At 64.7% G+C, this 56,581-nt stretch carries 50 protein-coding genes (2 of these 50 only partly in view); 20 read left to right on the forward strand and 30 right to left on the reverse strand.

The window, feature by feature from the left end; genetic code table 11:
- Positions 1–1,184, reverse strand: the 5' portion of a protein-coding gene (gene urtB / locus ABZO33_RS22140) for an urea ABC transporter permease subunit UrtB (RefSeq protein ID WP_414537788.1). It extends 337 nt beyond the left edge of the window; 1,184 of the gene's 1,521 nt are visible here — the first part of the coding sequence; it begins with the start codon at positions 1,182–1,184; the stop codon falls past the left edge of the window.
- Between the two features lie 78 nt (positions 1,185–1,262).
- The gene (gene urtA, locus ABZO33_RS22145; RefSeq protein ID WP_414537789.1) at positions 1,263–2,528 is read right to left on the reverse strand and encodes an urea ABC transporter substrate-binding protein; all 1,266 of its coding nucleotides are present in this window, start codon (positions 2,526–2,528) and stop codon (positions 1,263–1,265) included.
- A 518-nt stretch (positions 2,529–3,046) separates the two neighbouring features.
- On the opposite strand from urtA, the gene ABZO33_RS22150 reads away from it, so the two are divergent.
- A complete protein-coding gene (locus tag ABZO33_RS22150) occupies positions 3,047–3,346 on the forward strand; it encodes a hypothetical protein (protein ID WP_046854034.1) in 300 nt (99 codons plus the stop codon).
- Between the two features lie 104 nt (positions 3,347–3,450).
- Here ABZO33_RS22150 and cycA read toward each other — a convergent pair whose 3' ends face one another.
- The 13 genes from cycA to cbiE form a co-directional block, all read right to left on the reverse strand.
- Positions 3,451–4,857, reverse strand: a complete 1,407-nt coding sequence (cycA, locus tag ABZO33_RS22155) for a D-serine/D-alanine/glycine transporter (protein ID WP_414537790.1) — start codon at positions 4,855–4,857, stop codon at positions 3,451–3,453.
- A 246-nt stretch (positions 4,858–5,103) separates the two neighbouring features.
- A complete protein-coding gene (locus tag ABZO33_RS22160) occupies positions 5,104–6,468 on the reverse strand; it encodes a PepSY-associated TM helix domain-containing protein (RefSeq protein ID WP_414537791.1) in 1,365 nt (454 codons plus the stop codon).
- Positions 6,469–6,526: 58 nt separating this feature from the next.
- Positions 6,527–8,593 carry a TonB-dependent copper receptor gene (locus tag ABZO33_RS22165; RefSeq protein WP_414537792.1) on the reverse strand — a complete coding sequence of 689 codons (2,067 nt, stop codon included), beginning with the start codon at positions 8,591–8,593 and terminating at the stop codon, positions 6,527–6,529.
- Between the two features lie 69 nt (positions 8,594–8,662).
- Complete coding sequence (locus ABZO33_RS22170; RefSeq protein WP_414537793.1) at positions 8,663–9,094, reverse strand: DUF2946 domain-containing protein; 432 nt, start codon at positions 9,092–9,094, stop codon at positions 8,663–8,665.
- Between the two features lie 20 nt (positions 9,095–9,114).
- Positions 9,115–9,600 (reverse strand): copper chaperone PCu(A)C, encoded by a 486-nt coding sequence (locus ABZO33_RS22175; RefSeq protein WP_414537794.1) that lies wholly within the window; start codon positions 9,598–9,600, stop codon positions 9,115–9,117.
- A 47-nt stretch (positions 9,601–9,647) separates the two neighbouring features.
- Complete coding sequence (locus ABZO33_RS22180; protein WP_414537795.1) at positions 9,648–10,037, reverse strand: DUF2946 domain-containing protein; 390 nt, start codon at positions 10,035–10,037, stop codon at positions 9,648–9,650.
- 108 nt (positions 10,038–10,145) lie between these two features.
- Positions 10,146–11,000: an SPFH domain-containing protein gene (locus ABZO33_RS22185; RefSeq protein ID WP_414537796.1), complete on the reverse strand. Its 855-nt coding sequence runs from the start codon at positions 10,998–11,000 to the stop codon at positions 10,146–10,148.
- A gap of 27 nt (positions 11,001–11,027) precedes the next feature.
- Positions 11,028–11,465: an NfeD family protein gene (locus ABZO33_RS22190; protein ID WP_414537797.1), complete on the reverse strand. Its 438-nt coding sequence runs from the start codon at positions 11,463–11,465 to the stop codon at positions 11,028–11,030.
- Between the two features lie 72 nt (positions 11,466–11,537).
- Entirely contained in the window at positions 11,538–11,948 is a 411-nt protein-coding gene (gene vapC / locus ABZO33_RS22195) for a type II toxin-antitoxin system tRNA(fMet)-specific endonuclease VapC (protein WP_050707095.1), read from the reverse strand.
- A complete protein-coding gene (gene vapB, locus ABZO33_RS22200) occupies positions 11,948–12,178 on the reverse strand; it encodes a type II toxin-antitoxin system VapB family antitoxin (RefSeq protein WP_011535889.1) in 231 nt (76 codons plus the stop codon). Before vapB ends, vapC begins: the two co-directional genes overlap by 1 nt.
- Before the next feature lie 83 nt (positions 12,179–12,261).
- Positions 12,262–12,990 carry a cobalt-precorrin-6A reductase gene (locus ABZO33_RS22205; protein WP_414537798.1) on the reverse strand — a complete coding sequence of 243 codons (729 nt, stop codon included), beginning with the start codon at positions 12,988–12,990 and terminating at the stop codon, positions 12,262–12,264.
- The gene (locus ABZO33_RS22210; protein ID WP_414537799.1) at positions 12,987–14,081 is read right to left on the reverse strand and encodes a cobalt-precorrin-5B (C(1))-methyltransferase; all 1,095 of its coding nucleotides are present in this window, start codon (positions 14,079–14,081) and stop codon (positions 12,987–12,989) included. Before ABZO33_RS22210 ends, ABZO33_RS22205 begins: the two co-directional genes overlap by 4 nt.
- A complete protein-coding gene (cbiE, locus tag ABZO33_RS22215) occupies positions 14,074–15,285 on the reverse strand; it encodes a precorrin-6y C5,15-methyltransferase (decarboxylating) subunit CbiE (protein WP_414537800.1) in 1,212 nt (403 codons plus the stop codon). The genes ABZO33_RS22210 and cbiE overlap by 8 nt, the downstream gene beginning before the upstream one ends.
- 167 nt (positions 15,286–15,452) lie before the next feature.
- On the opposite strand from cbiE, the gene cobG reads away from it, so the two are divergent.
- From cobG to cobJ, 4 genes are read left to right on the forward strand one after another with little or no spacing between them, the layout of a single operon-like run.
- Positions 15,453–16,778: a precorrin-3B synthase gene (cobG, locus tag ABZO33_RS22220; protein ID WP_414537801.1), complete on the forward strand. Its 1,326-nt coding sequence runs from the start codon at positions 15,453–15,455 to the stop codon at positions 16,776–16,778.
- Positions 16,771–17,397 (forward strand): precorrin-8X methylmutase, encoded by a 627-nt coding sequence (locus ABZO33_RS22225; protein WP_414537802.1) that lies wholly within the window; start codon positions 16,771–16,773, stop codon positions 17,395–17,397. Before cobG ends, ABZO33_RS22225 begins: the two co-directional genes overlap by 8 nt.
- Positions 17,394–18,128, forward strand: a complete 735-nt coding sequence (locus ABZO33_RS22230; RefSeq protein ID WP_414537803.1) for a precorrin-2 C(20)-methyltransferase — start codon at positions 17,394–17,396, stop codon at positions 18,126–18,128. The genes ABZO33_RS22225 and ABZO33_RS22230 overlap by 4 nt, the downstream gene beginning before the upstream one ends.
- The gene (gene cobJ, locus ABZO33_RS22235; RefSeq protein ID WP_414537853.1) at positions 18,125–19,816 is read left to right on the forward strand and encodes a precorrin-3B C(17)-methyltransferase; all 1,692 of its coding nucleotides are present in this window, start codon (positions 18,125–18,127) and stop codon (positions 19,814–19,816) included. The genes ABZO33_RS22230 and cobJ overlap by 4 nt, the downstream gene beginning before the upstream one ends.
- A gap of 12 nt (positions 19,817–19,828) precedes the next feature.
- Here the strand turns inward: cobJ and ABZO33_RS22240 are convergent, their stop codons facing one another.
- The 11 genes from ABZO33_RS22240 to ABZO33_RS22290 form a co-directional block, all read right to left on the reverse strand.
- Entirely contained in the window at positions 19,829–20,425 is a 597-nt protein-coding gene (locus ABZO33_RS22240; RefSeq protein WP_023633040.1) for a MarC family protein, read from the reverse strand.
- A gap of 129 nt (positions 20,426–20,554) precedes the next feature.
- A complete protein-coding gene (locus ABZO33_RS22245) occupies positions 20,555–23,329 on the reverse strand; it encodes a response regulator (RefSeq protein WP_414537804.1) in 2,775 nt (924 codons plus the stop codon).
- A gap of 136 nt (positions 23,330–23,465) precedes the next feature.
- Positions 23,466–24,758: a phosphoribosylamine--glycine ligase gene (gene purD / locus ABZO33_RS22250; protein ID WP_414537805.1), complete on the reverse strand. Its 1,293-nt coding sequence runs from the start codon at positions 24,756–24,758 to the stop codon at positions 23,466–23,468.
- A 181-nt stretch (positions 24,759–24,939) separates the two neighbouring features.
- Positions 24,940–26,547 (reverse strand): bifunctional phosphoribosylaminoimidazolecarboxamide formyltransferase/IMP cyclohydrolase, encoded by a 1,608-nt coding sequence (purH, locus tag ABZO33_RS22255; RefSeq protein ID WP_414537806.1) that lies wholly within the window; start codon positions 26,545–26,547, stop codon positions 24,940–24,942.
- A gap of 78 nt (positions 26,548–26,625) precedes the next feature.
- Entirely contained in the window at positions 26,626–26,946 is a 321-nt protein-coding gene (fis, locus tag ABZO33_RS22260) for a DNA-binding transcriptional regulator Fis (RefSeq protein WP_011535876.1), read from the reverse strand.
- On the reverse strand, positions 26,943–27,956 hold the full coding sequence (dusB, locus tag ABZO33_RS22265) for a tRNA dihydrouridine synthase DusB (protein ID WP_217867308.1): 1,014 nt from the start codon (positions 27,954–27,956) through the stop codon (positions 26,943–26,945). The genes fis and dusB overlap by 4 nt, the downstream gene beginning before the upstream one ends.
- A 205-nt stretch (positions 27,957–28,161) precedes the next feature.
- Positions 28,162–29,490 (reverse strand): DUF3426 domain-containing protein, encoded by a 1,329-nt coding sequence (locus tag ABZO33_RS22270; RefSeq protein ID WP_414537807.1) that lies wholly within the window; start codon positions 29,488–29,490, stop codon positions 28,162–28,164.
- 43 nt (positions 29,491–29,533) lie between these two features.
- On the reverse strand, positions 29,534–30,412 hold the full coding sequence (gene prmA / locus ABZO33_RS22275) for a 50S ribosomal protein L11 methyltransferase (protein ID WP_046854052.1): 879 nt from the start codon (positions 30,410–30,412) through the stop codon (positions 29,534–29,536).
- Between the two features lie 171 nt (positions 30,413–30,583).
- Positions 30,584–33,394 carry an FAD-binding and (Fe-S)-binding domain-containing protein gene (locus ABZO33_RS22280; RefSeq protein WP_414537808.1) on the reverse strand — a complete coding sequence of 937 codons (2,811 nt, stop codon included), beginning with the start codon at positions 33,392–33,394 and terminating at the stop codon, positions 30,584–30,586.
- Between the two features lie 71 nt (positions 33,395–33,465).
- A complete protein-coding gene (gene lldD, locus ABZO33_RS22285; RefSeq protein ID WP_414537809.1) occupies positions 33,466–34,611 on the reverse strand; it encodes an FMN-dependent L-lactate dehydrogenase LldD in 1,146 nt (381 codons plus the stop codon).
- Between the two features lie 63 nt (positions 34,612–34,674).
- Positions 34,675–36,345, reverse strand: coding sequence for a lactate permease LctP family transporter (locus tag ABZO33_RS22290; RefSeq protein ID WP_414537810.1), 1,671 nt, complete (start codon positions 36,343–36,345; stop codon positions 34,675–34,677).
- Positions 36,346–36,605: 260 nt separating this feature from the next.
- Here ABZO33_RS22290 and ABZO33_RS22295 point away from each other — a divergent pair, with 260 nt between their 5' ends.
- The gene (locus ABZO33_RS22295; protein WP_414537811.1) at positions 36,606–37,373 is read left to right on the forward strand and encodes an FCD domain-containing protein; all 768 of its coding nucleotides are present in this window, start codon (positions 36,606–36,608) and stop codon (positions 37,371–37,373) included.
- A 56-nt stretch (positions 37,374–37,429) separates the two neighbouring features.
- Here ABZO33_RS22295 and smpB read toward each other — a convergent pair whose 3' ends face one another.
- Entirely contained in the window at positions 37,430–37,912 is a 483-nt protein-coding gene (smpB, locus tag ABZO33_RS22300; RefSeq protein WP_023629355.1) for an SsrA-binding protein SmpB, read from the reverse strand.
- A 161-nt stretch (positions 37,913–38,073) separates the two neighbouring features.
- Between smpB and ABZO33_RS22305 the strand changes: the two genes are divergently transcribed.
- Positions 38,074–38,508, forward strand: a complete 435-nt coding sequence (locus tag ABZO33_RS22305; protein WP_414537812.1) for a type II toxin-antitoxin system RatA family toxin — start codon at positions 38,074–38,076, stop codon at positions 38,506–38,508.
- 88 nt (positions 38,509–38,596) lie between these two features.
- Here the strand turns inward: ABZO33_RS22305 and ABZO33_RS22310 are convergent, their stop codons facing one another.
- Positions 38,597–39,115 (reverse strand): outer membrane protein assembly factor BamE, encoded by a 519-nt coding sequence (locus tag ABZO33_RS22310; protein ID WP_414537813.1) that lies wholly within the window; start codon positions 39,113–39,115, stop codon positions 38,597–38,599.
- 97 nt (positions 39,116–39,212) lie between these two features.
- Between ABZO33_RS22310 and fur the strand changes: the two genes are divergently transcribed.
- A complete protein-coding gene (gene fur / locus ABZO33_RS22315; RefSeq protein ID WP_028691268.1) occupies positions 39,213–39,617 on the forward strand; it encodes a ferric iron uptake transcriptional regulator in 405 nt (134 codons plus the stop codon).
- A gap of 77 nt (positions 39,618–39,694) precedes the next feature.
- Here fur and recN read toward each other — a convergent pair whose 3' ends face one another.
- Positions 39,695–41,368, reverse strand: coding sequence for a DNA repair protein RecN (recN, locus tag ABZO33_RS22320; RefSeq protein WP_414537814.1), 1,674 nt, complete (start codon positions 41,366–41,368; stop codon positions 39,695–39,697).
- A 184-nt stretch (positions 41,369–41,552) separates the two neighbouring features.
- On the opposite strand from recN, the gene grpE reads away from it, so the two are divergent.
- The 8 genes from grpE to ABZO33_RS22360 all read left to right on the forward strand — a co-directional run bounded on the left by grpE (position 41,553) and on the right by ABZO33_RS22360 (position 51,878).
- On the forward strand, positions 41,553–42,107 hold the full coding sequence (grpE, locus tag ABZO33_RS22325; protein WP_023629352.1) for a nucleotide exchange factor GrpE: 555 nt from the start codon (positions 41,553–41,555) through the stop codon (positions 42,105–42,107).
- A 101-nt stretch (positions 42,108–42,208) separates the two neighbouring features.
- Positions 42,209–44,134, forward strand: a complete 1,926-nt coding sequence (dnaK, locus tag ABZO33_RS22330; RefSeq protein WP_414537815.1) for a molecular chaperone DnaK — start codon at positions 42,209–42,211, stop codon at positions 44,132–44,134.
- 212 nt (positions 44,135–44,346) lie between these two features.
- Positions 44,347–45,471, forward strand: coding sequence for a molecular chaperone DnaJ (gene dnaJ / locus ABZO33_RS22335; RefSeq protein ID WP_414537816.1), 1,125 nt, complete (start codon positions 44,347–44,349; stop codon positions 45,469–45,471).
- 13 nt (positions 45,472–45,484) lie between these two features.
- A complete protein-coding gene (gene dapB, locus ABZO33_RS22340; RefSeq protein ID WP_038706867.1) occupies positions 45,485–46,291 on the forward strand; it encodes a 4-hydroxy-tetrahydrodipicolinate reductase in 807 nt (268 codons plus the stop codon).
- Between the two features lie 226 nt (positions 46,292–46,517).
- Positions 46,518–47,654 (forward strand): glutamine-hydrolyzing carbamoyl-phosphate synthase small subunit, encoded by a 1,137-nt coding sequence (gene carA, locus ABZO33_RS22345; protein ID WP_023629348.1) that lies wholly within the window; start codon positions 46,518–46,520, stop codon positions 47,652–47,654.
- Between the two features lie 105 nt (positions 47,655–47,759).
- Positions 47,760–50,981, forward strand: a complete 3,222-nt coding sequence (carB, locus tag ABZO33_RS22350; protein ID WP_367857856.1) for a carbamoyl-phosphate synthase large subunit — start codon at positions 47,760–47,762, stop codon at positions 50,979–50,981.
- Complete coding sequence (gene greA / locus ABZO33_RS22355) at positions 50,978–51,460, forward strand: transcription elongation factor GreA (RefSeq protein ID WP_082120346.1); 483 nt, start codon at positions 50,978–50,980, stop codon at positions 51,458–51,460. Before carB ends, greA begins: the two co-directional genes overlap by 4 nt.
- Complete coding sequence (locus tag ABZO33_RS22360; RefSeq protein ID WP_414537817.1) at positions 51,438–51,878, forward strand: MFS transporter; 441 nt, start codon at positions 51,438–51,440, stop codon at positions 51,876–51,878. The genes greA and ABZO33_RS22360 overlap by 23 nt, the downstream gene beginning before the upstream one ends.
- Positions 51,879–51,977: 99 nt before the next feature.
- Here ABZO33_RS22360 and ABZO33_RS22365 read toward each other — a convergent pair whose 3' ends face one another.
- On the reverse strand, positions 51,978–52,286 hold the full coding sequence (locus tag ABZO33_RS22365; protein WP_102683191.1) for a YhbY family RNA-binding protein: 309 nt from the start codon (positions 52,284–52,286) through the stop codon (positions 51,978–51,980).
- 102 nt (positions 52,287–52,388) lie between these two features.
- On the opposite strand from ABZO33_RS22365, the gene rlmE reads away from it, so the two are divergent.
- The 4 genes from rlmE to glmM form a co-directional block, all read left to right on the forward strand.
- Entirely contained in the window at positions 52,389–53,015 is a 627-nt protein-coding gene (gene rlmE, locus ABZO33_RS22370; RefSeq protein ID WP_011532133.1) for a 23S rRNA (uridine(2552)-2'-O)-methyltransferase RlmE, read from the forward strand.
- A 203-nt stretch (positions 53,016–53,218) separates the two neighbouring features.
- Positions 53,219–55,126, forward strand: coding sequence for an ATP-dependent zinc metalloprotease FtsH (ftsH, locus tag ABZO33_RS22375; protein WP_038706866.1), 1,908 nt, complete (start codon positions 53,219–53,221; stop codon positions 55,124–55,126).
- Positions 55,127–55,134: 8 nt separating this feature from the next.
- Complete coding sequence (folP, locus tag ABZO33_RS22380) at positions 55,135–55,986, forward strand: dihydropteroate synthase (protein ID WP_414537818.1); 852 nt, start codon at positions 55,135–55,137, stop codon at positions 55,984–55,986.
- 16 nt (positions 55,987–56,002) lie between these two features.
- Positions 56,003–56,581, forward strand: the beginning of a protein-coding gene (gene glmM, locus ABZO33_RS22385) for a phosphoglucosamine mutase (RefSeq protein ID WP_414537819.1). It continues 762 nt past the right edge of the window; the window shows 579 of its 1,341 coding nt (coding positions 1–579); its start codon is at positions 56,003–56,005; the stop codon falls past the right edge of the window.

Genomic DNA, 56,581 nt, shown 5'->3' on the forward strand with positions numbered 1-56,581 from the left:
CAGGCTGCCATGTTGCGGTTCTGGGTGACCGCGCGCACGTTGAGGCCCAGCCGCGTGCGGTTGAGCAGCAGCCAGGTGAGCAGCACCACCGCCAGGGCGAAGCCGATGATCACCAGGCGGTTGTACGGCAACACCAGGTTCGGCAGTACCTGGATGCCGCCCGACAGCCACGCCGGGTTGCTCACCTCGACGTTCTGCGCGCCGAAGATCAGCCGCACGGCCTGGATCAGGATCAGGCTGATACCCCAGGTGGCCAGCAGGGTCTCCAATGGGCGGCCATACAGGTGGCGGATCACCGTGCGCTCCAGCGCCATGCCGACACCCGCGCTGACGGCGAAGGCCACCGGCAGGGCGATCAGCGGGTAGAACTCGATGGCACCGGGGGCATGGCGTTGCAGCAGCACCTGGACCATGTAAGTGCTGTAGGCGCCGAGCATCAGCATCTCGCCGTGAGCCATGTTGATCACCCCCAGCAGGCCGAAGGTGATCGCCAGGCCCAGCGCCGCCAGCAGCAGGATCGAGCCCAGCGACAGGCCGCTGAAGGCCTGGCCGAGCAGTTCGCCGACCAACAGCTTGCGCTGTACCTGGGCCAGGCTGGTTTCGGCGGCGGTGCGCACGGCGGCGTCGGTTTCGGTGTCGGGTTGCAACAGCGCTTCGAGGCGGGTGCGGGCCAGCGGGTCACCGGTTTCACCGAGCAGGCGCACGGCGGCCAGCCGTACCGCAGGTTCGCTGGCGCCCAGTTGCAGGTTGGCCAGGGCCAGGCCCAGGGCGGCGTGCACGGCGGCGTCCGGTTCGCTGGCGAAGCGGCGGTCGAGGAAGGCCATCTGCGCCGGTTGCGCGGTTTTCTGCAATTGCTGAGCGGCGGCCAGGCGGGTTGTGCTGTTGTCGCTGAGCAGCTGGTGGCTGGCCAGGGCATTGACGATCAGGCCGCGCAGGCGGTTGTTCAGGCGCAGTTTGCGGGTGTCGCCTTCGGCGATGCGGCCTTGGCGCAGGTTTTCCAGCAGCGGCAGGCGGGCCGGGTCCGGTTGCGCGGCCCAGGTTTCGAGCAGGTTGGCCTGTTCGGCGGGTTTGGCGCTGAGGAAGAATTCGCCCTCGCTGGCTTGGGTGGCCAGGGGCAATAGCAGCAGTAGCGTGAGCAGGAGTCTGAGCATGCGGGCAGTCCTGGAAATCGGCGGTGGATTCATCGCGGGGCAAGCCCGCTCCCACGCCGCCCCCATCAGCTGACGAGATCGGCGTGGGAGCGGGCTTGCCCCGCGATGGCGTCAGTTGCCCTTCACTGCATAGTCCGGCCGCTTGTCATTCCCCGGAATGAACGGGCTCCAAGGCTGCGCTCGCAGCGGCTCCTCGGTCTGCCACACCACACTGAACTGCCCGTCATCCTGGATCTCGCCGATCATCACCGGTTTGTGCAGGTGGTGGTTGCTCTTGTCCATGGTCAGGGTGAAGCCCGACGGCGCCTTGAAGCTCTGCCCGGCCAGCGCCTCGCGCACCTTGTCCACATCGGTGCTGCCGGCCTTCTGCGCCGCCTGCGCCCACATATGGATACCGACGTAGGTGGCCTCCATCGGGTCGTTGGTAACCGCCTTGTCGGCGCCCGGCAGGCCCTTGGCCTTGGCGTAGGCCTTCCAGTCGGCGACAAACTGCTGGTTCACCGGGTTATCCACCGACTCGAAGTAGTTCCACGCCGCCAGGTGCCCCACCAGCGGCTTGGTGTCGATGCCGCGCAGCTCTTCTTCACCCACCGAGAACGCCACCACCGGCACATCGGTGGCCTTCAGCCCCTGGTTGGCCAGTTCCTTGTAGAACGGCACGTTGGAGTCGCCGTTGACCGTGGAGATGACCGCTGTCTTGCCGCCAGCGGAGAACTTCTTGATGTTGGCGACGATGGTCTGGTAATCGCTGTGGCCGAACGGCGTGTACACCTCCTCGATGTCCTTGTCGGCCACACCCTTGCTGTGCAGGAAAGCGCGCAGGATCTTGTTGGTGGTGCGCGGGTAGACGTAGTCGGTGCCCAGCAGGAAGAAGCGCTTGGCGCCGCCGCCGTCTTCGCTCATCAGGTATTCCACCGCCGGGATGGCCTGCTGATTCGGCGCGGCACCGGTGTAGAACACGTTCGGCGACATCTCTTCACCTTCGTACTGCACCGGGTAGAACAGCAGGCCGTTGAGCTCCTCGAACACCGGCAGCACCGACTTGCGCGACACCGAGGTCCAGCAGCCGAACACCACCGCGACCTTGTCCTGGGTCAGCAGCTGGCGGCTCTTCTCGGCGAACAGCGGCCAGTTGGACGCCGGGTCGACCACCACCGCCTCGAGCTGCTTGCCATTGACCCCGCCCTTGGCGTTGATCTCGTCGATGGTCATCAGCGCCATGTCCTTGAGCGAGGTCTCGGAAATCGCCATGGTCCCGGACAGCGAATGCAGGATGCCGACCTTGATGGTCTCGGCGGCCTGGATGCTCCAGCTCAGGCCCATCGCGGCGATCGATGCGCTGAGGGTGAAGGCCTTGATCAGACTGCGTCGCTTCATGTGCTCACTCCGATGTGATGGTGGGGGTTGGCCAGGTCGGAGATTGCAAAGGCTGTGCCGAGCGACGGAAGGTGCGTGATAGAGCGGTTGTGCGACTAATCGGGGCGCGGGGCCGGGCCAGGATGGTGCTTGCAGGTTGGGTCTGCACAGGAATGGGGCCGGGGGCGATGAACACTTTTGACACATAAGCGGTACTTGAGTACCGTGCCGCACCGCAGTAGTTTCTGCGGTTCGGGATTGGCGTCCCGTATTCAGAGAGATCGAGCACTGACGCAGCTTGCGGCGGTGTTCTGCATGGCTGCACCCGTTATGGGCGAAGCCGTGTGTGGGAGCCTTCGGGCTCACCGGTTCTCTCTGCCGGCACGCCAACCCGCACGGCTTCGTCCACCCATCTTGGCGTATGGGCACGGAGCTTCTTTAGAGAGAGTTGCAAGGAGATGCATCATGCTCAAGAAGATCGTTCCAGACCCACCGTTCGCATTTATCGGGATCGCCGCCTTTCATCGAGAGGTGCAGCCATGAACCAGGAATCGCTGGTCAACCTCACCCCGCGCAAATCACGTCCGGTCACCGCCAGTTCCCACTTCGGCACCTGCAATCACGCCCATGCGCCGATGCTCTCGGTGCAGGCCGGGGTCGATAGCGAGGATGCGCTGGTGTGCGCCGTGGCGGCGTTGAAGGCGGCGTATGAGACCAATGCGGCGGCATTGGAGAAGGCCGGGGAGCCGTTGCGCAGTTTGCTGACGGCTACGGAGAACTCGCTGGAGAAGGGGTTGGCGTTGGCCGAGGCGGTGCTTGAAGGATTGGAGCACGGCTAGAGGGCCAATCGCGGGGCAAGCCCGCTCCCACGCTGGTATTTGCGTGGGGCTGGGCTTGCACTGCACTGGGATTGGCGTGGGAGCGGGCTTGCCCCGCGGTGGGTTTAGGCGTCACGCACCTCTGCCCGCGGCTGGCGCTTGCTGCGAACAAACTGGTAGGTCACTGCCAGCAACAAGAACCAGATCGGCGTCACCACCAGCGCCGAGCGCGTATCCGCCTCCAGGCTCAACAGCACCAGAATGCCGGCGAAGAACACCAGGCACACGTAGCACATGAAGCGCCCGCCGGGCATCTTGTAGCTCGACGCTTCATGCAGCGCCGCGCGGTTCTTGCGGTAGCTCAGGTACGACAGCAGGATCAGCGTCCAGACGAACATGAACAGCACCGCCGACACCGTCGTCACCAGGGTGAAGGCTTCGATCACATTGGGTACCAGGTAGATCAGCACCGCGCCCAGCAGCAGGCAGGTGCAGGAGAAGTACAGGCCGTTGGCCGGCACCGCGCGGCGCGAGAGTTTCTCGAACGCCTTGGGCGCATCGCCCTCCTGGGCCAGGCCGAACAGCATGCGGCTGGTGGAGAACACACCACTGTTGGCCGACGAGGCCGCCGAGGTCAGCACCACGAAGTTGATGATGCTCGCCGCCGCTGGCAGGCCGGCCAGCACGAACAGCTCGACGAACGGGCTCTTGCCCGGCACCACGTCGCGCCATGGGGTCACGGCCATGATGGCGATCAGCGCCAGCACGTAGAACACGATGATGCGGATCGGGATCGAGTTGATCGCCCGCGGCAGGGTGCGTTCGGGGTTCTTCGCTTCAGCCGCGGTGGTGCCCACCAGCTCGATACCGACAAAGGCGAACACGGCGATCTGGAAGCCGGCGAAGAAGCCCAGCAGGCCGTTGGGGAACATGCCGCCGTCATTCCACAGGTTGGCCAGGGTCGCGGTGTGCCCGCTCGGCGACTGGAAACCGGTAATGACCATGTACAGGCCGGTGGCGACCAGGCCCATGATGGCGATGATCTTGATCAGGGCGAACCAGAACTCCATTTCGCCGAACATCTTCACCGTCACCAGGTTCAGCGACAGCAGCAGGGCCACGCAGCTCAGCGCCGGTATCCACTGCGGCAGGTCGGGGAACCAGAACTGTGTGTAGGCGGCGATCGCCACCACGTCGGCGATGCCGGTGACCACCCAGCAGAACCAGTAGGTCCAGCCGGTGAAGTAGCCGGCCCAGGGGCCGAGCAGGTCGGCGGAGAAATCGATGAACGACTTGTAGTTGAGGTTCGACAGCAGCAGCTCGCCCATGGCGCGCATGACGAAGAACAGCATGAAGCCGATGATCATGTAGACGAAGATGATCGACGGGCCGGCCAGGCTGATGGTCTTGCCCGAGCCCATGAACAGGCCGGTGCCGATGGCGCCGCCGATGGCGATGAGCTGGATGTGGCGGTTGGTCAGGTTGCGTTGCAGGTGCTGCTCTTCGGAGGGTGTCTGGGAGGTCCGGGTCATAGGCTGCATTCCATTGAGGGTCAGTCTTTTTGTGAGCGAAAGCCGCGTAGGCTATCACGTCGCGTTCCGATCGCGGGTGCGGCAGATCGGCACGATCTTGGCGGTACAGCGCGATGCTCGACATGACGGGAGTCAATGGTTGCATGGGCTGGCCTCATCGCCGGCAAGCCGGCTTCCACAGGGATCGCACCCACCCTTGTGGGAGCCGGCTTGCCGGCGATGAGGCCGGAACAGCCAAGCAATGCCTCAGGCCCGGGCCATGACCCGGCGCCTGACCACCAGGTTATCGACCACCCACATCACGATCATGGACAACCCCACCAGCGGGAAGGCGACGCCCAGCAACAGCATCACCCCCACCGCCATCTTCCAGCGCGGCAGGTCATGGCGCAGTGGCGGCACGCCCAATCCACCAGTGGGCTTGCGCTTCCACCACATCACCAGCCCGCTCACCGAGCCCAGCAGGATCATCAGGCACACCAGCAGGATGACGATCTGGTTCAACGCCCCGAACATCTTGCCCTCGTGCAGCATCACCCCCAGCTCGGTGGCACGGGCCACCGGGCTGTAGTCCTGCCAGCGCACATCAGCCAGCACCTTTCCGGTGTACTGGTCGACGTGCAGGGTGGCGTCGTTGCGCGGATCGTCGGCAAACACCGCGATAGTGAACACGCCCTCGGCACTGGTCGGCAGGGTGATGCTGTAGCCCGGCTCGACCTCGCGCAGGTTGGCGATGTTCTCGATCTGCTGCAGGCTTACCTGCGGCGCCGCCGGGGCCTGGTCCATCATGTGGTGCCCGGCATGCTCGGCATGGGCGCCGGACACTGGCATCGGCGTGTTCTCCATCGCCCACGGCACGGTCTGGCGATGGGCACTGTTGAGGTCGCGTGCTTCTTTATCGGACTTGGGCACGTCATTCCACATGGCCGCCGGGAAGCGGTTCCACAGGTCGGCATACTGCTTGCCCCACAGCCCGGTCCAGGTCATGCCGCTGAGCAGCATCAACAGCAGCAGGGCCGAGCCCCAGAAGCCGGTGACGGCATGCAGGTCGCGCCACAGCACTCGGCCGCGTGCGCTCAAGCGTGGCCACAGCACGCCCGCGCTGTTGCGCCCGCGTGGCCACCAGAGATAGAGGCCGGACACCACCAGGACAATGCCCCAGCCCGCCGCCAGTTCCACCAGCCGGTCACCGACCGTGCCGACCATCAATTCGCCATGCAGGGCACGTGCGATGGCTTGCAGGTTCTGCTTGCCATCCTGCTCGCCCAGCACCTTGGCGCTGTACGGGTCGACGAAGACATTCAGCTCGCGCCCGCCGTCATGCACCACGAACTGTGCGCTGCGCTCGGCATTCAGTGGTGGCAGGTACTGGCCGACATGGCCCTGTGGATAAGCCTGGCGCACATTGGCCAGCAGGGTGTCGGCGCTTTGCCGGTGATGGCCGGCCTCGACCACCATCAGTTCGCGATACAGCAGCGGATCGAGCTGCGGCTTGAACAGATAGATGATCCCGGTGATCGCCAGCAGGATCATGAACGGCGCCACGAACAGCCCGGCATAGAAATGCCAGCGCCACGCCAGGTTGTAGAAGGAAACGTTTGGTTTGCTCATGAGAGCCTCCCGTAGACCTTGTGTGGGCGCGGTCAGGTCCCGCGCCCGTTTGTTGTTGTCAGAAGCTGAAGTCGACCTTGGTCCAGAAGGTCCTGCCTGGCTCGTTGACCGGCTGCACGCTGTTCGCCGGGTAGCCGAACCCGGCGTTCCCGGCCAGGTTCAAGTGCTCGGCGTAGGCCTTGTCGAACAGGTTGTCGACGCCCGCGCTGAGCTTGAGGTTGTTGTTCACCTTGTAGGCACCGTTGAGGGAAAACACGCCGAAGCCGGCGCTCTTGTCGTAGTCCTTGCCCACCACATTGCCCTGGTTCTGGGCGATGCGGTTCTGCTCGGCCACCAGGCGCCACAGGGCGCCGACGCTCCAGGTGTCGCGGCTGTAGGTCAGGCCCAGGCGGCTTTCCAAAGGCGGCATTTGCGGTAGCGCCTTGCCATCACTGCTGTTCTTGCCCCAAGCGTAGGCGAGCGTGGCGTCGGCCTTCCAGTTCTCTGTCAGCTTGTAGGCCGCGCCCAGCTCACCGCCCATGATCCGGGCATCGATGTTCTGCGCCTGGGAGGTGAGGTTGCCCATCATGTTGCGTTGGTAGTCGAACAGGATGTAGTCGCGGATCTGGCCAACATAGCCCGATGCCCAGGCTTCCAGGCGCTCGTCGCGGTACTGGATGCCGAAGTCGAGCTGGGTGGTTTTCTCCGGCTTGATGCCGTCGAAGGCGTTCACCGAGCCGGCCGGGGCGCGCTTGGGCGAGAACAGCTCCCAGTAGTCAGGGAAGCGCTGGGTGTGGCCGAGGCCGATGTAGGTGGTGGCGGGGATCGCCGCCAGGTCGTGCTCGTAGCGCACGAAGCCGCTGGGCAGGGTGTCGGCGCGGGTGTCGCCCTCGGTGGCGCTGCCTTTGCGGAAGTCGCGGGCCGAGGCGCGGTCCAGGCGGGCGCCGGTGATCAGGCGATCCTCGCCGGTCGCATACCAGGTGAGCTCGCCGAAGGCGCCGTAGTTGTGGAAGTCGGCATCCTTGGTCCAGGGTTGGCCCTTGTGTGCGTTAACGCCCATGCCACCCCGCTGGCGGTGTTCGTTGGTCTGTGCGTCGATGCCGCTGATCAGTTGCACGTCAGTCCAGCGCCAGGTGGCCTTGATGCGCGCGCCCATGGTCCGGCGGTCAACGTTGCTGACCATAGGCATGCCCATCATGCCGCTGCCCGACGGGGTGCGCAGGGTGTAGTTGTCCATCACGTGGTCGGCGTAGTTGTAGTAGACCTGCGCCTCGACCTTGTCGAGCACCTCGCCGATATTGGATTTTTCGAAACGCAGCCCCAGGCTTTCGCGCTTGAACTGCGAGCCGTCCATGCCACGCCCGGCGGAGCGGGCCTCGCCGTCGCCCTTGCCGGCGGTCAGTTCGAGCAGGGTGTCGGCGTCCGGGGTCCAGCCGAGGCTGACGTCGCCGTTCCACTTGTCCCAGCGCGACGGCACGGTGTCGCCGTTACCGTCCTCGAAGTCGTCCGAGTGCGACTGGTTGCCGACGAAGCGCACATAGCCGAGCTGGTTGCCGGCGGCGGCGTCGAGCACCTTGTCGAAGCGGCCGTTGGAGCCGGCCAGCACGCTGCCGTTGACCCGGCTACCCAGCTCGCCGAACTTCTCCGGGTCACGTTCGAACAGGATGGTGCCGGCGGAGCCGCCAGGGCCCCAGATCACGCTCTGCGGGCCCTTGATCACCGTGAGGCGGTCGTAGGTTTCCGGCGAGATATACGAGGTTGGCGCGTCCATGCGGCCCGGGCAGGCGCCGAGCATCATGCCGCCGTTGGTGAGGATGTTCAGGCGCGAGCCGAACATGCCGCGCAGCACCGGGTCGCCGTTGGTGCCACCGGCACGGATCACCGAGAACCCGGGGATGGTCTTGAGGTAGTCGCCGCCGTCGCTGGCCGGCACCGGCTGGCGTGGGTCCTTGGGGTTGGTGACCACGGTCAGCGGCGAGCTTGGGGCGATGGCGGTGATCACCGTCGGGCTCAGTTCGGCGGTGTCGTGCACATGGCCTTCATGGCCGGTTTCGGCGGCCAGGGCCAGTGGCGCGAGCAGCGAGCCGCACAGCACGGCGATGGTCCCGCGCAGGGAAAGGGCAAAAACAGGGGTGCAGCCGGACATAATGATTCCAGTCGATCAGTCATGAGTCAGCGCGAAGCCTCCTGGCTTCGGGCATTGATAGCGTTGTGTTCAGACGAGGATCGAAAGGGGCGGCGCGCGGCTGCGGGCGCCGGGGAATACAGCCTGCCGGGCATGGCCCTGGCGCGTGGCAACGGTGAGGTGGCTGGGTGGGGTGACGCTGCCTGCGCTGAGCGGGCTGAGGCTTTGGGGCAGGGCGGGGCAGTTGAACAGCAGGCTGCAGTAGCCGCACTTCTCCCACATGACATGCAGCTGGCCATCGTTGCCGTGGCCATGGTGCTCGTCGTGACCCTGCGCCATGGGCATGCTCATCGACATGTCCATGGGCATGGCCATGCCGGCGTGGTGCTCCATCGGCATCGACTGGGAAACCAGCGGGCCGATGAAGATCATCCACATGGCGAACAGGCTCAGCCAGCCGCCACCGACGCGCCTGCGATCAGGGCGGGTGCTGCGGGCGGAGCTGTAGCGCGGCAGGCTCATGGCGAGCGCCTGTCAGTCGGTCAGTGCGCGTGCTCGTGCGCTGCGGCTTGCTCGGCCGGCGGCTGCTTCTGCACCGCGACGTCGACCGTGACGTCACCGGCTTTCTCGAAGTGCAGGGTCAGCGGGAAGCGCTTGCCGTCGGTGAGCAGGCTGCGATCCTTGGGTTGCATGATCATCACGTGGTAGGCGCTGGGAGCGAACACCACATCCTTGCCGGCCGGGACCAACACGCTTGGCACATGTTGCATCTTCATGGCGCCGGCGGCGCTCATCACATGCTCATGCAGCTGGGCGTCGTCGGTGATGGGGCTTTTCACCGAAAGCAGGCGGTCATCGGCCTTGCCATTGTTGTGCACGACAAAGTAGGCCGCGACGTTAGGCGCGTTCGGCGGCAGCTCCAGCGACCAGGGATGGGCGATGTGCAGGTCGCCGACGCTGTACTCGTGGGCGTTGGCGTAGGCGCCGGGCAGCAGCAGGGCGGCCAGGACGAGGGCTTGCTTGAGCATGGGTGAGTCTCCGGTCTGTTCAGGTTCTGAAGGACAGCGTAGTGAACTCAGACCAACGGAGAGGCACGGGGATTGAGCGCGGGCCAGAGCTGGCGCGGCGTGGGCTGGTAGTCGGCGAGGTGCGGCAGGTGCCCGGCGATCAGCAACGGCGGGTTGTGCAGTTGCGGCGGGTAGACGGGTAAAGCCAGCAAAGGCGCCGCGCCCAGGCAGCACCAGCAGTTCATCATGCTGGCGCTGTCGTCGCTCTGCTGCCCCAGGTCGATCTTGGCCAGGGCCTGGACATCGACCTTGGCCTTGCTGGCCATGCTGGAGCAGAAAGCTCCCCACAGCAGCTGCTCGGCCGGGCCCTTGGGCGCGGCAGAAGACAGCGGCATGGCCAGCAGGTTGAACAGCACTGCAAGGCAGGCTATCCAGGCAATGTGCCGACGTGGGGGCATGGAGAGATCCGGTCAGGAATCGTGATGGCTATTGTACGGCGGAGTATAGGTAAAAAAGCCGGGGTGCGGTGAAGTGCCGCACCTGGGGCGCAAGGCACCCCCGCGATATCAGGCTTTACCGCGGCCCATCAACCCGCGCACGGTTTCCTGCAGGTCTGCCGGCAGCACCACGACTTTCGAATTGTCGCTGGCCGCCAGGTTCTCCATCGCACCAATGTAACGCTCACCCAGCAGGTACATGGCCGGCACGGTCTCGCTGCCCACCGCCTCCTTGACCAGGGTGATCGCCCGGGCCGAGGCTTCTGCCAGATTGACCTGGGCTTCGGCATCCAGCTTGGCTGCCTGCAACCGCGCCTCGGCTTCGAGAATGGCGGCCTGCTTGTTGCCTTCGGCGCGGGTTACATCGGCTTTACGTTCACGCTCGGCGGCTGCCTGGCGCTCCATGGCGGTCTGCATGCTCGGCGACGGCTTGATGTCCTGGATCTCCACCGAGCGCACGGTCACGCCCCAGTCTTCGGTCTGCTCGGACATCGCCTCGCGCAGGCGCGCCTTGATCTGCTCGCGGCTGGACAGCGCCTCGTCCAGGTCCATGGCGCCGACGATGGCGCGCAGCGAGGTCATGGTCAGGCTGGTCACGGCGAACGAGAAGTTCTGCACGCCGTACGAGGCCTTCTGCGGGTCGACCACCTTGGCGAAGCACAGGGCGTTGGCGACGATCACCGCGTTGTCCTTGGTGATGATTTCCTGCTGCTGCACGTCGAGGATGATGTCCTTGGTCGGCAGGCGGTAGGCGACCATGTCCATGTACGGAATGACGATGTTCAGGCCCGGCTTGAGGGTGCTGTGGTAACGGCCCAGGCGCTCGACGATCCATTCCTCGCCCTGGGGCACGATGCGCACGCCCTTGAACACGGTGATCAGTACAAATACAGCGAGGGTGGCGACGACGATGAGGCTGGTCATGCTTGCGAACTTCCTTTTAGTGCGGATTCAGGCCCGGGTAACGCGGGCGGTGTTGCCTTCGATGGTGGCCAGGCGCACACGCTCGCCGGCGGGGATGTCGCTGTCGGCTACGCAGGTCCATTCCTCATTGCCGAGGATCGGTTTCTGGAAGCGCACGCGGCCCTTCTGGAACTGCGACACGGCGCTGGTCAGCAGGCCGACCTCGCCGATCACGCTGTCGGCGGTCCAGCGCACGTCCGGCTTCTTGCGCCGGAACACCTTGAACCAGAGCACGGTGGTGATCGACGAGAACACCACCCACAGCAGGCCCTGCATATCGAGTTGCAGGCTGGGAGCGAGCAGTGAAATGAACGACACCAGCACGGCACCGATGCCGAACCAGAGGATGAAGAAGGTGGGGAGCACCAGTTCCAGCAGGATCAGGGCCACGCCGAAGACGAGCCAGATCCACCATTGCATTTCCATATGGGTGGAGCCTTCCAGAAGGGGAGAGGTGATTCTACGGCAGGATCAAGGCACAGGGCCATCTCGTGGCCGTCAACGTGGGTGTGTCACCCAGTCTTCCACACGCAACCCTGGAACACGCTGGAACTCGCGCAGGTTGTTGGTCACCAGCGTGAGGCCACGAGCACGGGCGTGGCCGGCAATCATTCTGTCGTAGGGGCCGATGGGCGTGCCGGCCTTGGCCAGCTCCGCACGTAGCTGCGCGGTGTGAGCTGCGCCCTGAATGTCGTAGTCAAGCACATCGAGCCGAGCGGCGAACCCCTCGACAATGGCCAGGTTACGCTCCGGCGCGGCGGATTTCTCCGCGCCGTAGATCAACTCCATCAGGGTTACCGTGCTGATGGCCAGTTGGCCGTGGTAGCGATTGAATGCCTCGCGCACTACCTGTGGCTTGTTCTTGATGGTGAAAATGCAGATGTTGGTATCAAGCATGTACCTGAGCATCAGAATCCTTCGCGCTCCTGGTCGGCTGGCTGTTCCCTGCTTGCCATGAAGTCCGCACTCACATCGTCACCCTCGAACCAGCTGTCCCAGCTTTCGCCGGCAGGCGAGATGATACGGGAACGGCCCACCGCGACGATGTCCACGCGGGTGACGTCTTCTGGAAGGGCGAGGGCTTTTGGCATGCGGATAGCCTGGCTGCGGTTGCTTTTGAAGACTGCACCTTGCTCCATCATGGGCCTCCTTGAAAGCGCAAATGTATGTCCGGAGTTTAATTCCGGGAATGGATATGTCAATGGGATATACAGTGTGCGCGTCAGGCCTTGAACAGGCCGAGAGCTTCCAGTAGCGCCCCTGTATCCTGAAACGCCCGATCCACTTCCGGCAGCACCGGCCGCTTGAGCACCAGCACCGGGATACCTCGCTCCCGCGCCACCTCGAGCTTCGGTTCGGTGGCCGTGCTGCCACTGTTCTTGCTCACCAGTACGTCGACACGCCGACGTTCGAACAGGGCACGCTCATCGTCGATGAGGAATGGCCCGCGCGCACCGATCACCTCGCAGCGTTCGTTGCCGGGGCAGGCTTCGAGGGCGCGCAGGGTCCAGAACTGATGTGCGGGGATTTCGTCCAGATGTTGCAGGGGTTCGCGACCAAGGGTGAACAAGGGGCGCTCGAACGGGGTCAGCGCCTCGATCAGCCCGGCCCAGTCCTCGACTTCACGCCAGTCATCGCCGATTTGTGCCTGCCACGCCGGGCGGCGCAAGGCCCAGCAGGGAACACCAGCGCTGCGGGCGGCGAGGGCTGCGTTGCGGCTGATCTGCGCGGCGTAGGGATGGGTGGCGTCGATCAACAGGTCGATGCCTTCGGCGCGCAGGTAGTCGGCCAGACCTTCGGCGCCGCCATAGCCGCCTACCCGCACCTGACAGGCCAGATCCTGGGGAATGCGCCCGATGCCGGCAAGGCTGTAGACATGCTGCGGCCCCAGCTGGCGAGCGATGGCCAGGGCTTCGGTGACACCGCCAAGCAGCAGGATGCGCCCGCTCATGCCACGCCCGCCTTGCCGACAATGCCGCCCTGGCGGTCGATGGCGAACACTTCGACCTGCACCTGGGCCGGCACCACGCTGCGGGCGAACAGCAGGGCGTGACGGCAGACCTCGTCGCCCAGCGCGATGCCGGCGGCATGGGCCAGGGCCAGCGCCTGCTGGCTGGTGTTGGCGCCGATGATGGCCTGTTGCAGCGTGGTATCGGCGCCAATGGCCGCTGCCCAGCCAGCCAGTTGCGGCAGGTCGATGCTCGAATGGCGGCTGTGCAGGTCCATGTGCCCGGCCGCCAGTTTGCTGATCTTGCCGAAGCCACCGCACAGCGTGAGGCGCGGCACTGGCACCTTGCGCAGGTGCTTGAGCACCGCGCCGACGAAGTCGCCCATTTCGATCAGGGCGATCTCCGGCAGGTCGTAGACCCGGCGCATGGTGTCTTCGCTGGCGTTGCCGGTGCAGGCGGCGATGTGCGTGTAGCCGTTGGTGTGGGCGACGTCGATGCCCTGGTGGATCGAGGCGATGTAGGCCGAGCAGGAGAATGGCCGGACGATGCCGCTGGTGCCCAGGATCGACAGCCCGCCGAGGATGCCCAGGCGCGGGTTCATGGTCTTCAGGGCCAGCGACTCGCCGCCCTGGACATTGACCGTGACTTCGAAGCCGCCGTCATAGCCGCATTCGCTGGCCAGTTGCAGGAGATGGTCGTTGATCATCTTGCGGGGTACCGGGTTGATGGCCGGTTCACCCACCGCCAGTACCAGCCCGGGGCGGGTCACGGTGCCAACGCCTGCGCCGGCGACAAAGCGAATGCCGGGCTCGGCCAGCAGGCGCACCTGGCTGTAGAGCAGGGCGCCATGGGTGACATCGGGGTCGTCGCCGGCATCTTTCAGGGTGCCGGCTTCGGCGGCTTCGCCTTTGAGATGGCAGAACTCCAGGCGCATCTGCACCACCTTGCCCTTGGGCAGCGTGATGTGTACCGCGTCATTGTGCTGCCCGGTCAGCAGCAGGCGCGCCGCCGCCAGGCTGGTGGCGGTGGCGCAGCTGCCGGTGGTCAGGCCGCTGCGCAGGGGCGCGGGCTGTTCGCGGGTTTCTTCACGCATCGACGGGTTTCATCACGTCGAGCAAGGTGATCGGCAGGGCCTGGCGCCAGGTGTCGAAACTGCCCAGCGGCTGGGTGTGGGCAATATGGATACGGGTCAGCTCGCCGCCATGCTGGTCGCGAAACTGCGCCAGGGCGACCTCGCTTTGCAGCGTGACGGCGTTGGCAACCAGGCGCCCGCCCGGCAGCAGGCGTTCCCAGCACAGGTCGAGTACGCCTTCGCGGGTGACGCCGCCGCCGATGAAGATCGCGTCCGGGCGCTGCAGCCCGGCCAAGGCTTCGGGTGCCTTGCCGCGGATCAGTTGCAGGCCGGGCACGCCGAGGGTGTCGCGGTTGTGTTCGATATAGCCCTGGCGGCCTTCGTCTGCCTCGATCGCAAGGGTGCGGCAGCTGGGGTGGGCGCGCATCCATTCGATGCCGATGGAGCCACAACCGGCGCCTACGTCCCACAGCAGCTCACCGGGTTGCGGGGCCAGGCGCGCCAGGGTGATGGCGCGGACATCGCGCTTGGTCAGCTGACCGTCGTGACGGAAGGCGCTGTCAGGCAGGCCGGCCACGCGCGGCAGGCGCGGGGTATCAGGGGAGGCCTGGCATTCGATGGCGACCAGGTTGAGCGTGGCGACGTCGGTGTGTGGCCAGTCGTCGGCGGTGCCGCTCTGTGTTCTTTCCTGCGGACCGCCGAGGTGTTCGAACACCTGGAGGCGGCTGGGGCCGAAGCCGCGCTCACGCAACTGCGCGGCAATGGCCGCCGGGCTGCTTTCGTCGTTGCTCAGCACCAGCAGGCGCACGCCGCTGTACAAGTGGGCATTGAGCGCCGCCAGCGGGCGGGCGACCACCGAGACCACCTGCACGTCCTGCAACGGCCAGCCCAGGCGGGCGGCGGCCAGGGCGCAGGAGGAGGGCATCGACAGCACTTGCAGCTCCTCGGCGGGCAGCTGGCGCGCCAGGCTGGCACCGACGCCGTAGAACATCGGATCGCCGCTGGCCAGCACGCAGACCGGCTCGCCGCGCAGGGCCAGGACCGGGGCCAGGGAGAAGGGGCTGGGCCAGTGCAGTTGCTCGGCGGTGACGCAGCGGGGCAACAGGGCCAGCTGGCGCGGGGCTCCGATGATGCGCGTGGCTGCTAGCAGGGCGCGCCGGGCCTGTTTGCCCAGGCCGCTGAAACCGTCTTCGCCGATGCCTATTACTGTCAGCCAGGGGGCCATCTGTTCCTCATACCAATCATTGATCGCGGGGCAATCCCGCTCCCACGAAGTGACGTGGGAGCGGGCTTGCCCCGCGATTCGCCTTAGCGTTCGACCACCGGTTTTTCATGCCGCCGGACAAAGCAGGCATAATACCGCGCCTTCTACACTGAAGCGCACTTTCACGATTGCCGGATGCCTCCTTGAAGCCGCCCCTGTCCCCTGAAGTTTCGCCCCGTCCCTCGGCCTGCCCGGGGTTGTGGCGCATCGTCGCCGCGCGCGATGGCGGCATCTGCCGGATCAAGCTGCCCGGTGGCCTGCTGCTGGCCGACCAGGCCGATGCCGTGGCCGACGCTGCCGAGCGTTTTGCCGGAGGAGTGATCGAGGCGACCAACCGAGCCAACCTGCAGATTCGCGGCATTGGCCAGGATCATGGCAGGCTGGTTGAACATCTGCTGGCCGCAGGGCTCGGCCCGCGTGATGCGGCCGGTGACGATGTGCGCAATCTCATGCTCAGCCCATTGGCCGGGCTCGACCCGACGATGCTGTTCGACACCCGGCCATTGGCCGGGCAGATCCTCGATCTGCTGGAAAGCACCCCCAGGTTCCACAAGCTGTCGGCCAAGTTCGCCGTGCAGCTCGATGGCGGCGAAGCGTTGGCGATGCGCGAACACGCCCATGATCTGTGGCTGTCCGCGATGCCACGCGAAGGGCGTATCTGGTTGCGCTTCGGGCTCGCGAGCAGCCTGTCGAATGGCCAGGCGCTGGGTGCGGTACCGGTAGAGCAAGGGCTGGCGCTGGTGCGCGCGGTACTGGAGCGCTTCCTCGACCTGGCAACGCCCGAGCAGTCGCGCATGCGTCAATTGCTGCAGGTGTGCCCGGTGGAGCACTTCCTGGAAGGGCTGGCGATCTGCATCGACGCCCCCCCGCCGACCGAACAATGCCCAGCGTCGACAAGCCCCTGGCTGGGCCTGTTGCCCCAGCGTCAGGGCGTGGCCCTGGGCGTCGCGCCACCCCTTGGTCGCCTGACCCCGGCCATGCTGCGCGGCGCCGCCCATGTCGTCCGCCAATGGGGGGATGGCAGCTTGCGCCTGACGCCTTGGCAGAGCCTGGTACTGACCAACGTGAACCCGGCCCATGTAGAGGCTGCTCGCGAACACCTTGCGGCCCTGGGTCTGGTGTGCCACAGCGAGCACCCGTTGGCGCGAGTCGTCGCCTGTACCGGCTCCAGCGGTTGCGCCAAGGCCCAGGCCGACACCAAGGCCGACGCCGTTACCCTGGCCGCCCTGTTGCGCCACGGTGCCCCCGGCAGCGTGCACCTGTCCGCCTGCCCACGTTCCTGCGCCATGGCCCACACCGCCCCGGCCACCCTGCTGGCCCGCGCCCCGGGCCGCTATGACCTTTACTTGCGCGACGCGCGCCTGCCGGGCTTCGGCAGGCTGCGCGCAGCCGACCTCACCCCAGAAGAAGCAGGCGCCATGCTCGACCTGCCGACGGAGCACCTTGATGATTGACTACATCCGCGATGGTCAGGAGATCTATCGCAATTCCTTCCGCATCATCCGCGAGGAAGCCCGGCTCGAGCGGATTCCCGCCGATCTTGAAAAGCTCGCCGTGCGTGTGATCCATGCCTGCGGCATGGTCGAGGCCATCGATGGCCTGCAGTTCTCCGAAGGTGCCGGCAGCGCCGGCCGCGATGCCCTGGCCAAGGGCGCGCCGATCCTCTGTGACGCGCACATGGTCGCCGAAGGCATCACCCGCGCCCGCCTGCCGGCCAACAACCCGGTGATCTGCACCCTGCGCGACCCGAGCGTGCCGGACCTGGCCAAGGCCGAGGGCAACACCCGCTCGGCGGTGGCCCTGGAGCTGTGGCGCCCGCACCTGGAGGGCAGCGTGGTGGTGATCGGCAACGCGCCGACCGCGCTGTTCTACCTGCTGGAAATGCTCGATGCCGGCGCACCGAAACCAGCGTTGATCCTCGGCTTCCCGGTCGGTTTCGTCGGCGCTGCCGAGTCCAAGGCGATGCTCGCCGCCGACAGCCGCGGCGTGCCGTTCGTGATCATGCAGGGCCGCCTGGGCGGCAGCGCGATGGCTGCCGCCGCGGTCAACGCCCTGGCCACGGAGGTGGAATGATGCAGGCACGCGGACGACTGCTGGGCCTGGGCGTGGGCCCGGGCGACCCAGAGCTGATCACGGTCAAGGCCTTGCGCCTGCTGCGCGAGGCGCCGGTGGTGGCGTACTTCGTCGCCAAGGGCAAGCGCGGCAACGCCTTCGGCATCATCGAAGCGCACCTGCAAGCCGAACAGACCCTGCTGCCGCTGGTGTACCCGGTGACCACCGAGGCGCTGCCCGCGCCGCTGTCCTATGAACAGGTGATCAGCGACTTCTACGACGAAGCCAGCGTGCAGGTGGCCGAACACCTGGATGCCGGCCGTGACGTGGCGGTGATCTGCGAGGGCGACCCGTTCTTCTACGGCTCCTACATGTACCTGCACGATCGCCTGGCCTCGCGCTACGAGGCACAGGTGATCCCGGGCGTGTGCTCGATGCTCGGCGGCGCCTCGGTACTGGGTGCGCCATTGGTGTATCGCAACCAGACCCTCACCGTGCTCTCCGGCGTGCTGCCCCATGACGAGCTCAAGCGCCGTCTGGCCGATGCCGATGCCGCAGTGATCATGAAACTGGGGCGTAATTTCCCCAAGGTGCGCCAGGTGCTCACCGAGCTGGGCATGGATGATCGTGCGCTGTACGTAGAGCGGGCGACCATGGCCAACCAGAAGATCGTCGCGCTGGATGCCGTCGATCCGCAGTCCTCGCCTTACTTCTCGCTGATCATCGTGCCAGGTGAGAAATGGCAGGGATGATCAAGGCACCGGCAATCGTCATTCTCGGCCCGGGCAGCCTGGCCACCGCGCAGCGTATCCAGCAACGTTATCCACAGGCCGTGATCCATGGCCTGCAAGGGCGTGTTGTGGGTGCCAACCGATACTACGCAGTCTTCGGCGACACCCTGCGCGAGCTGTATCAGCAAGACACGCCGATCATCGCCCTATGCGCGGCGGGTATCGTCATTCGCACCCTGGCGCCGTTGTTGAGCGAAAAGGGCGTCGAGCCACCGGTTCTGGCCGTGGCCGAGGACGGCAGCGCCGTGGTGCCACTGCTCGGTGGCCTGGGTGGGGTCAACGCCATGGCCCGAGAGATCGGTGAGGCGTTGGGTGTGAGCGCAGCCATAACCACCAGTGGCGAGCTGCGCTTCGGCACCTGCCTGCTCAACCCGCCCGAGGGTTACGCGCTGGCGGACCTGGAGCAGGGCAAGCGCTTCGTCTCCGACCTGCTGGCGGGCGAGGCGGTGCGTGTCGAAGGCGAAGCGCCGTGGCTTGAGCACGCGCAGTTGCCCGCCAGTGACGATGCGCAACGCACTATCCACGTGGGCAGCGCACTGCGTCCGGCCAGCCGTGACGAACTGCTGATCCATGCACGTTGCGTGGTGGTGGCGGTCACGGCCGGTAGCACTGACCTGGTGCAACAGGTACGCGAGGAACTGCTGCGGGCGAACATCGCCGAGCCCGCGCTGGCCTGCCTGCTGGCGAGCGAAACCGAGATGGCGGAGCCGGCCCTGCACGAGGCTGCCCAGGCGCTGAATGTCGCCCTGCGCTTCGCACCGGCCGCCGAGAGCCTGGAGCAAATGCTGGCTGATGCATTGCCGCAAGCGCGGGTTGGTTCGTCCGTCGGGCTCGCCCACGCCGTTTGCCCGGCACCGGTCGACATCGACCGCGTTGGCCGGCGCCGTGGCCGCCTGGCCGTGATCGGCCTGGGGCCTGGTGCCGCTGAACTGATGGTGCCGGCGGTCAAGGCGGAGCTTGCGCGTGCGCAGGATGTGCTGGGTTACGAAACCTACGTGCGCATGGCCGGCCCGTTCCGCGACGACCAGGTGCTGCACTGCACCGACAACCGCGAAGAGATGCAGCGCGCTCGCCATGCCTTCGAGCTGGCGGTGCAAGGGCGTTCGGTGGTGGTGGTGTCGTCGGGCGATCCGGGCGTGTTCGCCATGGCCGCCGCGGTGCTCGAAGCGCTCCATGAATCCACTGACCCGGCCTGGCAGCGCGTCGAGCTGGAGATCCTGCCCGGCGTCTCGGCCTCGCTGGCTACCGCCGCTCAGGCGGGGGCGCCACTGGGCCACGACTTCTGCGTGATGTCGCTGTCGGACAACCTCAAGCCCTGGTCGATCATCGAGAAACGCCTCGACCTGGCGGCCCAGGCGGACCTGGTGCTGGCGTTCTACAACCCGATCTCCAAGGCCCGGCCGCATCAGCTGGGTGTGGCGCTGGAGGTGGTACGCCGCCATCGCGACGCAGGCACCCCCGTGGTGCTGGGCCGTGATATCGGCCGGCCGGGGCAGACCCTGCGGGTGGTGACCTTGGGCGAGCTGGTGCCGGAGATGGTCGACATGCGCACCATGGTGCTGCTCGGCTCCTCGACCACCTGCACCTTCCCCCGTGCCGATGGCGGCCAGTGGGTCTATACCCCGCGCTGGTACCCCGCCAAGCCCTGAGCGCAGCCGGGGTCAGGGCAGCAGGTAGCCCTTGATCCCGGTGAAGATGATCTGCGCCGCCAGGGCGCAGACGAACAGCCCCATCAGGCGGCTGACGATCTGCAGGCCCTGGTCGCCGAGGATCCGTTCGATACGGTGCGAGAGGTACAGCACCAGGCCCACGGTGAAGCTGGCCAGGGCGATGCTGACGATGGCCAGCAGCTTGTCGTCCCAGTGCGGTTGGCCCACGCCCATCACCAGCAACGCACCGATGGTGCCGGGGCCGACGGTGAGTGGGATGGTCAGCGGCACGATGGTCACGTCCTGCTGCACGTTGTCGGTCTGCACTGCCGACTTGCCCTGGGCCATGCCCAGCGCCGAGATGAACAGCACCGAGCCTGCGCCAATGCGGAAGGCGTCGGCGGTGATGCCGAATACCCCGAAGATCACCCGTCCGAACAAGTACAGCAGCACGCTGGCGACCAGCGTGGCAATGGCTACCCGCCAGGCCAGTTGCTTGCGTTCCTTGCTGGAGTGGCCGCGGGTCAGGCCGATGAAGCATGACAGCACGAAGAACGGGCTGTAGAGCACGAGCATTTTCAGGTAGACGCTGAACAACTCATGGAGCATGGCGCTGAGTCCGCGGCGGGAATGGGTGGCACCTGTATAGCACGGAACCTGTAGGAGCGGCTTCAGCCGCGATCACCCGCGAAGCGGGTGCCAGATTCTGTGGTGGCTGCCTCGCGGCTGAAGCCGCTCCTACAGGATGTGCGTGGTGTCGTCGGACACCACCTGCCGCTGCCCCGCCCAGAACTGCACCAACTCGCGCAGCTGCGACAGCTCCACCGGCTTGGCCATGTGGCCGTCCATGCCGGCCAGGCGCGCGCGTTCCTTGTGCTCGTTGAGGATATGCGCGGTCAACGCCACCACCGGGGTGCGCGGGCGCTGGTTGGCGGTCTCCCAGGCGCGCAGCTGCTGGGTGGCGGAGAAACCGTCGAGCACCGGCATCTCGCAGTCCATCAGCACCAGGTCGTAGTGCTTGGCCTTCATCGCCTGCAGAGCCTCTTCGCCGTTGCTGGCGGTATCCGGCTCGAGGTTGAGCTTGCCGAGCATGCCGCGGATGACCTTGGTCGAGATGCTGTTGTCCTCGGCCACCAGTATGCGGAAGTCGCCGGGCAGGTCCAGCGGCACCGGGGTGCCGATCGGCATGGGCGGCGTGGCCTGCTCGCGGCCACGCAGTGCCAGCTCCTCGGCCAGGGTGGTCTTGAGCGTGTAGCCGGCCACCGGCTTGGCGAGGATGCGCTTGACCCCGGCGTTGCGGGCGATGATCTTGCTCGGCGCGTTGCTGATGCCGGTGAGCATGACCACCAGGATGTCGTGGTTCAGGCTCGGGTCTTCCTTGATCTTGGCCGCCAGTTGCATGCCGGTCATGCCGGGCATGTTCTGGTCGAGCAGCACCGCGTCGAAGTAGTCGCGCAGGTGCGCCTTGGTGCGCAGCAAGGCCAGCGCTTCCTTGCCCGACGGCACCGCGCTGACGTTCATGCCCCAGGCGCTGCATTGCTGCACCAGCACCTTGCGACAGGTGTCGTTGTCGTCCACCACCAGCACCCGCGCATCGCGCAGCGGGCCGTCGAGGTCGGTGGGCGGCTGCTCCAGGCGCAGCGGGTCGAGCGGCAGGGTCAGCCACAGGGTGTTGCCCATGCTGGTGCTGGTCTTGATGCCGAACTCGCCCTGCATCAGGCCGATCAGTTGCTTGGCGATCACCAGGCCCAGGTGGCCACCGAGCTTGTTGCTGGAGAGGAAGTGGCGGCTGTGCAGCTCGGCCTGCAGCAAGGCGTCGCGCTCGGCCGGTGGCATGGGTTCGCCGCTGTCCTGCACGGCGATGCGCAGGCGCGGGCTGTCGCCGCGTTGGTCAAGGGCCACCACCAGCAGGATCTCGCCCTGGGTGGTGTTCTTCAGGGCGTTGTCCAGCAGGCTCGACAAGGCCTGGCGCAGGCGTGTCGGGTCGCCGCTGACCACCCGCGGCACCTGGGGCTGGGTGAAGCTGATCAGCTCGATGTTCTGCTGCTCGGCCTTGGCCCTGAAGATGTTCAGACAGTCCTCGATCAGGGCATTGAGGTCGAACTGCACGTCGTCCAGCTCGATCTGCCGCGACTCGAGCTTGGAGATGTCGAGGATTTCGTTGATCAGGGTGAGCAGTTCGTTGCCGGCGCTGTGGATGGTCTGCACATAGTCGCGCTGCTTGACCGACAGCGGCGTGCCCAGCAGCAGCTCGGTCATGCCCAGCACGCCATTCATGGGGGTGCGGATCTCATGGCTGATCTTGGCCAGGAACTCGGCCTTGGCGTTGATCTCGGCGTCGCTGGCGGCCAGGGCGCGGCTGGCGCGGAAGCGCTCCTCGCTGATCCGCCGCAGGCGCTCGCTGACCGCGAGGTTGAGCAGCAGGCCGCTGACCACGGTCAGCGCCATGAGGATACACAGCAACCAGGGCGTGGATGTGCGGGTCAGGCCCAGCAGGGCCGGCAGCAGTACCAGGCCGCCGAGGTTGAACACCAGCATCGCCAAGGCGAACAGGCGCGCCGGGCCGTAGCCCTTGTACCAGTGATAGCCGCTGACCAGCAGCATGCTTACGCTGCCCAGGGCGAGCAGGGCGTAGGTCATCAGGTTCAGCGGCAGGGTGTCGATGAACAGCAGCACCAGGCCGCTGACCGCAGCTACCACCATTTCCATCTGCAGCAGGCGGTTGAGCCGCGCCGAACTGCAGGGGGAGAAGAAGTGCAGGGTGAAATACAATCCGGCCAGGCCTGCCAGCACCAGCGTCAGGTAGGCCGCTGGGGTCTGCGCGCTGTGCCACAGGTGCCACCAGGGCCCGCTGAGGTTGAGCAGGATCAGCGCGCTGAGCAGCATCAGGCCGTGGTACAGCGCCAGTACCAGCGTGGTGCTGGAGCGTGTGTAGCCGAAGCGGATCAGGTTGTGCAGGATCAGCATCACCAGGCCACCGAACAACAGGCCGAACAGCAGCGACTGGCGCTGGTCGGCGGCGGCGTGGGCGGTGGTCTCGACAGTGATGGCCGGACGCAACTGGTGTTCGGAAACCAGCCGCAGATAGATATCCAGCGGTTGGTTGCTGTGCGGCAATGGCAGCACGTGGTCCCTGCCGCGCAGGGTGGGGCTGAGGCCGTCGCCCTGCCGGCCGTGGTGCAACTGGCGCAGCAATTTGCCGCCTTCCAGGGCGTAGAGGTCCAGGCGTGACAGGTCGGGGGCGAAAATGCGTACCAGTTGTTCCTGGTCGCTCGGTTCCAGGCGGTAGTGCAACCACAGGGCCTGGTCGGGGAGGGCGGCATCCAGTTCTTCGAGGGCCAATGGGCTGAACTGGTTGCGGTAGCGTTCGGAGCGCACGTCGGACAACTGCAGGTTGGCCTGCTCATCGAGCAGCGCCGACCAGCCCGCGGCCTGTTCGGCGTGTGCCGGGAGCAGGCAGAGCAGGGTCAGCAGGCTGACGATCAGGGCTATGGCAATCCGAAGCCGACGCACGACGAAATCCCTTCTTAGCTAATGTGCCGGATAACCACTATGCGCGGCGCGCCAAGGCGAAGGCAAGGCCCCGGCGGGGCCTTGACGACGAGCCGAAGGCCGTGGGCCGGGAGCGCCACGACCGTTGGCTGCACTTTTACTGCTGCTCACCGCGCTCGCGGGCGATGGCCCGGTAGCCGATGTCGTTGCGGTAGAAGCTGGCGTCCCACTTGACCTGCTCGGCCAGGCGGTAGGCCTGCTGCTGGGCGGCTTCGACGGTGTCGCCCATGGCGGTGGCGCAGAGCACGCGGCCACCGGCGGTGACCACCTGGCCGTCCTTCAGTGCGGTACCGGCGTGGAACACCTTGCCTTCCAGCTTGGCGGCGGCGTCCAGGCCGCTGATCGCGGCGCCCTTGGCGTAGTCGCCCGGGTAGCCACCGGCAGCCAGCACCACGCCCAGGCTCGGACGCGGGTCCCACTGTGCTTCGACCTTGTCCAGGGCCTTGGCGAAAGCGGCCTCGATCAGCAGCACCAGGCTCGACTCCAGACGCAGCATGACTGGCTGGGTTTCCGGGTCGCCAAAGCGGCAGTTGAACTCGATGACCTTGGGGTTGCCCGCCTTGTCGATCATCAGGCCGGCATACAGGAAGCCGGTGTAGACGTTGCCTTCCTCGGCCATGCCGCGCACGGTCGGCCAGATCACCTGGTCCATCACGCGCTGGTGCACGTCGGCGGTGACCACCGGGGCAGGGGAGTAGGCGCCCATGCCGCCGGTGTTCGGGCCGGTGTCCTGGTTGCCGACACGCTTGTGGTCCTGGCTGGTGGCCATGGGCAGCACGTTGTGGCCGTCGACCATGACGATGAAGCTGGCTTCCTCGCCGTCGAGGAATTCTTCGATCACCACGCGCGAGCCGGCTTCACCGAAGGCATTGCCGGCGAGCATGTCGCGCACGGCGTCTTCGGCTTCCTGCAGGGTCATGGCGACGATCACGCCCTTGCCGGCGGCCAGGCCATCGGCCTTGATCACGATCGGTGCGCCTTTCTCACGCAGGTAGGCCAGGGCCGGCTCGATCTCGGTGAAGTTCTGGTAGTCGGCGGTCGGGATCTTGTGACGAGCCAGGAAGTCCTTGGTGAAAGCCTTGGAACCTTCCAGCTGGGCGGCGCCCTTGGTCGGGCCGAAGCAGTCCAGGCCACGGCTGCGGAACAGGTCGACGACGCCGATGACCAGCGGCGCTTCCGGGCCGACGATGGTCAGGTCGACGTTCTTCTCGGCGAAGTCGGCCAGTTGCTCCAGGGCGGTGACGTCGATGGCGACGTTCTCGCATTTGGCTTCGGTGGCGGTGCCGGCATTGCCGGGGGCGACGAAGATTTTCTCGACGCGTGGGTCCTGGGCGACTTTCCAGGCCAGGGCGTGTTCACGGCCGCCGCTGCCGATGATCAAAACTTTCATGTCAAAACCTCGAATTCTTTCGGACGGGAGGCAAAGCCTCACACTGTACGAGGTCGCAATGGAGCAGGTAGATGCAAGGCGGGGACGGTTCCGATGAGCGCAGTTGCCTTATGGCAATGAGCATCAGCGGAACCGGCCCCAACGCAGCAGATGCCTGCTTCAGTGCGGCCGATTGCCATAATCAGTGGCGGAAGTGGCGCATGCCGGTGAAGACCATGGCGATACCGGCTTCGTCGGCAGCGGCGATGACTTCGGCATCGCGCATCGAACCACCCGGCTGGATCACGGCGCTGATACCCACTTTAGCCGCGTTGTCGATGCCATCACGGAACGGGAAGAACGCATCCGATGCCATCACCGCACCCTGCACCTGCAGGCCGGCGTGCTCGGCCTTGATGGCGGCGATACGTGCGGAGTTGACGCGGCTCATCTGGCCGGCACCGACACCGATGGTCTGGCGCTGCTTGGCGTAGACGATGGCGTTGGACTTGACGAACTTGGCGACTTTCCAGGCGAACACCAGGTCGTGGATTTCCTGCTCGGTCGGGGCGCGCTTGGTGACGATCTTCAGGTCGTCGGCAGTGATCATGCCGATATCGCGGCTCTGCACCAGCAGGCCACCGTTGACGCGCTTGAAGTCCCAACCGGCGGCGCGCTCGGCTGGCCACTCGCCGCACTCCAGCAGACGCACGTTCTGCTTGGCAGCAACCACGTCACGGGCGGCCTGGGAGATTTTCGGGGCGATGATCACTTCGACGAACTGGCGGTCGACGATGGCCTGGGCGGTTTCGCCGTCCAGCTCGCGGTTGAAGGCGATGATGCCGCCGAACGCCGATTCGGTGTCGGTGGCGTAGGCCAGGTCGTAGGCCTTGCGGATACCGCCTTCGTCTTCAGGCACCACGGCCACGCCGCACGGGTTGGCGTGCTTGACGATCACGCAGGCTGGCTTGACGAAGCTCTTCACACACTCCAGCGCGGCGTCGGTGTCGGCCACGTTGTTGAACGACAGCTCCTTGCCTTGCAGCTGGATGGCGGTGGAGATGCTGGCCTCGCCCTTCTTGGCCTCGACGTAGAACGCCGCGCTCTGGTGCGGGTTCTCGCCGTAGCGCATTTCCTGGGCCTTGACGAACTGGCTGTTGAAGGTGCGCGGGAACTCGCTGCGGTCTTCGGTGGACAGGGTGTCCTTGGCCTGGTCGATGGTGCCCATGTAGTTGGCGATCATGCCGTCGTAGGCGGCGGTGTGCTCGAAGGCCTTGAGCATCAGGTCGAAGCGCTGGGCGTAGGTCAGGCCGCCGGCTTTCAGGCCTTCGACAATGCCGGCGTAATCGCTGGCGTTGACCACGATGGCCACGTCCTTGTGGTTCTTCGCCGCGGAACGGACCATGGTCGGGCCGCCGATGTCGATGTTCTCGATGGCGGTCGGCAGGTCGCAGCCCGGCTTGTTGATGGTGGCTTCGAACGGGTACAGGTTGACCGCGACCAGGTCGATCGGCTTGATGCCGTGCTCGTTCATGATGGCGTCGTCGGTGCCGCGACGGCCGAGGATGCCGCCGTGGATCTTCGGATGCAGGGTCTTGACCCGGCCGTCCATCATTTCGGCGAAGCCGGTGTAGTCGGCCACTTCCACCGCGTTCACGCCATTGTCCTTGAGCAGCTTGTAGGTGCCGCCGGTGGACAGGATCTCGACACCGAGCTGTTGCAGCTCACGGGCGAATTCGAGGATACCGGTCTTGTCGGAGACGCTGATCAGGGCGCGGCGGATCGGCAGGCGGGTAGTCTGGTCGGTCATTTCAGATTCCATAACGCGGTGGAGTCAGCAAAAAAGGCGCCTCTTTGCATGAGCGCCTTTTTGGTTGGGGTTCTGGCCTTACAACAGATCGTACTGCTTGAGCTTCTTGCGCAGCGTGCCTCGGTTGAGCCCGAGCATCTCGCTGGCCTTGGTCTGGTTGCCCTTGACGTAGTTCATCACGCATTCGAGCAGGGGCGCCTCGACTTCCGAGAGCACCAGGTTGTACACGTCCGTGACGGTAGCGCCTTCCAGGTGGGCGAAGTAGTTGTGCAGTGCCTTCTCGACGCTGTCGCGCAGGGTCTGGCCCTCTTCGCTCGGCGTGTTCAGGTGCTGCTTGAGGTTGGCGTTGTCGCTCACGGGCGTTGTTCCACTCACTAATGTCTCGGTCATCATCGTCATGCGGCCACCCCTTGTTCGTCCTCTGTCCCAAGGCTCTGTCGACGTTCGGCGAAAAACGCCTGAACGTTGGCGCACTGCGCTTGTGTGTCTTGCAAAGCGTTGAACTGGCTGCGGAACTCCTTGCCGCCAGGTCGGGTTGCCAGGTACCAGCCAACGTGCTTGCGGGCGATCCGCACGCCCATCACATCGCCATAGAAGGCATGCAGCGCGGCCAGGTGCTCCAGCAGAATGCGTTCCACTTCGTCCAGCGCCGGTGCGGGCAGGTGCTCGCCCGTGCGCAGGTAATGCTCGATCTCGCGGAAAATCCACGGCCGCCCCTGGGCGGCACGGCCGATCAGCAGGCCGTCGGCACCGGTGGCGTGCAGCACCGCCCGGGCCTTTTCCGGCGAGGTGATGTCGCCGTTGGCGAATACCGGGATCGACACCGCCTGCTTGATCGCGGCGATGGTGTCGTACTCGGCGTCACCGGTGTACAGGTCGGCGCGTGTGCGGCCATGCACCGCCAGCGCCTGGATGCCGGCCTGTTCGGCGATCTTCGCCACGTTCAGGCCGTTCTTGCTCGCCCGGTCCCAGCCGGTGCGGATTTTCAGCGTCACCGGTACGTCCACGGCGCCGACGACGGCATGGAGGATCTCGGTGACCAAGGCTTCATCTCTCAATAAAGCAGAGCCTGCGGCCTTGTTGCAGACTTTTTTCGCCGGGCAGCCCATGTTGATATCGATGATCTGCGCGCCGGCTTCGACGTTGGCCCGGGCCGCCTCGGCCATCATCTGCGCGTCGCCACCGGCGATCTGCACCGAGCGTGGCTCGGGATCACCTTCGTGGATGCGGCGCAGGCTCGACTTGCGGCTGTTCCACAGGCGCATGTCGCTGGAGACCATCTCCGATACCACCATGCCCGCCCCCAGGCGTTTGCACAGCGTTCGGAAAGGCTGGTCCGTGACGCCGGCCATGGGGGCCAGGATCAGGTTGTTCTGCAGTGTGTAAGGGCCGATGCGTACCGCCGACATAGGTGTTCCCTGTTGTGGGGCCGAATCATTGGAGTTCGAAAAAGGGATGGCATGATACCCGCTCTCGATGACCGGATAAAGATGAATCTGGATAAAATCTGAACAGTTGCGGCGTTATGACACCCAGCGGCAAGCGGCAAGCTTCAAGCTGCAAGAGGCCTGCAGACAGGCTTTTACCTGCGGCTTGAAGCTTGCCGCTTGTCGCTTACTCCGGCGAACGGAAGCTCAGGCTGTAGTTCACTGCCTTCGGCCCAGGGTCGAGTATGTCCAGGGCGATATGGATCGGCGTCTGGCTGGGCATCTCGCCGCGCCCGGCCAGCTCGCCCGACAGGTACTCGCTGGGCTTGAAGCGGCGGCTGGCGATCAGCTGACCGTTGAGGTCGGCGAAACGCAATTCGAGCAGCGGGAAGGGCTGGGCGAAGGGCGCACGGTTGTAGATGATCGCGTCGACGATCAGCGCCCCTTTGAAGTCCGGGTGGCTGCGGACCACCAGGTTGCTGCTCTTGATCCGCGAGATGTCGACACGGGTCGGCACCTGGCAGCCGAACATCGGGCATAGCTGTTGGAACCAGGGGCGATACTGGTCCTGGCGGGCCATTTCGTCAAAGTGGAACCAGACGTACTGGAATGCCAGCAAGCCTGCGGCCAGCAGGGTCAGGCAACCCCACAGCAGGCGCTTGCCCCAGTTCGGGGCGGGCTTTTCCCAGCCCAACTGCAACGGGTCGTCGACCACGTCGACCAGCGGCTCCTTGCGCGAACGCTCCGGCTTGGCGGCCAGGCTCGGTTCCAGGCGCTGCCCGGGGTGTTCTTCGGGGTCATCGTCGCGGGCCGAGAACGGCGCTCTGTGCACCTCGTCGTCCAGCGCCGAAAGGCCCTTTTCCGGTACCGGTTCGTCATGGCTGGGCAGCTGCCGCGAGGGTTCGTCGAGGTCGTCGTCGAGTGGCTGATCGCGTACTGGAGGCTCATCGTCCAGCTCGAGGCTGGTCGCGCCGAGGGTAGGCTCGGTGCGCTCGTCGTCGGGCGGCGCCAGGTCCAGCGGCTCCTGCTCGACCAGCATCGGTGCGTCCTCGCGCTCCTGCGCCGGCTCACGGTCGCCGTCAGTGGCGGTGCCGAACGGTTCATCGCCAGGCCCATCGCCGAGCTGATCGTCGCGGCGGGCCTGGAGCATGCCCTTGGCCGGGGCTGCGCGCCGATCACCCGGGCTGCGCCGTTCAAGGCGCGCCAGTTCCTGGTCGAGGTCGAGGGCATCCAGTTCCTCGGCGGTGACCGTCCAGTTGTCCTCCGGTACAGGGGGCTCGACCTGCGGTTGCACTGGCGCAGGCGCAGGCTCCACCGGTTGCACCTGCGCTGCCGGCGCAGGGGTTTCGGCTTCGCCGCCCGCGGCGCGGTTCTGCTCCAGCAGTTGTTTCGCCGCGTTGAACACCTGCAAGCACTGGCCGCAGCGCACCGCGCCGCGGGCCACGCTCAACTGGTGATGGGTGACGCGAAAGCTGGTCTGGCAATGCGGGCACTGGGTGACGAAACTGTCGGTCATGCGGCTGTCCGGGAAGCTGTGCAGGAGATGAGTCTAGGCGCGCTTAGCGGCGGCGACCACTGATACGTACCCAGCCGTCGCGCACGACGATCGGGTCCAGGTCGAAGTCGGCGGCATAGGCGGCGGCCACTTCCTCGCCCTGTTCGGCGAGGATGCCCGACAGCGCCAGCAGGCCACCTGGGCGTACCAGGCCGGACAGCTGCGGTGCCAGCGAAACCAGAGGGCCGGCCAGGATGTTGGCGACCAGCACGTCGGCCTGCATCGCCGGCATCTGCTCGGGCAGGTACAGGTCGAATGTGTCGTCGGCAATGCCGTTGCGCTGGGCGTTGTCACGGGAGGCCTCGATAGCCTGCACGTCGATGTCGGTGCCGACCGCGTGGCGGGCACCGAGCAGCAGCGCGGCGATGGCCAGGATGCCCGAGCCGCAGCCGAAGTCGAGCACTTGTGTGCCTTGCAGCTGCTGGCCGTCGAGCCATTCCAGGCACAGCGCGGTGGTCGGGTGGGTGCCGGTGCCAAAGGCCAGGCCCGGGTCGAGCAGCAGGTTCACCGCGTCCTTTTCCGGGGCTTCGTGCCAGCTCGGCACGATCCACAGGCGCTGGCCGAAACGCATCGGCTGGAAGTTGTCCATCCAGCTGCGCTCCCAGTCCTGGTCCTCGATCACCTCGGCGTGGTACTCGGGCAGCTCGGCGCCGGTCAGCAGGCGCAGGTGGGCGAACACCTGTTCGGGCTCGGCATCGGCCTCGAACAGCGCCAGCAGGTGCGTGTGCGACCACAGCGGGGTGGTGTTGAGGTCCGGTTCGAAGATCGGCTGGTCTTCGGCGTCCATGAAGGTCACCGAGACGGCACCCACTTCAAGCAGGGCGTCTTCGTAGGTTTCGGCTTGTTCCGGGCTGATGGCCAGGCGTACTTGCAGCCAGGGCATGGCGGGCACCTTTGGTAAATCGACAGGGGCAGCCCGAGGCTGCGCGAAAAGGCCGCCAGTTTACTTGAGTGCGCAGGGTTTGTGCAGGACGCAGTTGTGCTGCAGCGCTTGTCGATCCCCTCGCAGGGCCAGCCCGCTGCCCCTGGAGAGGGGGCGGGCTGGCCACAGGGTTCAGAGGCTGCGCGCGCGGGTGACTCGGTCGACCAGGTAAACCAGGCCGTGATAGTCGATGCCGCTATGGCTCGACAGGCCGATTTCACACGTGCGGCTGGTCGAGATCCCCTCGCTGCAATACTGCACCGCGTCCTTGAGCGTGCGCAGCGAATGGGCGTTGAGCTCCGGTGTGGTGAAGCCCTTGTCGCCGGCGAAGCCGCAGCAATGAATGCCTTCGGGGATCACCACCTGCTTGCTGCAGCGCCGCGCCAGGTCGATCAGTGCCTGGCTTTCACCCAGGTGCTGGGTGCTGCAGGTCACGTGCACCGCCACGGGCTCGTCCTGGGGGGTGAACTCCAGCTTGTCGACCAGGTGGGTGCGGATGAAGCGCACCGGGTCGTACAGGTCCAGCCGCGATTCGCCCAGGTCCTGGACCAGGCGCAGGGTGCAGGGGCTGGTGTCGCAGTAGATCGGGTCGATGCCGCCACGGCTGGCGTGCAGCAGCGCGTTGATCAGCTCCTGGCGCTTGTGCTCAGCCTGCTCGGGGTAGCCCTTGGAGGCGAACGGCTGGCCGCAGCACAGGCTGTCGGCGTTGTCCGGGAACACCACCTGGTAGCCGGCCTTCTCCAGCAGGCCGCGGGTCTTGTCCAGCAGTGAACTCTGCTCGCGGTCGGCATAGGCTGGGCCCATCACCCGGGATACGCAGGCGGCGAGATAGACCACGCGAGGGCGGGCGTCGTGGCTCGCGGTGCTGAGCTCGACGGCCCGCAGCGGCTGCGGCATGGCAGGGGTCCACTGCGGTAGGCGGCCTTTGCTGGCCTTGCTCAGGCGGGCGCTGAGCCGGCTCATGCGCGGGGCGCCGAGCAGCTTGCGCGCGCCATTGGCGGCGGCCAGCGTGAAGCGGGCGCCGCGCAGGGTGGCGTGGAAATGTTCGGCCAGCCAGTCGGCGGCCTTGCCATGCTCGGCTGCCTGACCGCGCAGCTTCTTCACCAGCTCGCCGGTGTTGATGCCCACCGGGCAGCGCTGGGCGCACAGGCCGGTGGCGGCGCAGGTGTCGATACCCTGGTACTGATAGGTGCGCAGCAGTTCGCGGGTATCAACGCCGGCGCGTTTCTTCGCCTGGATGTCGCGCCACATGACGATGCGCTGGCGCGGGCTCAAGGTAAGCCCTTTCGACGGACAAACCGGCTCGCAGAAACCGCACTCGATGCACTTGTCGACGATCTCGTCGGCAGCCGGCAGCGGCTTGAGGTTCTTCAGGTGGATATCCGGATCCTCGCTCAGCACCACATCGGGGTTGAGGATGCCGTTGGGGTCGAGCAGGCGCTTGAGCTTCCACATCAGCTGGTAGGCGTCATGCCCCCATTCCAGCTCGACGAAGGGCGCCATGTTGCGCCCGGTGCCGTGCTCGGCCTTGAGCGAGCCGCCGAACTCCACTGCCACCAGCTGCGCCACGTCGTCCATGAAGGCCTGATAGCGCGCCACCTCTTCAGCACTGTTGAAACCCTGGGTGAAGACGAAGTGCAGGTTGCCTTCCAGGGCGTGACCGAAAATGATCGCCTCGTCGTAGCGGTGCTTGTCGAACAGCTGGATCAGGCGGTTGACGCCTTCAGCCAGTTGCTCGATGGGGAAGGTCACGTCCTCGATGATCACCGTGGTGCCGGTCTGGCGCACGGCGCCGACGGCGGGGAAGGTGTCCTTGCGGATCTTCCACAGCTGGTTGTACACCGCCGGGTCTTCGCTGAACGCGACCTTCTGCTCCAGCGGGTAGTCGTCGATGGACGCCATCACCTGCTCGAGTTGCTCGTGCAACAGGCTCTGGCTGGCGGCACGGCACTCGATCAGCAGGGCGCAGGCGTAGGCCGACAAGTCCTTGACCCACGCCGGCATACCCGGCATCGCTTGCACCGAGCGCAGGCTGCGGCGGTCGAGCAGCTCCACGGCGGAGACTGGCTGGCGCTTGAGCACGGTCACGGCGCGGCAGCAGCTCTCGACGCTGGGGAACACCAGCAGCGCGCTGGCCTTGTGCGGGTGGTCGGGCACAGTGTTGTAGGTGACGGCGCTGATGAACCCGAGGGTGCCTTCGGAACCGACCAGCAGGTGCTGGAGGATATCGAGTGGCTGGTCGTAGTCCACCAGTGCGTTGAGTGATAGCCCCGTGGTGTTCTTCAGCCGGTACTTGTGGCGGATGCGCTCAGCCAGCGCGGTGTTGGCGCGAGTCTCGCGGCCAAGGCGGGCCAGCTCGTCCAGCAGGCCGGCGTGGCTGTGCTCGAAGGCGGCGACGCTGGTTGGGTCTTCGCTGTCCAGGCGGGTGCCGTCGGCCAGCACCAGGCGCAGGCCGGCGAGGGTGTGGTAGGTGTTTTGCGCGGTGCCGCAGCACATGCCGCTGGCATTGTTGGCGACGATGCCGCCGATCTTGCAGGCGTTGATCGAGGCCGGGTCCGGGCCGATCTTGCGCCCATAGGGGGCCAGCCAGGCGTTGGCTTGGGCGCCGATCACGCCGGGCTGCAGACGGATTTGCGTGCCCTGGTCGCGAATCTCCCGGCCATTCCAGTTGTCGCCGAGCACGATCAGCACCGAGTCGCTGATGGCCTGGCCGGACAGGCTGGTGCCGGCGGCGCGAAAGGTCACCGGCACCCGGTCGCGCTGGGCCAACTGGATGAGTGCGACCACTTCGTCCTCGGACTCCACGCGCAGCACCAGCTTGGGGATCAGCCGATAGAAGCTGGCGTCGGTGCCGAAGGCCAGGGTCGAGGTCGGGTCGTCGAAGCGGCGTTCGGCGGGGATCAGGCGCTCGGCATCACGCAGGAACGCGGCGGGCAGGCTCATGCAGTCTCCTCGTGGGGCCGCGGCGTCTGGTGCGCGGCGTGCCCCGGATATTCAGGCGTTGGCGGGCGCGCTCAGGCGCCCAGTTCGCGGACCAGCGAGTCTTTGCTGATCTCGCTGATGGACTTGGCGCCGGTCAGTACCATGGCCACGCGCATCTCCTTCTCGAACAGTTCCAGCAGGTTCTTCACCCCGGCCTCGCCGTGGGTGGCCAGGGCATAGAGGAAGGCGCGGCCGATCAGCACGCTGTCGGCGCCCAGGGCGATCATGCGCACTACATCGAGGCCGCTGCGGATGCCGGAGTCGGCGAGGATCTTGATATCGCCCTTCACCGCGTCGGCAATCGCCGGCAGGGCGCGGGCGCTGGACAGCACGCCGTCGAGCTGGCGGCCGCCGTGGTTGGAGACGACGATGCCGTCGGCGCCGAACTTGACCGCGTCGCGGGCGTCATCGGCGTCGAGGATGCCCTTGATGATCATCGGGCCGTCCCAGAACTCGCGGATCCACTCCAGGTCCTTCCAGGAGATGGACGGGTCGAAGTTGTTGCCCAGCCAGCCGATGTAGTCGGCCAGGCCCGTGGGGTTGCCGCGGTACTTCGAGATGTTGCCCAGATCGTGGGGGCGGCCCATCACGCCGACGTCCCAGGCCCATTGCGGGTGGGTCATGGCTTGCAGCACGCGGCGCAGCGGGCCGTTGGCGCCGCTCATGCCGGAGTGGGCGTCGCGGTAGCGGGCGCCGGGCACGGGCATGTCGACGGTGAACACCAGGGTCTTCACGCCGGCGGCCTTGGCGCGCTCCAGGGCGTTGCGCATGAAGCCGCGGTCCTTGAGCACATACAGCTGGAACCACATCGGCCGGTCGATGGCCGGGGCCACTTCTTCGATCGGGCACACCGATACTGTCGACATCGTGAACGGAATGCCATGGGCCGCCGCTGCGCGTGCCGCCTGCACTTCGCCACGGCGGGCGTACATGCCGGTGAGGCCGACCGGGGCCAGGGCCACGGGCATGCTCAGGGTTTCGTCGAACAGCTGCGTCTGCAGGCTCAGCTCGGACATGTTCTTCAGTACGCGCTGGCGCAAGGCGATGCCGGCCAGATCCGAGACGTTGTGGCGCAGGGTGTGCTCGGCGTAGGCGCCGCCGTCGGCATAGTGGAAGAGGAAGGGGGGCAGCTTGCGTTGGGCCGCGGCGCGATAGTCGGTGGAGGCGGAAATGATCATGGATTCTCGCAGCGTGGGTTGAAGGTGATGCCGGGCGCTGTGGCGCGCCCGGCCCCTTTCACTTTAGTGATGAACCAGCATGCCAGTGAGCCAGTAGGCCTGGACCAGGGTGATCAGGCCGACGATGGTGGCGAAGAACAGGCTGTGCTTGACGGTGAAGCGGAACAGGTCGGATTCCTTGCCGACCAGACCGGTGGCCGCGCAGGCCACGGCGATCGACTGCGGCGAGATCATCTTGCCGGTCACGCCGCCGCTGGTATTGGCTGCCACCAGCAGAGTGTCGCTGACGCCGATCTGGTGCGCGGTGGTGGCCTGCAGCGAGCTGAACAGGGCGTTGGACGAGGTGTCCGAGCCGGTCAGGAACACGCCCAGCCAGCCGAGGAACGGCGAGAAGAACGGGAACGCCGCGCCGGTGCCGGCCAGCACCAGGGCCATGGTCGAGGACATGCCCGAGTAGTTGGTGACGAAGGCGAAGGCCAGCACCATGCCGATCGACAGGATCGGCCAGCGCAGTTCCCAGAAGGTCTCTTTAAAAGTGGTAAGACCAGTTTTGAAGTTGATCTTCAGCACCCACATCGAGATCAGTGCCGAGAGGAAAATCGCCGTGCCGGTGGCGGAGATCGGGTCGAGCTTGAACACCGCCGGCATGGCGGTGGGCGCTGTGACGATGGGTGCGGTCTTGATCACCAGCTGGTCGAGGTGCGGGATGGCGAAGTTGAACACGAAGTTGTACATCGCGCCGCCCGGGGCGAAGGCCGCCTTGAACGGTTTCAGGGTCCAGATGGTCACCAGCACGGTGAGGATCAGGAATGGCGACCAGGCCTTGAAGATCTCGCCGAAGCTGTACGGGCTCGGTTGGCTGCCGCTCGAGTGCACGACGGCGGCGCCGACGCTGCCCTTGGCCTCGGCGAACGCGCGCTTGGGCTGCCAGACCTTGAGGAACAGGGTCAGGGCGATCAGGCTGGCCAGGGCTGAGGTGATGTCTGGCAGCTCCGGGCCGATGAAGTTGGAGGTGAAGTACTGGGTGACGGCGAAGCTCAGGCCGGCCACCAGGGCGGCAGGCCAGGTCTCTTTCACGCCGCGCACGCCGTCCATCATGAACACCAGCCAGAACGGCACGAACAGCGACAGCAGCGGCAGCTGGCGACCGGTCATGGCGCCGATGTGGAAGGCGTCGATGCCAGTCACTTGCCCGGCGACGATGATCGGGATGCCCAGGGCGCCAAAGGCCACCGGGGCGGTGTTGGCGATCAGGCACAGGCCGGCGGCGTACAGCGGGTTGAAGCCCAGGCCGACCAGCAGCGCAGCGGTGATCGCCACCGGGGCGCCGAAGCCGGCCGCGCCTTCGAGGAAGGCACCGAAGCAGAAGCCGATCAGCAGCACCTGCAGGCGCTGGTCGTCGGTGATCGACAGTACCGAGCTGCGGATGACTTCGAATTGGCCGCTCTTGACCGTGAGTTTGTAGAGGAACACCGCGGCGACGATGATCCAGGCAATCGGCCACAGGCCGTAGAGGAAGCCATAACCCGCAGCGGCCAGCGCCATGTCTACGGGCATCTGGAAGGCGAATATCGCCACCAGGATCGACAGTGCCAGGGTGATGCTGCCGGCGACGTGGCCCTTGAGGCGGAACACGGCGAGGGCGAGGAAGAAGAACACGATTGGGATGACCGCCGCCAGCGCGGACAGGCCAAGGCTACCAAGCGGGGTATAGAGTTGTTGCCAGGTTTGCATATGGGGTGGCCCCTAATTGTTGTTGGTCAAGGCACTGGCATTGGATAATTGGTAAGACCAATTTACAATGGCTGGTCGCTAGGTTAAAAGCGTGGTGGCGGGTGTGTCAATTTGTCCTGGGGGAAACTTTGCCCGGATGCCGATGAGCGGGCATCTGATTGGCTGGGAAAAACGCCGCCTGACGGGTGTCGGCGCAAGCCGGATAGGCGCAGAATAGGCGCCCCCGGATTCGCATCCCCGGGGTTCGTGGAGAGCATGTGATGGTTTTTGATCAGGTCCGCCAGCGGCGCCTGTCCGACGACATCGTCGATCGGTTGGAAGGGATGATTCTTGAAGGCACCCTCACCTCGGGTCAGCGCCTGCCGGCCGAGCGTGCCCTGGCCGAGCAGTTCGGTGTGTCGCGCCCGTCGCTGCGCGAGGCGATCCAGAAGCTGGTGGCCAAGGGCTTGTTGGTCAGCCGCCAGGGCGGCGGCAACTATGTGGCCGAATCATTGGGCTCGACCTTCAGCGACCCTTTGCTGAAGCTGCTCGAATCCAGCCCCGAGGCGCAGCGGGATCTGCTGGAGTTTCGACATACGCTGGAGGCGTCCTGCGCCTACTATGCGGCGCAGCGCGCCACCGAGCCGGATCGTGAGCGGCTGAAGACTGCGTTCGACGCCTTGCAGGATTGCTACAACCGTGTCGGTGAGGTGGACCGGGCGGAGGAGGGCGCGGCGGATGCGCGTTTCCATCTGGCCATTGCCGAGGCCAGCCACAATGCCGTGCTGTTGCACACCATTCGCGGGTTGTTCGACCTGCTCAAGCGCAACGTGGTGACCAACATCGGCGGCATGTACCAGCAGCGCACGGAGACGCGCGACATGCTGATCAGCCAGCATCGCGAGTTGTACCTGGCGATTGTCGAGGGGCGTGCGGACGAAGCGCGGGAGGTGTCGAGCCGACACATCCTGTACGTGCAGGAGGTGCTGCAGGAGGCGCAGCAAGAGGCCCAGCGTGTGGCGCGGGCGGAGCGGCGCAGCGGGCGCTGATTCAGGCACCGTGGGAGCGGGCAGGCCCGCTCCCACGGAAAAGGTCAGGCCGAGCCTTACTCTTCCTTGCCCTTGTTGCGCATCGTGCGCTGCAGCTCGCGGTTGGAGTCGCGCTCGCGCACGGTATCGCGCTTGTCGAACTCCTTCTTGCCCTTGCCAAGTGCGATCTCGCACTTGATCAGGTGCTTGCTCCAGTACAGCGACATCGCCACGCAGGTATAACCCTTCTGCGCCACGGCCGCTTCCAGGCGCTCGAGCTCACGCTTGTTCAGCAGCAGCTTGCGGGTGCGGATGGGGTCGGCAATGACGTGGGTGCTGGCGGTGTTCAGTGGAGTGATGTGGCTGCCGAACAGCCAGGCTTCGCCATCCTTGAGCAGCACGTAGCTGTCGGTCAGGTGCGCCTTGCCGGCCCGCAGGCTTTTTACTTCCCAGCCGGACAGGACCAGCCCGGCCTCGAACTTGTGTTCGATGAAGTAATCGTGTCGCGCTTTCTTGTTCTGCGCGATGGTCCCGGTCGGATGCTTCTTTTGTTTAGCCATAGGGGCGGCATTATAGGCAGTCGCCGCGTCCTCGGCTACGGGGTTTAGCTGCGCTTGAGCCTGTTGTGTGAATCCCGGACAATGCAACCCACGCTCTGCCGCGCAGAGCCGTTTTCAAGGCGCTGACAAGCGCTGCCGCCCAGTTTGGAAGTGACGCCTGGATGACTACCCATATTCAACGCTCCGCTCTGCTGCCGTACCCTGCCCAGGCGCTCTACGACCTGGTCAACGATGTGGCGAGCTATCCGGAGTTCCTGCCCTGGTGCTCGGCGTCCACGGTGCTCGAGACCACTGACACGCACATGCGGGCCAGGCTGGAGGTGGCCAAGGGTGGCATGAGCCAGCAGTTCATCACGCGCAATGTGCTGGTACCGGGGCAGTCGATCGAGATGAACCTGGAAGAGGGGCCGTTCACCCAGTTGCATGGGCTGTGGGTGTTCAAGCCGCTGGGGGAAAAGGCCTGCAAGATCAGCCTCGACCTGTCGTTCGACTACGCCGGTGCCTTGGTGCGGGCCACCTTGGGGCCACTGTTCAATCAGGCGGCCAACACGATGGTCGATGCCTTCTGCCAGCGGGCCAAGCAGCTCAATGGTTGAGCGTGCGCGCGGCAGCTGAGCAAGCCCCGCCATTCATGCAGGCAATAAAAAGCCCGGACAAGAACCGGGCTTTTTAGTGTCGGCGCATTTACTGCGGCGAAGTTTCCAGCGGTGCGGGTGTCGGCACCGGGGTGGTCTCGACGTTGTCGATTTCCTTTTGCAGCGAGTCTTCCAGCGAGCCTGGCTTGGCCGGCTTCTCGGTTTGGCTCGGCTGCTTGTCCGGGTTGACCGTGGTATCGCCGCTGCCACCGAGGATTTCCTGGTCGCGGCTGACGCCTGGCATGAAGTCGCCGGAGAGGTTGACCAACTGGTCGTTCTCGTTGAAGAAGATGCTCATGCGCTCTTGCTGGCGCTGGCCGCCGCCAGGCTGCAGGCTGTAGAGGTAATCCCAGCGATTGGTGTGGAAAGTGTCCTGCAGCAGCGGGTTGCCCATGATAAACCTTACTTGTCGGCGGGTCATTCCCGGCCGCAATTGGTCTATCATGTCCTGCGTGACGACATTGCCCTGCTGGATGTCGATTTTGTAAACCCCGGGAAACGAGCAACCGGCGAGTGCGAGCAGTCCCACTAGGGTGAGGCTGGTTAGCAAGAGCTTGGTGTTTTGCATCGGTGGGCGACTTCCACTATCTTGGCTGGACAACGTAAACCCCGATCATACCCGTATTAAGAGAAGCTGCGAAGCAGCATCGGCGAGAAAGCTGACCATGGTTGAAAATAGCGAATTGCGCAAAGCGGGCCTCAAGGTAACCCTGCCTCGAGTAAAGATTCTTCAGATGCTCGACTCGGCCGAGCAGCGTCACATGAGTGCCGAGGACGTCTACAAGGCGCTGATGGAGGCTGGCGAGGATGTCGGTCTGGCGACCGTGTACCGCGTACTGACCCAATTCGAAGCGGCGGGCCTGGTGGAGCGCCACAACTTTGATGGCGGCCACGCAGTGTTCGAGCTGGCGGATGGCAAGCACCACGATCACATGGTCAACGTGGATAGCGGTGAAGTCATTGAATTCTTCGATGCCGAAATCGAGAAGCGCCAGAAGGAGATCGTTGCCGAGCATGGCTTCGAACTGGTGGATCACAATCTGGTTCTGTATGTGCGTAAAAAGAAGTAACGATTTAGTCATTACTGATGACAAAGGCGACCCTCGGGTCGCCTTTGTGCTTTCTGGGTTGGGCTCGCTTCGGTCGTTCAGGTCTTGCTGGTCACCACCATCTTGCGCGCATGGGCCAGCGACTCCTTGGTGAGATCGATGCCGCCCAGCATCCGCGCCACTTCCTCGACCCGCTCGCGCTTGCCCAGGCTTGCCACGGCGGTGTGTGTGGTGTCGCTGTTGCGCACCTTGTGCACGAACAGGTGGTGATGCCCCTGGGCGGCTACTTGTGGCAGGTGGGTCACGGTCAGTACCTGGCCGCGTTCGCCGAGGCGGCGAAGCAATTGGCCGACGATCTCGGCAGTCGGACCGCCGATACCCACGTCGACTTCGTCGAATACCAGGGTCGGAATGCGTGAGGTCTGTGCGGTGATCACCTGGATCGCCAGGCTGATACGCGAAAGCTCGCCGCCCGAGGCGACCTTGGCCAGGCCCTTGAGCGGCTGGCCAGGGTTGGCGCTGACCAGCAGTTCGATCTGCTCCAGGCCGTGGGGCGAGAGGTCACCGTTGTCGAAGGGCGTGAGCTCGATGCAGAACCGCCCGCCAGGCATGCCCAGGCGCTGGATTTCCTGCTCGACGGCGGTGGCCAGCTGTTTGGCGGCTTGCTGGCGCAGCGCGCTGAGCTCGATGGCCTTCTCTTTATAGTGCTGGGCGAAGGCTGCGAGCTCCTCGCCCAATCGCTCGATCGATTCGTCGCTGGCGTTCAGGCCTTCCAGCTCCTCCATCAGGCGCTGTTGCAGGTGCGGCAGTTCGGTGGGATGCACGCGGTGCTTGCGGGCAAGGGTATAGATAGTGTCCAGGCGCTCTTCGAGGGCCTGCAGGCGCATCGGGTCGGCGTCGAAGTTGTCGAGGAAGCGGTTGAGCTCGCCGACGGCTTCTTCCACCTGGATCTGCGCGCTGGCGATCAGGTTGACCGCCTCGCCCAGTGCCTTGGGGCCGTTGCCGACCGCGGTGAGCCGGTTGAGGCTGACGGTCAGGGCGCTCAGCACGTTACCAGAGTCGCTTTCGCTGCACTGGTCGATGACCTGGCGGCAGATGCCGAACAGTGCCTCGGCGTTGGTCAGGTTCTTGTGTTCCTGCTCCAGCTGCTCCAGCTCGTTTTCACCAAGGCCCAGGTTGTCGAGTTCTTCCAGCTGGTAGCTGAGCAGTTGATGGCGCGCCCGCTGCTCGTCCCCCGAATTCCTCAGGCGCTCCAGTTCTTGGCTGGTCTGGTTCCAGCGCTTGGCGGCCAGCTGGACCTGGCGGGACAGATCGGTGGCGCCGGCATACTCGTCCACCAGGCGGCGGTGGGTGTCGGTTTTCAGTAGCGACTGGTGTTCATGCTGGCTGTGGATGTCGATCAGCAGCTCGCCCAGGGCCTTGAGGTCGCCCAGCGGGCAGGGGGTGCCATTGATGTAGCCGCGGCTGCGGCCCTCGGCGGTGATCACTCGGCGCAGGATGCAGGGGCCGTCGCTTTCCAGGTCGCGCTGGGCGAGCCAGGCGTGCGCTTCGGGGATGTCGACCAGGTCGAACGTGGCGAGGATATCGGCCTTGTCGGTGCCCGGGCGCACCACGCCGCTGTCGGCGCGATCGCCAAGGGCCAGGCCGAGGGCGTCGAGCATGATCGACTTGCCAGCCCCGGTCTCGCCGGTGATGACGGACATGCCGCGGGCGATCTCGAGGTCGAGGTGTTCGACGATGGCGTAGTTGTGGATGGACAGGTGCACCAGCATAGGGGGCGGCTCCCGAGGGGTCGTGTCTGGATATTTATACAGTGCTTTTCGCGGGTCTGCCAATAGCCGGTCGACGAATGTGGAAAAGCGCCTGCCCCCTTGAACCTGGTTTTTCCGACCCCATATAGCCGGCAAGACATGGCGAGCCTGGCTCGCACGACAGAAATCGTGGAGGAGAAACCCAATGGCTGACGAACAGCTGGATGAGAAGAACCTGAATTCCGAAGAAGCCGGTGCAGCAACCGCCGACGCGCGCGTTCTGGAGCTCGAAGAGCAGCTGGCCGCCGCCAAGGACCAATCCCTGCGCGCCGCCGCCGACCTGCAGAACATCCGTCGCCGTGCCGAGCAGGACGTCGAGAAGGCGCACAAGTTCGCCCTGGAGAAATTCTCCTCCGACCTGCTGCCGGTGATCGACAGCCTGGAGCTGGCCCTGGCGCACTCCAGCGCCGAAGACGAAAACGTCAAGAAGATCCGTGAAGGTGTCGAGCTGACCCTGAAGATGTTCCAGGACACCCTCAAGCGCTACAACCTTGAGGCCGTCGATCCGCACGGTCAGCCGTTCAACGCCGAACACCATCAGGCGATGGCCATGCAGGAAAGCGCTGATGTCGAGCCAAACAGCGTGATCAATGTGTTCCAGAAGGGCTACCTGCTCAACGGCCGCCTGCTGCGCCCCGCCATGGTGGTGGTCAGCAAGGCGCCGAGCGCTGCGCAGCCTTCGATCAATGAAAAGGCTTGAAATCTTTCCGGGCGCCCCCATCTAGGTGTCAAGCCTTCAAGTATTAGTGCAGTTGGCCAAAGCAGTCACTGCTACCAAATTCAAGTTTCGGGAGAATCATCATGGGTAAAATCATCGGTATCGACCTGGGGACCACCAACTCCTGCGTCTCCGTGCTGGAAAACGGCACTGCCAAGGTTATCGAGAACGCCGAAGGCGCGCGTACCACGCCTTCGATCATCGCCTACGCCAACGACGGCGAGATCCTGGTTGGCCAGTCGGCCAAGCGCCAGGCGGTCACCAACCCGCACAACACCCTGTTCGCGGTGAAACGCCTGATCGGCCGCCGCTTCGAAGAAGACGTCGTCCAGAAAGACATCAAGCTGGTGCCTTACAAGATCGTCAAGGCCAACAACGGTGATGCCTGGGTCGAGGCTTCCGGCAAGGAAATGGCGCCGCCGCAGATCAGCGCCGAAGTCCTGAAGAAAATGAAGAAAACCGCCGAAGACTACCTCGGCGAGCCTGTCACCGAAGCGGTCATCACCGTGCCGGCCTACTTCAACGACAGCCAGCGCCAGGCGACCAAGGACGCCGGCCGCATCGCTGGCCTGGAAGTGAAGCGCATCATCAACGAACCGACCGCCGCCGCGCTGGCCTACGGCATGGACAAGGGCAAGGGCGACCACACCGTCATCGTCTATGACCTGGGTGGCGGTACCTTCGACGTATCGGTCATCGAGATCGCCGAAGTCGACGGTGAGCACCAGTTCGAAGTACTGGCGACCAACGGCGACACCTTCCTGGGTGGCGAAGACTTCGACATGCGCCTGATCGACTACCTCGTCGACGAGTTCAAGAAAGAGTCCGGCATGGACCTGAAGAACGATCCCCTGGCCCTGCAGCGCCTGAAAGAAGCCGCTGAAAAGGCCAAGATCGAGCTGTCCTCGGCCCAGTCGACCGACGTCAACCTGCCGTACATCACTGCAGACGCAACCGGTCCGAAGCACCTGAACGTGAAGATCTCCCGCGCCAAGCTGGAGTCGCTGGTCGAAGACCTGGTCAGCCGTACCATCGAGCCATGCCGCATCGCCCTGAAGGACGCCGGCATCGATGCCAGCAAGATCGACGACGTGATCCTGGTCGGTGGCCAGACCCGTATGCCGATGGTGCAGAAAGCCGTTGCCGACTTCTTCGGCAAGGAAGCGCGCAAGGACGTCAACCCGGACGAAGCCGTCGCCATGGGTGCTGCCATCCAGGGCGCCGTTCTGGCCGGTGACGTGAAGGACGTGCTGCTGCTGGACGTCAGCCCGCTGACCCTGGGTATCGAAACCATGGGTGGCGTGATGACCGCGCTGATCGAGAAGAACACCACCATCCCGACCAAGAAGTCGCAGGTGTTCTCGACTGCCGACGACAACCAGGGTGCCGTGACCATCCACGTGCTGCAGGGCGAGCGCAAGCAAGCTTCGCAGAACAAGTCGCTGGGCAAGTTCGACCTGGCCGATATTCCGCCGGCTCCACGCGGCGTACCGCAGATCGAAGTGACCTTCGACATCGACGCCAACGGCATCCTGCACGTCGGCGCGAAGGACAAGGCCACCGGCAAGGCTCAGTCGATCGTGATCAAGGCCAACTCCGGCCTGTCCGACGAAGAAATCGAGAAAATGGTGCGTGACGCCGAGGCCAACGCCGAGGAAGACCGCAAGTTCGAAGAGCTGGCCGCCGCCCGTAACCAGGGTGACGCGCTGGTCCACTCGACCCGCAAGATGGTCACTGAGGCGGGTGACAAGGTCACCGCCGAAGAGAAGACTGCCATCGAGGCCGCCGTGGTTGCCCTGGAAGCCGCCCTCAAGGGCGACGACAAGGCTGCCATTGACGCCAAGGTCGAGGAGCTGTCCAAGGTTTCGGCCCCTGTTGCCCAGAAGATGTACGCCGAGCAGCAGGCCGAGCAACCGCAGGGCGGCGCCCAGCAGGCCGAGCCGGAAGCCAAGCACGACGACGTGGTTGACGCCGAGTTCGAAGAAGTAAAAGACAACAACAAGCAGTAAATCCTGCATGTTGTCGCCCAGTTCACCGTCGTTTGCCGGTGAGCTGGTAGGATGTCGCCGCGCGGGGGCTTGCTCCCGCGTTGGCGTGTCTGGAACACGAGAATTATTTACAGCATCTGTCTGGGCGCATTCGCGTATGGCGGCAGGTGCTGACGGCATGGCGCACCGATGCGCAGAGGTATGCCGAACGCCCCCAAGAGTGCAAATGACCTATGGCAAAGCGTGATTTTTATGAAGTCCTGGGTGTCGAGCGTGGCGCCAGTGAAGGTGATCTGAAGAAGGCCTACCGCCGTCTGGCGATGAAGTACCACCCTGACCGTAACCCGGGTGATAAAGAGTCGGAAGACCTCTTCAAGGAAGCCAACGAGGCCTACGAAGTGCTGTCGGATGCCAGCAAGCGTGCGGCGTACGACCAGTACGGCCATGCCGGCGTCGACCCGAGCATGGGTGGTGGCGGTGCCGGCTTCGGTGGTGCCAACTTCTCCGATATCTTCGGCGATGTCTTCAGCGATTTCTTCGGCGGCGGCCGTGGTGGTGGTCGTGGCGGCGCCCAGCGTGGCAGCGACCTGCGCTACACCCTCGAGCTCAATCTCGAAGAGGCGGTGCGCGGTACCACGGTCAACATCCGCGTACCCACGCTGGTCAACTGCAAGCCGTGCGACGGCTCCGGCGCCAAGAAGGGCTCGACCCCGTCGACCTGCCCGACCTGCGGCGGTATCGGCCAGGTGCGCATGCAGCAGGGCTTCTTCGCGGTGCAGCAGACCTGCCCGCGCTGCCATGGCCAGGGCAAGATCATCACCGACCCTTGCGGCTCGTGCCACGGCGAAGGCCGTATCGAGGAATACAAGACCCTGTCGGTCAAGGTGCCGGCCGGTGTCGATACTGGCGATCGCATCCGCCTGTCCGGCGAAGGCGAGGCAGGTGCCCATGGTGGCCCGACCGGTGACCTGTATGTGGTCGTCAATGTGCGCGAGCACCCGATCTTCCAGCGCGACGGCAAGCACCTCTACTGCGAAGTGCCGATCAGCTATACCGATGCCGCCCTGGGTGGCGAGCTGGAAGTGCCGACCCTTGATGGTCGCGTGAAGCTGAAGATCCCCGAAGGCACCCAGACCGGCAAGCAGTTCCGCTTGCGTGGCAAGGGCGTGGCGCCGGTGCGCGGCGGTGCGGCAGGCGACCTGCTGTGCCGTGTGGCGGTGGAAACGCCGGTCAACCTCAGTCGTCGCCAGCGCGAGCTGCTCGAAGAGCTGCGCGATTCGCTGGAGGGCGACAGCTCCCATTCGCCCAAGGCCAGCGGCTGGTTCGAGGGTATGAAGCGCTTCTTCGGCGATCTCTGAGAAGGAACAGGCTATGCGACGTATTGCGGTAATGGGCGCGGCGGGGCGGATGGGCAAGACCCTCGTCGAGGCTGTGCAGCAGCAAGCGCCCCAGACCGGGCTGACCGCGGCGATCGATCGCCCGGACAGCTCGCTGGTCGGGGCCGATGCCGGTGAGCTGGCGGCCCTGGGGCGAATCGGCGTGCCGATCTGCGATGACCTGGCCAAGGTCGCCGACGAATTCGATGTGCTGATCGATTTCACGCATCCTTCGGTGACCCTGAAGAACCTTGCGTTCTGTCGCAAGGCGGGCAAGGCCATGGTTATCGGCACCACCGGTTTCACGCCGGAAGAGAAAGAGCTGCTGGCAGAGGCGGGCAAGGAGATCCCGATCGTCTTCGCCGCGAACTTCAGCGTGGGCGTGAACCTCAGCCTCAAGTTGCTGGACATGGCGGCCCGGGTGCTGGGCGACGATGTGGATATCGAGATCATCGAGGCCCATCACCGGCACAAGGTCGACGCACCGTCGGGGACTGCGCTGCGCATGGGTGAAGTGGTTGCCAATGCGTTGGGGCGCGACCTGCAGGAAGTGGCGGTTTATGGTCGTGAAGGCCAGACCGGCGCCCGTGATCGCAAGACCATCGGTTTCGCCACCGTGCGTGCCGGTGATGTGGTCGGTGACCACACCGTGCTGTTCGCCGCCGAAGGCGAGCGCCTGGAAATCACCCACAAAGCCTCCAGTCGCATGACGTTCGCCAAGGGCGCCGTACGCGCTGCGTTGTGGCTGGAAGGGCGTGAGCCTGGCCTGTACGACATGCAGGACGTGCTCGAGCTGCGTTGATGCCGCGGGGCTGCCTGGCGGCCCCTTGTCGCATTCGTGTGTTTTAGAGACACATCTACGGTAGACCTAAAACGCACTTTTCTGTAAGCTACAGCTTTAGTGTGTCCACTAAAAGCGCGCAGCGAATTGAATTCAGCACATAAAAGCGGGGTGACGTGTCCATACGTCACTCCGCTTTTTTGCAACCTGCGATCGCCCTTTCATGCTTGATTTACGGGAGGTCTTCTTGACAAAGCCAGCCATACTCGCCCTTGCCGACGGCAGTATTTTTCGCGGTGAAGCCATTGGTGCCGACGGTCAGACCGTTGGTGAGGTGGTATTCAACACCGCTATGACCGGCTACCAGGAAATCCTTACAGACCCTTCCTACTCGCAGCAAATCGTCACTCTGACCTACCCGCACATCGGCAATACCGGCACCACTCCGGAAGACGCCGAATCCAACCGCGTCTGGTCCGCCGGCCTGGTCATCCGCGACCTGCCGCTGCTGGCCAGCAACTGGCGCAACACCCAGTCGCTGCCTGAGTACCTCAAGGCCAACAATGTCGTCGCCATCGCCGGCATCGACACCCGTCGCCTGACCCGTATCCTGCGTGAAAAGGGCGCCCAGAACGGTTGCATTCTCGCCGGTGACAACATCACCGAAGAGCAGGCCATCGCCGCTGCCCGTGCCTTCCCGGGCCTGAAGGGCATGGACCTGGCCAAGGTCGTCTCCACCAAGGAGCGCTACGAGTGGCGTTCCAGCGTGTGGGAGCTGAAGACCGACAGCCACCCGACCATCGACGCTGCCGACCTGCCGTACCACGTGGTTGCCTTCGACTACGGCGTCAAGCTGAACATCCTGCGCATGCTGGTCGCGCGTGGTTGCCGCGTGACCGTGGTGCCTGCCCAGACCCCGGCCAGCGAAGTGCTCGCGCTCAACCCCGATGGCGTGTTCCTGTCCAATGGCCCTGGTGATCCGGAGCCATGCGACTACGCCATCCAGGCGATCAAGGAAATCCTCGAGACCGAGATCCCGGTATTCGGCATCTGCCTCGGCCACCAGCTGCTGGCCCTGGCCTCCGGCGCCAAGACCGTGAAGATGGGCCATGGCCACCACGGTGCCAACCACCCGGTCCAGGACCTGGACACCGGCGTGGTCATGATCACCAGCCAGAACCACGGCTTTGCCGTTGACGAAGCCACCTTGCCGGCTAACGTACGCGCCATCCACAAGTCGCTGTTCGACGGCACCCTGCAGGGTATCGAGCGCACCGACAAGAGCGCGTTCAGCTTCCAGGGCCACCCTGAAGCGAGCCCGGGCCCGACCGACGTCGCGCCACTGTTCGATCGTTTCACCGATGCCATGGCCAAGCGCCGCTGAGCATCCTGCTTCAAGGCCCCGGGCCGGCTTGTGCCGCGTCCGGAAGCGCCTGACCCAGATTGTTCAAAGCGGCTTGCCGACTGACCCCGGATTTGAGTGACCACCATGCCAAAACGTACAGACATCAAAAGCATCCTGATTCTCGGCGCCGGCCCGATCGTGATCGGCCAGGCCTGTGAGTTCGACTACTCCGGCGCCCAGGCCTGCAAGGCCCTGCGCGAGGAAGGTTTCCGCGTCATCCTGGTGAACTCCAACCCAGCCACCATCATGACCGACCCGGCCATGGCCGACGCCACCTACATCGAGCCGATCAAATGGCAATCGGTGGCCAAGATCATCGAGAAGGAGCGCCCGGACGCCGTCCTGCCGACCATGGGCGGCCAGACCGCGCTGAACTGCGCCCTGGACCTGGAGCGCCACGGCGTTCTGGAAAAATTCGGCGTGGAGATGATCGGTGCCAACGCCGATACCATCGACAAGGCCGAAGACCGCTCGCGCTTCGACAAGGCCATGAAGGACATCGGCCTTGAGTGCCCGCGCTCGGGTATCGCCCACAGCATGGAAGAGGCCAATGCGGTCCTCGAGAAGCTCGGCTTCCCATGCATCATCCGCCCGTCCTTCACCATGGGCGGCACCGGTGGCGGCATTGCCTACAACCGTGAAGAGTTCGAAGAAATCTGCACCCGTGGTCTGGACCTGTCGCCAACCAAGGAACTGCTGATCGACGAATCGCTGATCGGCTGGAAGGAATACGAGATGGAGGTGGTCCGCGACAAGAAGGACAACTGCATCATCGTCTGCTCGATCGAGAACTTCGACCCGATGGGCGTGCACACCGGTGACTCGATCACCGTGGCGCCGGCACAGACCCTGACCGACAAGGAATACCAGATCATGCGCAACGCCTCGCTGGCGGTGCTGCGTGAAATCGGTGTCGAAACCGGCGGTTCCAACGTGCAATTCGGTATCTGCCCGGACACCGGCCGCATGGTCGTGATCGAGATGAACCCGCGTGTTTCGCGTTCGTCCGCCCTGGCGTCCAAGGCCACCGGCTTCCCGATCGCCAAGATCGCCGCCAAGCTGGCCATCGGCTACACCCTCGACGAATTGCAGAACGACATCACCGGCGGCCGTACCCCGGCCTCCTTCGAGCCGTCGATCGACTACGTCGTCACCAAGCTGCCACGCTTCGCCTTCGAGAAATTCCCCAAGGCCGACGCCCGCCTGACCACCCAGATGAAATCCGTCGGTGAAGTCATGGCCATCGGCCGTACCTTCCAGGAATCCCTGCAGAAAGCCCTGCGTGGCCTGGAAGTCGGCGCCTGCGGCCTCGACCCGAAAGTCGACCTGGCCAGCCCGGAAGCCGCCAGCATCCTCAAGCGCGAACTGACCGTGCCGGGTGCCGAGCGTATCTGGTACGTGGCCGACGCCATGCGTTCGGGCATGACCATCGAGGAAATCTTCCAGCTGACCGGCATCGACCTGTGGTTCCTGGTGCAGATGGAAGACCTGATCAAGGAAGAAGAGAAGGTCAAGACCCTGGCCCTGTCGGCGATCGACAAGGACTACATGCTGCGCCTCAAGCGCAAGGGCTTCTCGGACCAGCGCCTGGCCAAGCTGCTCGGCATCACCGACAAGAACCTGCGCCGTCACCGCCACAAGCTGGAAGTATTCCCGGTGTACAAGCGCGTCGACACCTGCGCCGCCGAGTTCGCCACCGACACCGCCTACCTGTACTCGACCTACGAGGAAGAGTGCGAGGCCAACCCGTCGACCCGCGACAAGATCATGATCCTGGGTGGCGGCCCGAACCGTATCGGCCAAGGCATCGAGTTCGACTACTGCTGCGTGCACGCAGCGCTGGCACTGCGTGAAGACGGTTACGAGACCATCATGGTCAACTGCAACCCGGAAACCGTCTCCACTGACTACGACACCTCCGATCGCCTGTACTTCGAGCCGCTGACCCTGGAAGACGTGCTGGAAGTCTGCCGCGTCGAGAAGCCGAAGGGCGTCATCGTCCACTACGGCGGCCAGACTCCGCTGAAGCTGGCCCGTGCCCTGGAAGAAGCCGGCGTGCCGATTATCGGCACCAGCCCGGACGCCATCGACCGCGCCGAAGACCGCGAGCGTTTCCAGCAGATGGTTCAGCGCCTGAACCTGCTGCAGCCGCCAAACGCCACCGTGCGCAGCGAAGACGAAGCCATCAAGGCGGCTGGCACTATCGGCTACCCGCTGGTGGTGCGCCCGTCCTACGTACTGGGCGGCCGTGCGATGGAGATCGTCTACGAGCTGGACGAACTCAAGCGCTACCTGCGTGAAGCGGTGCAAGTGTCCAACGACAGCCCGGTGCTGCTCGACCACTTCCTCAACTGCGCCATCGAGATGGACGTGGATGCGGTCTGCGACGGCACCGACGTGGTGATCGGCGCGATCATGCAGCACATCGAGCAGGCCGGCGTTCACTCCGGTGACTCGGCGTGCTCGCTGCCACCTTACTCGCTGAGCAAGGAAGTGCAGGACGAGGTCCGTGTACAGGTCAAGAAGATGGCCCTGGAACTGGGTGTTGTCGGCCTGATGAACGTGCAGCTGGCCCTGCAGGGCGACAAGATCTACGTGATCGAAGTCAACCCGCGTGCCTCGCGTACCGTACCGTTCGTGTCCAAGTGCATCGGCACCTCGCTGGCGATGATCGCCGCACGCGTCATGGCTGGTAAAACCCTGAAAGAACTGGGCTTCACCCAGGAAATCATCCCGAACTTCTACAGCGTCAAGGAAGCCGTCTTCCCGTTCGCCAAGTTCCCGGGGGTTGACCCGATCCTCGGCCCTGAGATGAAATCCACCGGTGAAGTCATGGGTGTCGGCGACAGCTTCGGTGAAGCCTTCGCCAAGGCCCAGATGGGTGCCAGCGAAGTGCTGCCGACCGGCGGTACCGCGTTCATCAGCGTGCGCGACGACGACAAGCCACAAGTGGCTGGCGTTGCCCGCGACCTGATCGCCCTGGGCTTCGAAGTGGTTGCAACTGCAGGCACCGCCAAGGTTATCGAAGCGGCCGGCCTGAAAGTGCGCCGTGTGAACAAGGTGACCGAAGGCCGCCCGCACGTGGTCGACATGATCAAGAACGACGAAGTGTCGCTGATCATCAACACCACCGAAGGCCGCCAGTCGATCGCCGACTCCTACTCGATTCGTCGCAATGCGCTGCAGCACAAGATTTACTGCACCACCACCATTGCGGCCGGTGAAGCCATCTGCGAGGCGCTGAAATTCGGTCCGGAAAAGACCGTTCGTCGCCTGCAGGATCTGCATGCAGGACTCAAAGCATGAGCATTACCAAGTACCCGATGACCGTCCAGGGCGCTCGCGCCCTGGAAGAAGAGCATCTGTTCCTGAGCAAGACCGAACGCCCGCGCCTGAGCCAGGCGATCGGTGAGGCCCGCGAGCTGGGCGACCTCAAGGAAAACGCCGAATACCATGCCGCCCGTGAGGAGCAGGGTATGGTCGAGGCGCGTATTCGCGATATCGAAGGCCGTCTGCAGAACTCGGTGGTGATCGACGTGACCACCATTGCCCACACCGGCAAGGTCATCTTCGGCACCACTGTCGATCTGGAGAACACTGAAACCGGCGATCAGGTGACCTACCAGATCGTTGGCGAAGATGAAGCCGACGTGAAGAAAGGCAAGCTTTCCAGCGGTGCACCTATCGCCCGTGCCATCATTGGCAAGGAAGAAGGTGACACGGTGGTCGTGAAGACGCCGAACGGTACGGTCGAGTACGAGATTGTCGAAGTCAAGCACATCTGACCGGCGCCTGCGGGCGCCATCCCTCGAGGGGATCCTCTGGCAGCTGGCCCAGGTTTTCTGGGTTGGCGGCCTGTGGGTGTTCCACGTGGGGCTGGTGCCAGCGCTGAAAGTCAGTGGCCTGGCGCCGTTGCTGGTGCACGACATTGCTGCACAGATCGACCGCTGGTTGATCGGCGTGGCAATGCTCGGGCTGTTGACCCAGCTGGCGGTATTGGCGAGGGTGGATGGCCTGGCGGCCTGGTGGCGGCAATTTCGCGGCCAGATGCTGTTGCTCGGCTTTGCTGCCTGCGTCAGCTACTACACGCTGCGCTACGGGATCTCCGTGGGCGAACGCTGGCAGATGTTCTGCTTCCTGGTGCTGGGCTTCTCAGGCATCGTTCTGGTGGCCCAGCCGGTCCCGGTCAGGGCGCGCCGCTGACCGGGATCGTGGGAGCGGGCTTGCCCCGCGATGCGGTGTATGGCACCGGCTTCGCCGGTGTTCGCGGGGCAAGCCCGCTCCCACGTCCCGCGGATTCGATCACTTGTAACGGTGGATATTCGACAGCTGCTTGTTCGGCTGTGGGTTCTTGCGGTAGATCAGCGCCTTCTTGCCGATGGTCTGCACCAGCTCGGCGCGGCCGACCTTGCACAGTTCGGCAATCGCGGCGGCGCGCTCTTCACGGTCTTCCGAGCGGATTTCGACCTTGATCAGCTCGTGATCGGCCAGGGCGCGCTCCAGTTCGGCGGCGACGCCTTCGTTGACACCGTTGCCAGCAACGATCAGGACCGGCTTCAGGTCATGACCAATGGACTTGTATTGCTTCTTCTGCTCGTTATTGAGCGGCATAATCTGACCCTTTTCGTCTGATTCTGTAAAATTGACGGGCATTTTACCCGAGGGCCCCCGGCTCCGCCCAGTCAAACACGACGCATATCATCGAGGTGCCCCGTGGTACAACGTTCCAAAAGCAGCGCAAACTGGCTGCGAGAGCATTTCAACGATCCTTTTGTGAAACAGGCGCAGAAGGATGGCTACCGCTCGCGTGCGAGCTACAAACTGCTGGAGATCCAGGAGAAAGACCGCCTGATCCGTCCTGGCATGAGCGTGATCGACCTCGGCGCAGCGCCAGGTGGCTGGTCGCAGGTGACCAGTCGTCTGATTGGTGGCCAAGGACGGTTGATCGCCTCGGACATCCTGGAAATGGACTCGATCCCGGACGTTACCTTCATCCAGGGCGACTTTACCCAGGACGAAGTGCTGCAGCAGATCCTGCAGGCGGTCGGTGATTCGCACGTAGACCTTGTGATTTCCGATATGGCCCCCAATATGAGTGGTACGCCCGCGGTGGACATGCCGCGCGCCATGTTCCTCTGCGAACTGGCCCTGGATCTGGCGACCCGCGTGCTCAAGCCCGGCGGGGATTTCCTGATCAAGATCTTCCAGGGCGAGGGTTTCGACATGTACCTGAAGGACGTGCGCAGCAAGTTCGACAAGGTGCAGATGCGCAAGCCGTCGTCCTCGCGGGATCGCTCCCGCGAACAGTACCTGTTGGGCAAGGGTTTCAAGGGAGCGTGAAAGGCGTGCTGCGGGGTTGCCGATAGTTATTTCCAATCGGCGGCTCCGTCTGGATCGTCCGAACTTCGTGTAGTCTAGCTTTCACAAAGGGTTACAGACGGTGCCTGCGGATGCGTGGGTAATGTAGTAAGTTAGGGCGATGAATATCATGCGAGGCACGGCTGCGTCGTGCGCCGGCCTCAGAGGGTAGCGAATTGAACGACATGGCAAAGAATCTGATCCTCTGGTTGATCATCGCCGCCGTCCTGGTGACGGTGATGAACAACTTCTCGAGCCCTAACGAGCCGCAGACCCTCAACTATTCCGACTTCATCCAGCAGGTCAAGGATGGCAAGGTCGAGCGCGTGACCGTCGACGGCTACATCATTACCGGCAAGCGCACCGACGGCGACAACTTCAAGACCGTCCGCCCGGCCATCACCGATAACGGCCTGATCGGCGACCTGGTGGATAACCACGTCACCGTCGAAGGCAAGCAGCCTGAGCAGCAGAGCATCTGGACGCAACTGCTGGTGGCGAGCTTCCCGATCCTGGTGATCATCGCCGTGTTCATGTTCTTCATGCGCCAGATGCAGGGCGGTGCCGGTGGTAAAGGCGGCCCGATGAGCTTCGGCAAGAGCAAGGCGCGCCTGCTGTCCGAAGACCAGGTCAAGACTACCCTGGCTGACGTTGCCGGTTGTGACGAGGCCAAGGAAGAGGTTGGCGAGCTGGTCGAGTTCCTGCGCGATCCGGGCAAGTTCCAGCGCCTGGGCGGCCGCATCCCTCGCGGCGTGCTGATGGTCGGCCCGCCCGGTACCGGTAAGACCCTGCTGGCCAAGGCCATCGCCGGCGAAGCCAAGGTGCCGTTCTTCACCATTTCCGGTTCCGACTTCGTCGAGATGTTCGTCGGCGTGGGTGCCAGCCGCGTGCGCGACATGTTCGAGCAGGCCAAGAAACACGCACCTTGCATCATCTTCATCGACGAGATCGACGCCGTCGGTCGCCACCGTGGCGCCGGCATGGGCGGCGGTCACGACGAGCGTGAGCAGACCCTGAACCAGTTGCTGGTCGAGATGGACGGCTTCGAGATGAACGATGGCATCATCGTCATCGCCGCCACCAACCGTCCCGACGTGCTCGATCCGGCGCTGCTGCGCCCGGGCCGCTTCGACCGCCAGGTGGTGGTCGGCCTGCCGGATATCCGTGGTCGCGAGCAGATCCTCAAAGTGCACATGCGCAAGGTGCCAATCGGCGAGAACGTCAACGCGGCGGTCATCGCCCGCGGTACTCCGGGCTTCTCCGGTGCCGACCTGGCCAACCTGGTCAACGAGGCGTCGCTGTTCGCTGCCCGTTCCAGCAAGCGCGTGGTCGAGATGAAGGAGTTCGAGCTGGCCAAGGACAAGATCATGATGGGCGCCGAGCGCAAGACCATGGTCATGTCCGAGAAAGAGAAGCAGAACACCGCTTACCACGAAGCTGGCCACGCCATCGTCGGCCGTGTCGTGCCCGAGCATGATCCGGTGTACAAGGTGTCGATCATTCCACGCGGTCGTGCCCTGGGTGTGACCATGTTCCTGCCGGAAGAAGACCGTTACAGCCTGTCCAAGCGTGCGCTGATCAGCCAGATCTGCTCGCTTTACGGTGGTCGTATCGCTGAAGAAATGACCCTGGGCTTCGACGGTGTGACCACTGGTGCCTCCAACGACATCATGCGTGCGAGCCAGATTGCCCGGAACATGGTCACCAAGTGGGGCCTGTCCGAAAAACTCGGGCCGTTGATGTACGCCGAAGAAGAGGGCGAGGTGTTCCTCGGTCGCAGCGCGGGTAGCCAACATGCCAGCGTTTCCGGTGAGACGGCGAAGATGATCGACTCCGAAGTGCGCAGCATCATCGACCAGTGCTATGCCACGGCCAAGCAGATCCTCACCGACAATCGCGACAAGCTCGACGCCATGGCCGAGGCCTTGATGAAGTACGAAACCATCGATGCCGACCAGATCGACGACATCATGGCTGGTCGCACTCCGCGTGAGCCACGCGACTGGGACAACGATGCCGGGACCTCTGGCAAGCAGGCTTCCCAGGATGATCGTCCGGAGTCGCCGATCGGCGGTCCAGCGGCTCAACACTAAGGGTTTCTATGACCTCACAGCTGTACCCCACCCGGTTGCCTTGCGGCAACCGGGTTCTTGATTTGTCCCGTACCCATGTCATGGGTATCCTCAATGTCACTCCAGATTCGTTCTCCGATGGTGGGCGCTTCAGCCAGCGCGATGCGGCCCTGCGCCATGCCGAGGAGATGGTGGCGGCCGGAGCGACCCTGATCGACGTGGGGGGCGAGTCCACCCGTCCCGGTGCCCGCGCCGTATCGCCTACCGAGGAGCTGGAGCGCGTGGCGCCGATTGTCGAGGCGATCAGCAGCCGGCTCGACGTAGTCATCTCGGTCGATACCTCGACACCTGCGGTCATGCGCGAATCCGCGCGCCTCGGCGCTGGCTTGATCAACGACGTGCGCGCCCTTGAACGCGACGGTGCGCTAGATGCGGCGGCGGATACCGGTTTGCCGGTGTGTCTCATGCACATGCGCGGCGAGCCGGGCAACATGCAGGACAATCCGCAATATGAAGATGTGACAGCCGATGTTACGCGCTATCTTGAACAGCGTATGGCTGCCTGCGCGGCGGCTGGCATCGGGGCTGAGCGCATCATCCTCGACCCGGGATTCGGCTTCGCCAAGACCCTCGAGCACAACCTCAGTCTTTTCAAACACATGGAAGCGCTCTATCGCCTCGGCAGGCCGCTCCTGGTAGGCGTCTCGCGCAAGAGCATGATCGGCCTCGCGCTAGGCCGCCCCGTCGGTGAGCGCCTGTACGGTAGCCTGGCGCTGGCGGCATTGGCCATGACCAAGGGGGCGAGCATCCTGCGGGTGCATGACGTGGCGGAAACCGTCGACGTGGTGCGCATGATCGCAGCCGTGCAGAGCGCCGAATAAGAACATTGGAGTCACTATGAGCAGAAAATACTTTGGTACCGATGGTATCCGTGGTCGCGTTGGCCAGTTCCCCATCACCCCGGACTTCATGCTGAAACTCGGCTGGGCGGCGGGCATGGCCTTCCGCAAGCAGGGCAACTGCCGTGTGCTGGTCGGTAAGGACACGCGTATCTCGGGCTACATGTTCGAGTCCGCGCTGGAGGCCGGCCTGTCCGCGGCCGGCGCCGACGTGATGCTGCTCGGGCCGATGCCGACGCCTGCCATCGCCTACCTGACCCGTACCTTCCATGCCGAAGCCGGTATCGTCATCAGCGCCTCGCATAATCCGCATGATGACAACGGCATCAAGTTCTTCTCCGGCGCCGGTACCAAGCTGCCGGACGAAGTCGAGCTGATGATCGAGGAACTGCTCGACCAGCCGATGACCGTCGTCGAGTCCAGCAAGCTGGGCAAGGTTTCGCGTATCAACGACGCGGCGGGGCGCTATATCGAGTTCTGCAAGAGCAGCGTGCCCAGCAGCACCAGTTTCGATGGCCTCAAGATCGTCGTGGACTGCGCGCATGGTGCCACCTACAAGGTGGCGCCGAGCGTGTTC

Origin of the sequence: Pseudomonas sp. CAM1A, assembly GCF_047501685.1 — a bacterium.
Classification (GTDB): domain Bacteria; phylum Pseudomonadota; class Gammaproteobacteria; order Pseudomonadales; family Pseudomonadaceae; genus Aquipseudomonas.

Excerpts from the sequence above, each read along its gene's own strand:
- urtA (WP_414537789.1), bottom strand. The coding sequence starts at position 2,528 with ATGAAGCGACGCAGTCTGATCAAGGCCTTCACCCTCAGCGCATCGATC.
- ABZO33_RS22150 (WP_046854034.1), top strand. The coding sequence starts at position 3,047 with ATGAACCAGGAATCGCTGGTCAACCTCACCCCGCGCAAATCACGTCCG.
- cycA (WP_414537790.1), bottom strand. The coding sequence starts at position 4,857 with ATGACCCGGACCTCCCAGACACCCTCCGAAGAGCAGCACCTGCAACGC.
- ABZO33_RS22160 (WP_414537791.1), bottom strand. The coding sequence starts at position 6,468 with ATGAGCAAACCAAACGTTTCCTTCTACAACCTGGCGTGGCGCTGGCAT.
- ABZO33_RS22165 (WP_414537792.1), bottom strand. The coding sequence starts at position 8,593 with ATGTCCGGCTGCACCCCTGTTTTTGCCCTTTCCCTGCGCGGGACCATC.
- ABZO33_RS22170 (WP_414537793.1), bottom strand. The coding sequence starts at position 9,094 with ATGAGCCTGCCGCGCTACAGCTCCGCCCGCAGCACCCGCCCTGATCGC.
- ABZO33_RS22175 (WP_414537794.1), bottom strand. The coding sequence starts at position 9,600 with ATGCTCAAGCAAGCCCTCGTCCTGGCCGCCCTGCTGCTGCCCGGCGCC.
- ABZO33_RS22180 (WP_414537795.1), bottom strand. The coding sequence starts at position 10,037 with ATGCCCCCACGTCGGCACATTGCCTGGATAGCCTGCCTTGCAGTGCTG.
- ABZO33_RS22185 (WP_414537796.1), bottom strand. The coding sequence starts at position 11,000 with ATGACCAGCCTCATCGTCGTCGCCACCCTCGCTGTATTTGTACTGATC.
- ABZO33_RS22190 (WP_414537797.1), bottom strand. The coding sequence starts at position 11,465 with ATGGAAATGCAATGGTGGATCTGGCTCGTCTTCGGCGTGGCCCTGATC.
- vapC (WP_050707095.1), bottom strand. The coding sequence starts at position 11,948 with ATGCTCAGGTACATGCTTGATACCAACATCTGCATTTTCACCATCAAG.
- vapB (WP_011535889.1), bottom strand. The coding sequence starts at position 12,178 with ATGGAGCAAGGTGCAGTCTTCAAAAGCAACCGCAGCCAGGCTATCCGC.
- ABZO33_RS22205 (WP_414537798.1), bottom strand. The coding sequence starts at position 12,990 with ATGAGCGGGCGCATCCTGCTGCTTGGCGGTGTCACCGAAGCCCTGGCC.
- ABZO33_RS22210 (WP_414537799.1), bottom strand. The coding sequence starts at position 14,081 with ATGCGTGAAGAAACCCGCGAACAGCCCGCGCCCCTGCGCAGCGGCCTG.
- cbiE (WP_414537800.1), bottom strand. The coding sequence starts at position 15,285 with ATGGCCCCCTGGCTGACAGTAATAGGCATCGGCGAAGACGGTTTCAGC.
- ABZO33_RS22225 (WP_414537802.1), top strand. The coding sequence starts at position 16,771 with ATGATTGACTACATCCGCGATGGTCAGGAGATCTATCGCAATTCCTTC.
- ABZO33_RS22230 (WP_414537803.1), top strand. The coding sequence starts at position 17,394 with ATGATGCAGGCACGCGGACGACTGCTGGGCCTGGGCGTGGGCCCGGGC.
- cobJ (WP_414537853.1), top strand. The coding sequence starts at position 18,125 with ATGATCAAGGCACCGGCAATCGTCATTCTCGGCCCGGGCAGCCTGGCC.
- ABZO33_RS22240 (WP_023633040.1), bottom strand. The coding sequence starts at position 20,425 with ATGCTCCATGAGTTGTTCAGCGTCTACCTGAAAATGCTCGTGCTCTAC.
- purD (WP_414537805.1), bottom strand. The coding sequence starts at position 24,758 with ATGAAAGTTTTGATCATCGGCAGCGGCGGCCGTGAACACGCCCTGGCC.
- purH (WP_414537806.1), bottom strand. The coding sequence starts at position 26,547 with ATGACCGACCAGACTACCCGCCTGCCGATCCGCCGCGCCCTGATCAGC.
- fis (WP_011535876.1), bottom strand. The coding sequence starts at position 26,946 with ATGACGATGATGACCGAGACATTAGTGAGTGGAACAACGCCCGTGAGC.
- dusB (WP_217867308.1), bottom strand. The coding sequence starts at position 27,956 with ATGTCGGCGGTACGCATCGGCCCTTACACACTGCAGAACAACCTGATC.
- ABZO33_RS22270 (WP_414537807.1), bottom strand. The coding sequence starts at position 29,490 with ATGACCGACAGTTTCGTCACCCAGTGCCCGCATTGCCAGACCAGCTTT.
- prmA (WP_046854052.1), bottom strand. The coding sequence starts at position 30,412 with ATGCCCTGGCTGCAAGTACGCCTGGCCATCAGCCCGGAACAAGCCGAA.
- ABZO33_RS22280 (WP_414537808.1), bottom strand. The coding sequence starts at position 33,394 with ATGAGCCTGCCCGCCGCGTTCCTGCGTGATGCCGAGCGCCTGATCCCC.
- lldD (WP_414537809.1), bottom strand. The coding sequence starts at position 34,611 with ATGATCATTTCCGCCTCCACCGACTATCGCGCCGCGGCCCAACGCAAG.
- ABZO33_RS22290 (WP_414537810.1), bottom strand. The coding sequence starts at position 36,345 with ATGCAAACCTGGCAACAACTCTATACCCCGCTTGGTAGCCTTGGCCTG.
- ABZO33_RS22295 (WP_414537811.1), top strand. The coding sequence starts at position 36,606 with ATGGTTTTTGATCAGGTCCGCCAGCGGCGCCTGTCCGACGACATCGTC.
- smpB (WP_023629355.1), bottom strand. The coding sequence starts at position 37,912 with ATGGCTAAACAAAAGAAGCATCCGACCGGGACCATCGCGCAGAACAAG.
- ABZO33_RS22305 (WP_414537812.1), top strand. The coding sequence starts at position 38,074 with ATGACTACCCATATTCAACGCTCCGCTCTGCTGCCGTACCCTGCCCAG.
- ABZO33_RS22310 (WP_414537813.1), bottom strand. The coding sequence starts at position 39,115 with ATGCAAAACACCAAGCTCTTGCTAACCAGCCTCACCCTAGTGGGACTG.
- fur (WP_028691268.1), top strand. The coding sequence starts at position 39,213 with ATGGTTGAAAATAGCGAATTGCGCAAAGCGGGCCTCAAGGTAACCCTG.
- recN (WP_414537814.1), bottom strand. The coding sequence starts at position 41,368 with ATGCTGGTGCACCTGTCCATCCACAACTACGCCATCGTCGAACACCTC.
- grpE (WP_023629352.1), top strand. The coding sequence starts at position 41,553 with ATGGCTGACGAACAGCTGGATGAGAAGAACCTGAATTCCGAAGAAGCC.
- dnaK (WP_414537815.1), top strand. The coding sequence starts at position 42,209 with ATGGGTAAAATCATCGGTATCGACCTGGGGACCACCAACTCCTGCGTC.
- dnaJ (WP_414537816.1), top strand. The coding sequence starts at position 44,347 with ATGGCAAAGCGTGATTTTTATGAAGTCCTGGGTGTCGAGCGTGGCGCC.
- dapB (WP_038706867.1), top strand. The coding sequence starts at position 45,485 with ATGCGACGTATTGCGGTAATGGGCGCGGCGGGGCGGATGGGCAAGACC.
- carB (WP_367857856.1), top strand. The coding sequence starts at position 47,760 with ATGCCAAAACGTACAGACATCAAAAGCATCCTGATTCTCGGCGCCGGC.
- greA (WP_082120346.1), top strand. The coding sequence starts at position 50,978 with ATGAGCATTACCAAGTACCCGATGACCGTCCAGGGCGCTCGCGCCCTG.
- ABZO33_RS22365 (WP_102683191.1), bottom strand. The coding sequence starts at position 52,286 with ATGCCGCTCAATAACGAGCAGAAGAAGCAATACAAGTCCATTGGTCAT.
- ftsH (WP_038706866.1), top strand. The coding sequence starts at position 53,219 with ATGGCAAAGAATCTGATCCTCTGGTTGATCATCGCCGCCGTCCTGGTG.
- folP (WP_414537818.1), top strand. The coding sequence starts at position 55,135 with ATGACCTCACAGCTGTACCCCACCCGGTTGCCTTGCGGCAACCGGGTT.